Annotated in this window: 41 protein-coding genes, 1 tRNA gene and 1 other RNA gene (1 of these 43 only partly in view); 28 read left to right on the top strand and 15 right to left on the bottom strand. The window is 61.3% G+C overall.

From position 1 onward, the window contains the following. Positions 1 to 150: 150 nt before the first annotated feature. Positions 151 to 738 (bottom strand): cytochrome c family protein, encoded by a 588-nt coding sequence (locus EDE05_RS20810; RefSeq protein WP_134102867.1) that lies wholly within the window; start codon positions 736 to 738, stop codon positions 151 to 153. 153 nt (positions 739 to 891) lie between these two features. Between EDE05_RS20810 and EDE05_RS20805 the strand changes: the two genes are divergently transcribed. Beyond that, positions 892 to 1,650 carry a 3-deoxy-manno-octulosonate cytidylyltransferase gene (locus EDE05_RS20805; RefSeq protein ID WP_134102864.1) on the top strand — a complete coding sequence of 253 codons (759 nt, stop codon included), beginning with the start codon at positions 892 to 894 and terminating at the stop codon, positions 1,648 to 1,650. Between the two features lie 11 nt (positions 1,651 to 1,661). Beyond that, positions 1,662 to 2,525: a prephenate dehydratase gene (locus EDE05_RS20800; protein WP_134102861.1), complete on the top strand. Its 864-nt coding sequence runs from the start codon at positions 1,662 to 1,664 to the stop codon at positions 2,523 to 2,525. A gap of 54 nt (positions 2,526 to 2,579) precedes the next feature. Here EDE05_RS20800 and EDE05_RS20795 read toward each other — a convergent pair whose 3' ends face one another. The 4 genes from EDE05_RS20795 to EDE05_RS20780 all read right to left on the bottom strand — a co-directional run bounded on the left by EDE05_RS20795 (position 2,580) and on the right by EDE05_RS20780 (position 5,171). Then, entirely contained in the window at positions 2,580 to 2,951 is a 372-nt protein-coding gene (locus tag EDE05_RS20795) for a VOC family protein (RefSeq protein WP_134102858.1), read from the bottom strand. A gap of 69 nt (positions 2,952 to 3,020) precedes the next feature. Then, positions 3,021 to 3,716 carry a YafY family protein gene (locus EDE05_RS20790; RefSeq protein ID WP_134102855.1) on the bottom strand — a complete coding sequence of 232 codons (696 nt, stop codon included), beginning with the start codon at positions 3,714 to 3,716 and terminating at the stop codon, positions 3,021 to 3,023. A gap of 73 nt (positions 3,717 to 3,789) precedes the next feature. Next, on the bottom strand, positions 3,790 to 4,767 hold the full coding sequence (gene nudC, locus EDE05_RS20785) for an NAD(+) diphosphatase (protein ID WP_134102852.1): 978 nt from the start codon (positions 4,765 to 4,767) through the stop codon (positions 3,790 to 3,792). Next, entirely contained in the window at positions 4,764 to 5,171 is a 408-nt protein-coding gene (locus tag EDE05_RS20780) for an HIT family protein (protein WP_134102849.1), read from the bottom strand. Before EDE05_RS20780 ends, nudC begins: the two co-directional genes overlap by 4 nt. Positions 5,172 to 5,259: 88 nt before the next feature. Here EDE05_RS20780 and ffs point away from each other — a divergent pair. The 4 genes from ffs to EDE05_RS20760 all read left to right on the top strand — a co-directional run bounded on the left by ffs (position 5,260) and on the right by EDE05_RS20760 (position 8,292). Next, an RNA gene (gene ffs, locus EDE05_RS20775) (signal recognition particle sRNA small type) lies at positions 5,260 to 5,356 on the top strand. 81 nt (positions 5,357 to 5,437) lie between these two features. Then, positions 5,438 to 7,309: a DNA polymerase III subunit gamma/tau gene (locus EDE05_RS20770; protein WP_134102846.1), complete on the top strand. Its 1,872-nt coding sequence runs from the start codon at positions 5,438 to 5,440 to the stop codon at positions 7,307 to 7,309. A gap of 18 nt (positions 7,310 to 7,327) precedes the next feature. Continuing rightward, positions 7,328 to 7,651 (top strand): YbaB/EbfC family nucleoid-associated protein, encoded by a 324-nt coding sequence (locus EDE05_RS20765; RefSeq protein ID WP_134102843.1) that lies wholly within the window; start codon positions 7,328 to 7,330, stop codon positions 7,649 to 7,651. Between the two features lie 29 nt (positions 7,652 to 7,680). Then, entirely contained in the window at positions 7,681 to 8,292 is a 612-nt protein-coding gene (locus EDE05_RS20760) for a LysE family translocator (RefSeq protein WP_134102840.1), read from the top strand. On the opposite strand, the gene EDE05_RS20755 is transcribed toward EDE05_RS20760, so the two are convergent. Continuing rightward, a complete protein-coding gene (locus tag EDE05_RS20755; protein ID WP_134102837.1) occupies positions 8,289 to 8,900 on the bottom strand; it encodes an MOSC domain-containing protein in 612 nt (203 codons plus the stop codon). The two genes, EDE05_RS20760 and EDE05_RS20755, sit on opposite strands and share 4 nt — an antisense overlap. Before the next feature lie 54 nt (positions 8,901 to 8,954). Between EDE05_RS20755 and recR the strand changes: the two genes are divergently transcribed. Together recR and EDE05_RS20745 are read left to right on the top strand one after the other, a co-directional pair. Further along, positions 8,955 to 9,560, top strand: coding sequence for a recombination mediator RecR (recR, locus tag EDE05_RS20750; RefSeq protein ID WP_105373628.1), 606 nt, complete (start codon positions 8,955 to 8,957; stop codon positions 9,558 to 9,560). 17 nt (positions 9,561 to 9,577) lie between these two features. Continuing rightward, positions 9,578 to 10,834, top strand: coding sequence for a lytic murein transglycosylase (locus tag EDE05_RS20745; RefSeq protein ID WP_245519953.1), 1,257 nt, complete (start codon positions 9,578 to 9,580; stop codon positions 10,832 to 10,834). Here the strand turns inward: EDE05_RS20745 and EDE05_RS20740 are convergent. Continuing rightward, the gene (locus tag EDE05_RS20740; RefSeq protein ID WP_134102834.1) at positions 10,831 to 11,286 is read right to left on the bottom strand and encodes a GNAT family N-acetyltransferase; all 456 of its coding nucleotides are present in this window, start codon (positions 11,284 to 11,286) and stop codon (positions 10,831 to 10,833) included. The two genes, EDE05_RS20745 and EDE05_RS20740, sit on opposite strands and share 4 nt — an antisense overlap. 10 nt (positions 11,287 to 11,296) lie before the next feature. Next, on the bottom strand, positions 11,297 to 12,928 hold the full coding sequence (locus EDE05_RS20735) for an MFS transporter (RefSeq protein ID WP_134102831.1): 1,632 nt from the start codon (positions 12,926 to 12,928) through the stop codon (positions 11,297 to 11,299). A 244-nt stretch (positions 12,929 to 13,172) separates the two neighbouring features. On the opposite strand from EDE05_RS20735, the gene rimP reads away from it, so the two are divergent. From rimP to EDE05_RS20670, 13 genes are all read left to right on the top strand, one after another. Next, positions 13,173 to 13,760, top strand: a complete 588-nt coding sequence (rimP, locus tag EDE05_RS20730; RefSeq protein ID WP_112796469.1) for a ribosome maturation factor RimP — start codon at positions 13,173 to 13,175, stop codon at positions 13,758 to 13,760. Between the two features lie 62 nt (positions 13,761 to 13,822). After that, complete coding sequence (nusA, locus tag EDE05_RS20725) at positions 13,823 to 15,430, top strand: transcription termination factor NusA (RefSeq protein ID WP_134102828.1); 1,608 nt, start codon at positions 13,823 to 13,825, stop codon at positions 15,428 to 15,430. After that, positions 15,430 to 16,116 carry an RNA-binding protein gene (locus EDE05_RS20720; RefSeq protein ID WP_134102876.1) on the top strand — a complete coding sequence of 229 codons (687 nt, stop codon included), beginning with the start codon at positions 15,430 to 15,432 and terminating at the stop codon, positions 16,114 to 16,116. Before nusA ends, EDE05_RS20720 begins: the two co-directional genes overlap by 1 nt. Positions 16,117 to 16,217: 101 nt before the next feature. Beyond that, a complete protein-coding gene (gene infB / locus EDE05_RS20715) occupies positions 16,218 to 18,950 on the top strand; it encodes a translation initiation factor IF-2 (protein WP_134102825.1) in 2,733 nt (910 codons plus the stop codon). Positions 18,951 to 19,327: 377 nt separating this feature from the next. Further along, positions 19,328 to 20,089 (top strand): 2-dehydro-3-deoxy-D-gluconate 5-dehydrogenase KduD, encoded by a 762-nt coding sequence (gene kduD, locus EDE05_RS20710; protein ID WP_134102822.1) that lies wholly within the window; start codon positions 19,328 to 19,330, stop codon positions 20,087 to 20,089. A gap of 311 nt (positions 20,090 to 20,400) precedes the next feature. Next, positions 20,401 to 21,492, top strand: coding sequence for a tonB-system energizer ExbB (gene exbB / locus EDE05_RS20705; protein WP_134102819.1), 1,092 nt, complete (start codon positions 20,401 to 20,403; stop codon positions 21,490 to 21,492). A 6-nt stretch (positions 21,493 to 21,498) separates the two neighbouring features. Then, positions 21,499 to 22,020 carry a TonB system transport protein ExbD gene (exbD, locus tag EDE05_RS20700; protein ID WP_105373620.1) on the top strand — a complete coding sequence of 174 codons (522 nt, stop codon included), beginning with the start codon at positions 21,499 to 21,501 and terminating at the stop codon, positions 22,018 to 22,020. Further along, positions 22,017 to 23,030, top strand: coding sequence for an energy transducer TonB (locus EDE05_RS20695; RefSeq protein ID WP_134102816.1), 1,014 nt, complete (start codon positions 22,017 to 22,019; stop codon positions 23,028 to 23,030). The genes exbD and EDE05_RS20695 overlap by 4 nt, the downstream gene beginning before the upstream one ends. Before the next feature lie 35 nt (positions 23,031 to 23,065). Beyond that, a complete protein-coding gene (locus EDE05_RS20690; RefSeq protein WP_134102813.1) occupies positions 23,066 to 24,055 on the top strand; it encodes an Ldh family oxidoreductase in 990 nt (329 codons plus the stop codon). 388 nt (positions 24,056 to 24,443) lie between these two features. Continuing rightward, positions 24,444 to 25,067 carry a ribonuclease D gene (locus EDE05_RS20685; RefSeq protein ID WP_134102810.1) on the top strand — a complete coding sequence of 208 codons (624 nt, stop codon included), beginning with the start codon at positions 24,444 to 24,446 and terminating at the stop codon, positions 25,065 to 25,067. Beyond that, on the top strand, positions 25,067 to 25,951 hold the full coding sequence (locus EDE05_RS20680) for a DUF817 domain-containing protein (protein WP_134102807.1): 885 nt from the start codon (positions 25,067 to 25,069) through the stop codon (positions 25,949 to 25,951). The genes EDE05_RS20685 and EDE05_RS20680 overlap by 1 nt, the downstream gene beginning before the upstream one ends. 67 nt (positions 25,952 to 26,018) lie before the next feature. Then, entirely contained in the window at positions 26,019 to 27,047 is a 1,029-nt protein-coding gene (locus tag EDE05_RS20675; protein WP_134102804.1) for a hypothetical protein, read from the top strand. A 237-nt stretch (positions 27,048 to 27,284) separates the two neighbouring features. Continuing rightward, positions 27,285 to 28,967, top strand: a complete 1,683-nt coding sequence (locus EDE05_RS20670; protein ID WP_134102800.1) for a hypothetical protein — start codon at positions 27,285 to 27,287, stop codon at positions 28,965 to 28,967. A 97-nt stretch (positions 28,968 to 29,064) separates the two neighbouring features. Here the strand turns inward: EDE05_RS20670 and rpsA are convergent, their stop codons facing one another. The 3 genes from rpsA to EDE05_RS20655 form a co-directional block, all read right to left on the bottom strand. Then, complete coding sequence (rpsA, locus tag EDE05_RS20665; RefSeq protein WP_105373613.1) at positions 29,065 to 30,771, bottom strand: 30S ribosomal protein S1; 1,707 nt, start codon at positions 30,769 to 30,771, stop codon at positions 29,065 to 29,067. Positions 30,772 to 30,944: 173 nt separating this feature from the next. Then, positions 30,945 to 31,574 (bottom strand): (d)CMP kinase, encoded by a 630-nt coding sequence (gene cmk / locus EDE05_RS20660; protein ID WP_134102797.1) that lies wholly within the window; start codon positions 31,572 to 31,574, stop codon positions 30,945 to 30,947. Positions 31,575 to 31,609: 35 nt separating this feature from the next. Then, positions 31,610 to 32,251 (bottom strand): FMN-binding negative transcriptional regulator, encoded by a 642-nt coding sequence (locus tag EDE05_RS20655; RefSeq protein ID WP_134102794.1) that lies wholly within the window; start codon positions 32,249 to 32,251, stop codon positions 31,610 to 31,612. A 202-nt stretch (positions 32,252 to 32,453) separates the two neighbouring features. Here EDE05_RS20655 and EDE05_RS20650 point away from each other — a divergent pair, with 202 nt between their 5' ends. Both EDE05_RS20650 and EDE05_RS20645 read left to right on the top strand, forming a co-directional pair. Then, positions 32,454 to 32,840: a TIGR02300 family protein gene (locus tag EDE05_RS20650; protein ID WP_105373610.1), complete on the top strand. Its 387-nt coding sequence runs from the start codon at positions 32,454 to 32,456 to the stop codon at positions 32,838 to 32,840. Between the two features lie 156 nt (positions 32,841 to 32,996). Then, positions 32,997 to 33,072: transfer RNA gene (locus EDE05_RS20645), tRNA-Ala, on the top strand. A gap of 60 nt (positions 33,073 to 33,132) precedes the next feature. Here the strand turns inward: EDE05_RS20645 and EDE05_RS20640 are convergent. From EDE05_RS20640 to EDE05_RS20625, 4 genes are all read right to left on the bottom strand, one after another. Next, complete coding sequence (locus EDE05_RS20640; protein ID WP_134102791.1) at positions 33,133 to 33,396, bottom strand: hypothetical protein; 264 nt, start codon at positions 33,394 to 33,396, stop codon at positions 33,133 to 33,135. Between the two features lie 107 nt (positions 33,397 to 33,503). Further along, entirely contained in the window at positions 33,504 to 34,412 is a 909-nt protein-coding gene (locus EDE05_RS20635) for a DMT family transporter (RefSeq protein WP_134102789.1), read from the bottom strand. Next, positions 34,409 to 36,811 carry a PIG-L family deacetylase gene (locus tag EDE05_RS20630; protein WP_134102786.1) on the bottom strand — a complete coding sequence of 801 codons (2,403 nt, stop codon included), beginning with the start codon at positions 36,809 to 36,811 and terminating at the stop codon, positions 34,409 to 34,411. Before EDE05_RS20630 ends, EDE05_RS20635 begins: the two co-directional genes overlap by 4 nt. An 18-nt stretch (positions 36,812 to 36,829) precedes the next feature. Continuing rightward, positions 36,830 to 38,056: an ROK family protein gene (locus EDE05_RS20625; RefSeq protein ID WP_134102783.1), complete on the bottom strand. Its 1,227-nt coding sequence runs from the start codon at positions 38,054 to 38,056 to the stop codon at positions 36,830 to 36,832. A 257-nt stretch (positions 38,057 to 38,313) separates the two neighbouring features. Between EDE05_RS20625 and EDE05_RS20620 the strand changes: the two genes are divergently transcribed. The 5 genes in view from EDE05_RS20620 to ugpC are tightly spaced (at most 15 nt apart) and all read left to right on the top strand, a layout consistent with a single transcriptional unit that may run on beyond the window. Continuing rightward, positions 38,314 to 39,567, top strand: coding sequence for an extracellular solute-binding protein (locus EDE05_RS20620; protein WP_134102780.1), 1,254 nt, complete (start codon positions 38,314 to 38,316; stop codon positions 39,565 to 39,567). Positions 39,568 to 39,582: 15 nt separating this feature from the next. After that, on the top strand, positions 39,583 to 40,524 hold the full coding sequence (locus EDE05_RS20615) for a sugar ABC transporter permease (RefSeq protein ID WP_134102777.1): 942 nt from the start codon (positions 39,583 to 39,585) through the stop codon (positions 40,522 to 40,524). Next, positions 40,521 to 41,363, top strand: coding sequence for a carbohydrate ABC transporter permease (locus EDE05_RS20610; protein WP_112796249.1), 843 nt, complete (start codon positions 40,521 to 40,523; stop codon positions 41,361 to 41,363). Before EDE05_RS20615 ends, EDE05_RS20610 begins: the two co-directional genes overlap by 4 nt. 4 nt (positions 41,364 to 41,367) lie before the next feature. Next, positions 41,368 to 42,882: an argininosuccinate lyase gene (argH, locus tag EDE05_RS20605; RefSeq protein WP_134102774.1), complete on the top strand. Its 1,515-nt coding sequence runs from the start codon at positions 41,368 to 41,370 to the stop codon at positions 42,880 to 42,882. Further along, positions 42,882 to 43,635, top strand: the 5' portion of a protein-coding gene (ugpC, locus tag EDE05_RS20600) for a sn-glycerol-3-phosphate ABC transporter ATP-binding protein UgpC (protein WP_134102771.1). It continues 290 nt past the right edge of the window; the window shows 754 of its 1,044 coding nt (coding positions 1–754); its start codon is at positions 42,882 to 42,884; the stop codon falls past the right edge of the window. The genes argH and ugpC overlap by 1 nt, the downstream gene beginning before the upstream one ends.

Below are 43,635 nucleotides of genomic sequence, written 5' to 3'. Positions count from 1 at the left end.
TCGCCCTTCCGCAGTTGCGCTTCACTTCGCTCGCCATGACCAGCTTACGGTGGGACTTCCACCCACAAGAATGCGCCCATGCTGGGCGCACAACAAAAAATGCCCGGCTGATCAAGCCGGGCATTTTCGAATGGAGTTCGTCTGCACCGATCAGTTGGTGGCGGGCGGAGCGGCCGGAGCGGCATTCGGATCCGGAAGCGGCGCCGGGCTGTCGGACTGTTCACGCAGATAGGCGAGCAAGTTGGCGCGCTCGGTGTCGTTCTTGATGCCGGCAAAGCCCATAGCCGTACCCTTCACGTAAGCCTTGGGAGCCGCAAGGAAGTGATTGAGGTGCTCGAAAGTCCACTTCTCGGCGCCACCCTTGGAGAAATCCTTCATGGCGGCGGAATAGGCGAAGCCTTCATGCGAAGCGATCGGGCGATCGACAACGCCCCAAAGGCCAGGCCCGACCTTGTTCGCCCCGCCCTTTTCAACCGCATGACAGCTCTGACACTTCTTGAAGACAGCGGCACCGGCTGCGGCATCGGCCTTGGCAAGAAGCTGACCAACCGGAACGGCAGCCGGGGCCGCTTCGCCGCCACCTTCGCCAGCGGCAGGTTCTTCAGCCGCGACAATAGCAAAGCCTTCCTTCTCAGGTTCCGGCGCGTGGAATATCCCTTCCGAGGCAATCGACACCGACATCATGACGAAGACCGTTGCAAGCAGGGCGCCTGCCGCCATGTTTACGTAGGGATTCATCCGCAACCGCTCCTTTGCAACCGCCTGTCACAAGGCGGGCCATCTTGAAATTGCGCGGAACCTATGTCTTTTGCATCATTGTTGCAACACGATAATCGTCCCGCGCTTGAGACTTTTTGACACTGTTTCACCCGGAATAGAAGGGTATCCCCTATGAAGAACTCGGCTTTTGACAGGACGCTGGTGCTGATCCCGGCGCGCATGGCGTCCACGCGGCTGCCGGGCAAACCTCTGGCTGATATTGCGGGCCTGCCGATGATCGTGCAGGTTGCGAAACGCGCTCAGGAAGCCGAAGCGGGGCGAATCATAGTCGCCGTGGACGACCAGGCGGTTTACGACACGGTGGCCGCCGCCGGTTTCGAAGTCGTCATGACCCGCCAGGACCATCAATCCGGCTCGGACCGAATTTTCGAAGCGGTGCAGAAGGCCGACCCGAATGCCGAGATGGATTTCATCATCAATGTTCAGGGCGATCTGCCGACGATAGAACCCGATGCCGTGCGCGCTTCGCTCCGTCCGCTCGAAAATCCCTCGACCGATATTGCAACGCTCACCGTGGAAATCACCGAGGAGCATGAAAAGACCAATCCCAGCGTCGTAAAAGTCGTTGGGTCGCCGTTGTCGGAAACCCGACTGAGGGCGCTCTACTTTACCCGCGCCACGGCGCCTTATGGCAATGGGCCGCTTTACCATCACATCGGGCTCTACGCCTATCGCCGTACGGCACTCGCGAAGTTTGTATCTCTCGGTCCTTCGGTGCTCGAAAAGCGTGAATCGCTCGAGCAATTGCGTGCACTTGAAGCCGGCATGCGGATCGACGTAGAGATCGTTGACTCGGTCCCTCTCGGTGTCGATACTCCGGCCGACCTTGAAAAGGCGCGGGCGATCCTCTCGGCACGCGCTTCCTCCTGACGGATAATCCGATGAACGCAGTCACCAATCGCATCGCCTTTCAGGGCGACAACGGCGCCAATTCGGACATGGCCTGCCGGGATATGTTTCCGTCGATGGAGCCGCTTCCCTGCCCGACCTTCGAGGACGCCTTCCAGGCGCTCGAAAACGGGGAGGCTGATCTTGCGATGATCCCGATCGAGAATACGATCGCGGGACGCGTCGCCGACATCCATTATCTGCTGCCGGAATCCCGGCTTCATATCGTCGGCGAATATTTCATGCCGATCCGCTTCCAGCTGATGGTGCTGCCCGGCGTGAAGCGGGAGGAAATCCGCACCGTCCACAGCCATATTCACGCGCTCGGCCAATGCCGCAAGATCATCCGGGCGAACGGCTGGAAGGCGGTGGTTGCGGGCGACACCGCCGGTGCCGCGAAACTGGTTTCCGAAAAGGGCGACCGCACCATGGCGGCGCTTGCCCCCCGGCTTGCAGCCGACCTTTACGGCCTTGAGATCATAGCGGAAAATGTCGAGGACACGGAAAACAACGTAACCCGCTTTGTCGTGCTTTCCCGGGACGAAAAGTGGGTGCAGCGCAACGACCCTTCCGAAATCATCGTCACCACCTTCGTGTTCAATGTCCGCAACATTCCCGCCTCGCTCTACAAGGCGATGGGCGGCTTTGCGACGAACGGCATCAACATGACCAAGCTCGAAAGCTACCAGCTCGGCGGCAAGTTCGTGGCGACCCAGTTCTACGCGGATATCGAAGGCCATCCAGACGACCCGCCGGTGCGCCGGGCTCTGGAAGAACTGCGCTTCTTCTCGGAAAAGGTACGCATTCTCGGAACTTACAAGGGGCACCCCATGCGGGGAACCTTGAATAGGGAATAACGCAGGCAGCAGAAGACGGGGCAGCAGGTCGGCCCGCTGCCCCGACCGGTTTCGTTACTGTCCGCCCATGGAATAGACACGCAGGCGGTGACCGTCCGGATCCGTCACGACAAAGGTGTAGCCGAAGTCCATCTGCACCGGCGCCTGAAGGACACGCAGACCACGGCCTGCCCAATCCGCATATATCCGTTCGACATCGGCTTCGTCCTCTCGCTTGAAGCACAGTTCTGCGGCGCCACCGCCCGAAGTCACGGTCGGCTGGGCCGTGTGGCGGGACCAGAGGCCGACCCGCAAGCCCGTGGGGATGATAAAGAGAGCAAAGGTCGCCGAACGCTCCACGGGTTCGACGCCGAACAGTGATTGATAGAAATCCGCACTTTTCAGCGGGTTGTCGACGAAGAGAATGATGAAATCGGGATGGGTCACTTCAGTGCTCCTTGGTTGGGACTGACAGGACACGTATCCCACCCTACTGTCAGATAATGGCAGTAGCGATCATTGAGGGTTTGGAATTCCCTGCGCCAGCCGCCACTCCTTCAGCAGCACCTGCCTGCGGCGCGGGTAACGCTTTTCCGTGGAACTGGCCGACGCAATGCGATCGGTGCGGAAGTGGCGAAAACCCTGCCTCAGCTCGCACCACGCGATCATCACCCGGACATTCTCGAAAAAGCCGAGAGCGAAGGGCCAGACCGCGCGATGAGTGAGCACGCCCTTCTCGTCTTCATAGGCGAGTTCAAGGATATGTTCGGCCCGGATCGCCCTGCGGAGGAGGGTCAGATCGGCTTGGTCCTCCCGCCGGCGCGGCGCGCCGACGAGAAGCGGCGAGGTGTCGAGTTCTTCCTTCAGCTCCGGCGGCAGGACCGCAGCGATCTTCGCAAGCGCATCGACGGCGCCGGCCGCAAGCCGTGTATCGGCCGTGTTGGCGACCCAGCGTGAGCCGAGCACCAGCGCCTCGACCTCCTCTTCGGTGAACATCATCGGCGGCAGCATAAAACCCGGCCGCAGCACATAACCGACGCCCGCCTCACCTTCGATGAAGGCACCCTGTGCCTGGAGGCTGGCGATATCCCGGTAAAGGGTGCGAAGGCTGACGCCGGTTTCGGCGGCGAGCTTGGCACCGCTGACAGGTTGCCGGTAGCGCCGGAGCGTCTGGAGAAGGGCCAGCAGGCGCTCCGAGCGAGCGACAGTCATGAGATTTGAATCCTCCAGCCCCCGCTTAAGCTCAGGGCGTTCCTCGCTGCAATCGATTCGCCCGACCGATTGCTCAGGCTGCGCCTGACCGCTCGTCACCCCACTCGATCCAGTCACGCAGCAGCCGATGAGCTATCGCGCCTTCGACCGGCGCGAAGTACGGACTGCCGGGACCGGCTTCCAGCATGACAGCCGCTTCCGCCCGCCCAAACCATCGGACGTCCTGCATTTCCTGGGTATCGATCTTGATCTCAACCGATCTGGCTTCGGCATAACATCCGATCATCAGCGAATGAGGCATAGGCCAGGGCTGCGACGCATGATAGCGGACACGGCCGATCTCGATTCCCGCCTCTTCAAAGGTCTCGCGGCGCACGGCATTCTCGATCGTCTCACCAGGTTCAACGAAGCCTGCCAGGCAGGAATACATGCCTTCCTGAAAATGGTGGCTGCGGCCCAGCAGGCAACGATCCCGCTCCACATCGATGGTCAGCATGATGACAACCGGATCGGTCCGCGGAAACATCATGTGTTCGCATTTCGTGCAGACGCGCTTGTAGCCGCCGATCTTCATCTCTGTTGGCGAGCCGCACTTGCCGCAGAAAAGATTGGCGGCATTCCAATTGAGAAGCGCGACGGCCTGCGCGACTTCCCCCAGCAGCTCACCTTGAATAAGGGAATCGCGGAAAAGCGCCCGCGCCTCCGTCGGTTTGTAATGACTTGCCAGCTCTTCCGCTGGAATGAGGACCGGCACCGCAATCCGGGGCTCCCCGTTTTCCTTGTAGCCGAGCAGGACCGCGGCATCGAAATCGGGCTTCAGTTCCGCAAGCTCGTAGGCCGAAAACAGCGGATCGAGGATCTGGCCGTCATGCTTGAGGATCAGCCGGCTGCCGCTGAAGGCGAGAATATGCGTACCTTCTACGGCCAGCGCCTTTTCAACGCAGTCATCCGCACGATATTCCGCCTGCCTGTCGAGCTTGTTGCCGGAAAAGGCCGTGAGCTCGCTTGGCTCCGGGTGGGGTGCATCGGTATCGAAAAGGGTAGCGGTCATGAAAGGGCTTCAACCAGTTTCTTGATGAGGTTCTGCTTCTGTGGTTGTTCGTAGGGCGTCGCCTGGCCAAAACCCCAGATGGGGCCTGGCCAATTTGGATCGCCTTTGAAGCGGGCGATGACGTGGACATGCAGCTGGCGCACGATGTTGCCGAGGGCGCCGACATTGATCTTGGTTGCCCCTGTGGCCTGCTTGAAAGCCGCCGCCACGCGATTGATCTCGGCGGAAAGGAGAGCCTGATCGGAGGGGGAGAGGTCGAAGATCTCGCTCATTCCGTTTCTCTCAGGCACCATGACCAGCCAGGGCCAGCGGCTGTCGTTCTGGAGACGCAACTGGCAGAGGTCCAGCTTTTTCACAAGCTCGGAATCCCTCTCGATTCGTCCGTCCAGTTCGAATGCGCTCAAGCTTTCCTCCCGTCGTGTTTTCTGTTCGATAGCAGTTTTTTACAGGTCTGGCTTGCATTTGGAAGCGTTATTGACGATATGTGCGGCGGGAGGTTGGTGGTGGACGAGCCACTCGCCAACCGGGTCAGGTCCGGAAGGAAGCAGCCCTAACGAGCCCGGCACGGGTCGCCGTGCCAGCCTCCCACCCTTGCTTTCAACAGCATCTTGGTCAAAATCCGGTCCGGTCAAGTGGCCGGCCGCGGCCCGCCAGGATTGTGAGGACTCAATTGAGCGATACCGGGCCGACATCGAACAGCACTACAACTGGTAGCGGCTACCGGGTGCTTGCCCGCAAATACCGTCCGAAGGATTTCTCCGACCTGATGGTCGGGCAAGAGCCGATGGTGAGAACCCTCACCAATGCCTTCGAGACCGGCCGCATCGCCCAGGCCTATATGCTGACCGGTGTTCGCGGGGTGGGCAAGACGACCACCGCACGCATTCTTGCCCGTGCGCTGAACTACAAGACGCCCGAGATCGACAAACCGACGATAGATCTCCGCATCCCCGGCGATCACTGCCAGGCGATCATGGAAGGCCGGCATGTCGACGTCATCGAGATGGACGCGGCTTCCCATACCGGCATCGACGACATCCGCGAGATCATCGAGCAGGTGCGCTACCGTCCCGTCTCGGCGCGCTACAAAGTCTATATCATCGACGAAGTGCACATGCTTTCGACGCAGGCCTTCAACGGCCTCCTGAAGACGCTCGAAGAGCCGCCGGAGCATGTGAAATTCATCTTCGCAACGACGGAAATCAGAAAAGTCCCGATCACCGTCCTTTCCCGCTGCCAGCGGTTCGACCTGCGCCGCATCAGCGCGGCCGATCTCGTCGGGCTGTTCATCACAATCCTGGAAAAGGAAGGCTTTCCGGCGGAGCAGGAAGCCTTGTCGATGATCGCGCGAGCCGCCGAAGGTTCGGCGCGCGACGGCCTGTCGCTGCTCGACCAGGCAATCGCCCATGGCGGCGGCAGTGTCCTCGCCGATACCGTGCGGGGCATGCTCGGGCTCGCCGACCGGGCCCGGATCGTCGATCTGTTCGAACATATCGTGCGGGGTGATGTCACGGCTGCGCTTTCGGAATTCGGTGCGCAATACGAGGCCGGCGCCAATCCGGTGGTGGTGCTGACCGATCTTGCCGACTTCACCCATCTCGTCACCCGTTTCAAATACATTCCCGATGCGGCCGACGATCCGTCGCTGAGCGAAGTGGAACGCCTGCGCGGCCGGGAATTCGCCGAGAGCGTTGCCGTAAGCACGCTGTCGCGCATCTGGCAGATGCTGCTCAAAGGCATTCCGGAGGCAGAGAATTCTTCGCGGCCATCAGGTGCCGCCGAAATGGTCCTGATCCGTCTGACCCATGCGGCTCATCTGCCCTCACCGGAAGATGCCGCGCGAAGGCTCTCAGATCTGTCCGGCGGCGACGGCCAGCGCTCCGCACCCTCACCGAACGGCGGGGGACGGGCGGCCTCGCCGTCCCAGCCTCCGGTCAATGCACGCGGCACCGAGATGTCGACGCCCCGCGTCCCTGCTGGAGGACCGACAGCAATGCTGCGTGCCGTTCCTTCACCGGAAACCGCACAGGAACCACTGGAGCGCCCCGCACTCCAAGCGGCGGCCGAACCCCAGCCGGAGCCCAAGGTTCACGTGCGATCGCTGGAAGACATCGGCGACCTCTGCGCCAAAAATCGCGAACCCGTATTGCGCGCGCGCATCCGGCAGTCCGTCCATCTGGTCAAGCTCGAGCCGGGGCGGCTCGAAATCAACCTTGAGCCCGATGCGCCCAAATCCATCGTCAACGACCTTACGTCGAAGCTTCGGGAATGGACCGGGACCACCTGGTGGGTGACGCTTTCCAACGAGCGCGGCGCCCCGACGCTGGCTCAGGCGGAAGAGCAGGCCAAGGAGCAGCGCAAGACCGATGCCCGAGCCGATCCGGACGTGGCGGCCATTCTTGCGCAATTCCCGGGAGCCAGGATCATCGACGTCCGTATCCGGGCGGAGGAAGAAGAAGACGAGGCGGCAGAAATTGCTGCACCGGCAGCCGCGGAATCCGAAGAGGGCGACATCCTGCCCGGCGACGACATCGAATTGTAAAAGAAGAGGATTTTCGACATGCGCGACATCATGGGCATGATGGGCAAAGTCAAGGAAATGCAGGCCAAGATGGAACAGATGCAGGCGGATATCGCCGCTCTGGACGTCGAAGGCACATCCGGCGGCGGCCTGGTGACCGTCCGGTTGAACGGCAAGGGCGAAATGCTCGGCTTGAAGATCGATCCATCGCTCCTCAAGGAAGAAGAGGTCGAGATCCTGGAAGACCTGATCGTCGCTGCCCACAAGACCGCAAAGGAGCGCGCCGAGGCGATCGCTGCCGAAAAAACGAAGGAACTGACTGCCGGCCTACCGATCCCGCCCGGCTTCAAGATGCCGTTCTGATCCGTCTATAAGGGAATTGGGAGGTTCCGATGACGCTTACATCGCTTCTGGTTTTTGCAGCAGCGCTTTTCGTTGCCGCTGGTTCGCCCGGGCCGAGCATCGCTGCGCTTGTCGCCCGCGTACTTTCCAAAGGCTACCGCGACGTGCCGCCTTTCCTGACCGCCATGTGGATCGGTGAAGCGGTATGGCTTTCCTTTGCAGTCGCAGGCCTCGCCGCCATTGCCGAGAGTTTTCACCTCGTCTTCGTCGCGATCAAGTGGCTCGGGGTCATCTACCTGCTCTATCTCGCCTGGAAGATGTGGGTCGCAGAGCCTGCCGGTTCCGACAAGGAACTGCCGGAAAGCCGATCGGCGCTGAAGATGTTTCTGACCGGGCTGACGCTCACGCTCGGCAATCCGAAGATCATGATGTTCTATGTGGCGCTGCTGCCCTCGATCATAGACCTTGGAGGCGTGACGCTTGCCGGCTGGCTGGAGCTGATTGCCGCGATGTTTGTCGTGCTGGTCGTTGTCGATCTTGCATGGGTTCTGCTTGCCGCCAAGGCCCGGCAATTCCTGAAAAGCCCGCGCGCCGTGAAGATCGCCAACCGCCTTTCGGCCGGGACGATGGCGGGTGCGGCCGCAGCAATCGCCACGCGCTAAGCCTCGAATGCCGGCCTCCATCGGTGGCCTATGGGAGCTGAGAGGAAACGAACTCGTTCCGCGTCCGAGAGGCTTCTGCCGACGGCCGCCAGCATTTCCGGGATGGTGACGCGCTCGCCGGCATAATGTTCGTGGCGGACGGGATCGCCCCGCGAAATCATGCCGGGTACGATCACACGGCAATAGATGCCTGGGCGACCGGCTCTGGTATAGGCCTTCACGAATGTCGGGTCGCCCATCTTCACCGCAAGCGTGTTACAGGGCGAGCGGGCGCAACTTGCTTCAAGCACGACCTCGCCCACATGGAAGCGGTCGCCGGCGGCAACGTCCCGGTTATCGAGGCCGTCGATGATCAGGTTCTCGCCAAACGTGCCGGGCAGAAGATCGCGGCCGAGCTCCTGAGCCCACCAATCCCGAGTCAACGAACCTTCAAGCAGCACCGCCTGATCCTCGCCGCCATGATGTTTCGTGTTGCAAACAGCGTCGCCGACCAGGCCGAGCCTGTCGATCATGACGGCAGAGTTGACGGCGGCCTTGTAGATGCCGGTCTTAAAGCTCTTACCCGGCAGCTTCTCGGGGTGGCCGAGACAGATGGCGAGAAGTTTCATGCAGGCATCCCTTCCGCGATTCCGTTTCGGAAGCATATGGGCTAAAGGGAAAATATGGCAAAGCGAGTCACTGGTCCCGAAATCGAAAAACTCATCCAGCTTCTGGCAAAGGTTCCGGGGCTGGGGCCGCGCTCGGCACGACGGGCGGCGCTGCACCTCATCAAGAAGAAAGAGCAAATCCTCGGGCCGCTTTCCCACGCCATGGGTGAAGCATATGACAAGGTGAAGATCTGCTCGCGCTGCGGCAATGTGGACACGGTCGACCCCTGCACCGTCTGCACCGATGTCAGCCGCGACCAATCCCTGCTGATCGTCGTGGAGGATGTTTCCGACCTCTGGGCGCTGGAGCGGGCGGGCGCAATGAATGCCGCCTATCACGTGCTCGGCGGCACGCTCTCGCCGCTCGACGGCATCGGGCCTGACGACCTCAATATCCGCGGGCTGATCGACCGGGTGAACGAGGGTACGATTCGCGAAATCATCATCGCGGTCAACGCGACGGTCGAAGGCCAGACGACGGCGCATTATATCACCGACCAGCTTTCCGGCATCGAGGTGAAGATCACCCGGCTTGCTCATGGCGTGCCGGTCGGTGGCGAACTCGACTATCTCGACGAGGGAACGCTGACGGCGGCCTTGAGGGCGAGGACGGTGATATAGCCTTGAAGAGGATGATGATGAGCAAGCGTACCGTCGAGCGAGCGATCGCATTGGTTTTCGCCATGATCGTGGCCCTCCTCTCCGTCCCCGCACTCGCCCAGAACCGCCCCGATGTTGAAAAACAGTTCCAGGGATGGATTGTCGGCGATCTGGGACCGGCAGCCAAAAAAGCCGGTATCTCCGAAAAGACGCTGAGGGCAGCGTTTCAGGGCGTCACGCTGAACTGGGATCTGCCTGACCTCGTGCCTCCCGGTACAACTCCGCCGAAGCACCAGGACCAAACTCAGGCGGAGTTCTCCTCGCCCGGCGCCTATTTCTCGGAGAAACGATTGCAGGGACTGGCCGCCACAGGCCGAGGCCTCGCCTCCACTCATGCGGCGGTACTGAAGAAGATCGAAGCGACCTATGGCGTTCCCGGAGAGATCGTCGTCGCCATCTGGGGCCGCGAATCCGGCTTCGGAAGGGCGAAACTGCCCTATTCCGCCGTTCAGGTTCTTGCAACCAAAGCCTTCATGTCGACCCGCAAGGAGATGTTCCGCGACGAACTGATCGCCGCGCTGAAGATGATCGAACGGGGCGATGTCGATGCCGCGACCATGAAGGGCTCGTGGGCCGGCGCACTCGGCCAGCCGCAGTTCATGCCTTCCAGCTATTTGAAATACGCCGTCGATTTCGACAGGGACGGACATCCGGACATCTGGAATTCCGTGCCGGATTCCCTCGCCTCGATCGCCCACTATCTCCAGAAGGAAGGATGGAGCCGAGGCCGCGACTGGGGTTTCGAGGTGACCATCCCCGAACGAGTCTCGTGCGCCCAGGAAGGCCCGGATCTCGCCAAGCCCATTTCGCAATGGGCCGCAACGGGAATTACCCGCATTTCGGGGAAAGACTTCCCCGCCGCTGATCTGAAAGCCTCCGGCATGATGCTCGTACCGGCCGGTCGGCACGGACCGGAATTCCTCGTGACCCCGAATTTCTACGTGCTGAAGGAATACAACAACTCCGATCTCTATGCGCTATTCATCGGCAATCTTGCCGACCGGATCGCCTCGGGGGCCGGCCCCTTCGCGGCACAATGGGACGACATAGGCAAGATGTTGCGTTCGGACGTGCTCGCCATGCAGAAGGCGCTGGTCGCCAAAGGCTATGACGTCGGCAATGTGGACGGCCTGCCCGGTTACAAGACCCGCCGTTCGCTCGGCGACTGGCAGGTGAAGAACGGCCTTGCCCCCACCTGCTACCCGCACCCGTCGCTCAAAGGCAAAATCCGCTAGAGGTTTCGTTTCAGGCCTTCGTGGCTGGCGACAAAGCCAAGTTTTTCGTAGAAGCGGATGGCATCCGGCCGCGCCTTGTCCGAGGTGAGTTGCACCAGCTTGCAGCCGCGTTCCCGAGCCATTTCCACCGCCCACTCGATGAATTGCGAGCCGAGCCCGCTGCCTCGCTCCCCGACCGAGATGCGCACGCTTTCAATCTGGCCGCGCCACATGCCGGTGCGGGACAGGCCCGGAATGAAGGAGAGCTGCAGGCAGCCGATCACCTGATCCGCTGAATCCACCGCGACCGCCAGAAGCTGGTTCTCATCGGCATCGATCGCCGCAAAGGCACGCTCATAGCGAGGATCCGCCGGGTGAGAGAGGATCTCCCGCGAATGCCCGAGCGGGTCGTCCGCCAGCAACGCGACGATAGCGGGAAGATCAAAATGGCGGGCTTTTCTGAAAAGGAACATGGTGGGCCGGTTAATGATGCAGGTCGGGGGGTGACTTGTGAAATACGTCGTCGTCCGGCGGTATCGTTTGCCGTTCGATCAGGCGATGGACCCGCGGGCCTTCTTTTTCGTGATGGAGCGCGCGGATCGCGTCCCAAACCTCGGCGTCCGCCTGCGTGCGCCGCTGGTTGTGCCGCACGTAATCGGCCCAGGTCGCCGTGTGGTAGGTCTCGGTCCAGATCTCCGGATGCTCGAGGTCGCGCATCAGGGCCCATTGCCGGGCGCCGTCGCGAATGCGGATCCGCCGCCTGCGTGACATCAGGGCAAGGAATTCCGGCACATCCTCGTCAGCGATGATGTAATCGATCAGCGACACGATCGGGCCGCTGCGAGGCTGCAGGTCGAGCCTCAATAGCGGCTCGTTGAACCGGTTGAGCGGATCGAGATTGAGGTCGCTGAGCTGCGGCAGGGGCGCCCGCATGCCGATCGCCGCACCGAACAGCATCGCGAGGCTCGACAATGATAAAGCAACCGATACGTCAAAGCCTTCCGAGAGGATGCCCCATAGCCAACTGCCCCCGGCGATGCCGCCAAAGGCGGCCGTCTGGTAGAAGGAGAGCGCCCTGCCGACGACCCAGCGCGGCGTCGAGAGCTGCACCGTCGTGTTGAACAAAGAGAGCGCCATAACCCAACAGGCACCGGGAACAAGAAGCACCGCAGTGCTGAGCCAGGTATTGGTGCTGAGCGCGAGAATGGCGGCGCTTACGGCAAACCCCAGAAAGGAGAGGCGTACGATCGACTCGCTCGACAGTTTCTCGCGCAGCCGCGAGTTGCCCATCGCCCCAGCGATCGCCCCGACCCCGAAAGCACCTAGCATGACGCCGTAGGTGAGCGGGCCTCCCCCCACCAGATCGCGCGCCACAATCGGCAGAAGGGCGAGAATGGCGCTGGCCGACAGGCCGAAGATCAGCCCCCGAAACAGGACGTTCAGGATGTTTGGCGACATCGCCACGTAGCCGAGCCCGGCCGAAAGCGCACGCAGCAACGTTTCCCGCGGCAGGGCATTGTCGCGGACAGGGGGCTTCCAACGAAAGAGCGCGTAGATCAGCGCGAAATAGCTGCATGCATTGACGGCGAAGGCGGCGGCGGCGCCCGCCGCTGCAACGATCGCGCCGCCAATGGCCGGGCCAAGGCTGCGGGTGATGTTGAAGCCCACGCTGTTGATCGTCACGGCCGCAGGCAGCACCTCGCGGGGGACCATGTCGCCGACCGATGCCTGCCAGGAAGGGTTATTGAGCGCTACTCCGCAGCCGAGCAGGAAGGTAAACGCCAGGAGCAGCCAGGGCGTCAGCAGGTCGAAATAGGCACAGAGCGTGAGTATGACCGAAACCACAAGCATGAAGATCTGCGCCGTCAGCATCAGGTTGCGCCGATTGAAGTTATCGGCGAGAGCACCCGCGATCAGGGAGAAAAGCATGATCGGCAAGGCCGTCGAGGCCTGAACCAATGCGACCATATCCTGCGAATCGGAAATCGAGGTCATCATCCAGGCAGCGCCGACGGCCTGGATCAGCCCTCCGAAATTGGAGGCCAGGCTTGCTATCCAGATGGTCCTGAAGGTCTCGTGCCTGAAGGGTGACAAGGTCGATATCCGGTCAGGCAATTTCCGTCCTCGTTTTTACTGCGTCGTCACGCAACCGTTATAGACGGGGCATATTCAAATTCCAGCAGCCAGGGGCAAAGAAACAGGCGACTCTTGCAATCCAGGGCATGAGGGAGTATATGCAGGCCATATTCTTGATCGTCCGATGAAGAGTGGGCCCGACCGGACCCGCTCTTTTTTGTTAGGCGGTTGGTTCAACCCGAATCCCGGCAAGGCCGGATTCGGCAATGATGCCGGAGAGCTTATGCCGCAAACCGAACACGAGCCGCGGCTCATCATCGAGACCGGGCTCGACCTCAGGATCGCCGAAATCATCGAGCCCGTGCTGATTTCCATGGATTTCCGGCTGGTTCGCGTTCGCCTGCTGAACCAGAACGGCCTGACGCTGCAGATCATGGCCGAGCGCAATGACGGGACCATGGATGTCGAGGGCTGCGAGGCCGTGTCCATGGCGATTTCGCCGGTCCTAGATGTGGAAGATCCGATCGATAAAGCGTATCATCTCGAAGTGTCCTCGCCGGGCATCGACCGCCCGATGGTCCGGAAATCGGATTTCACCCATTGGAAGGGCCATCTGGTCAAATGCGAAACGTCGATCATGATCGACAACCGCAAGCGGTTCCGCGGCAGGATCACGGAAGCGGACACGGAAGGGTTCACCCTCGAGCGGGACCAGGTCGCCTATGGCGAGGAACCGCGGGTAATAATCCCGTTTTCGGCACTGGCTGAGGCAAAGCTCATTCTGACCGACGATCTGATCCGCGACGCCCTTAAGGCAGACAAGCTTGCCAAAACTCAGGCAGCGAACCAGAACGACGAAGACGACGAATAACAGAAAAAATTAAGGGGCCTCGAGGAGAGGCCATACCTTTCGACCTACGGAGACCAACGACAATGGCAGTGAGTGCGAACCGGCTTGAACTTCTGCAGATCGCGGATGCAGTGGCGCGCGAAAAGGTCATCGACCGCGAAATCGTGCTGGCCGCGATGGCCGACGCCATCCAGAAGGCTGCCCGCTCCCGTTACGGCTCGGAAACAAATATCCGCGCCGACATCAACTCCAAGACCGGCGAAATCCGTCTGCAGCGCCTGCTGGAAGTGGTTGAGACCGCCGAAGACTACGGCACGCAGATCCCGCTGGCACTGGCCCGCGACCGCAATCCAGATGCCAAGATCGGCGACTTCATTGCCGACCCGCTGCCGCCGATGGATTTCGGCCGCATCGCCGCGCAGTCGGCAAAGCAGGTTATCGTCCAGAAGGTTCGCGAAGCCGAGCGCGATCGGCAGTTCGACGAATTCAAGGACCGTGTCGGCGAAATCGTCAACGGCACCGTCAAGCGCGTCGAATACGGCAACGTCATCGTCGACCTCGGCCGTGGCGAGGGCATTATCCGCCGCGACGAAATGATCCCGCGAGAGAACATGCGCTACGGCGATCGCGTCCGCGCCTATGTCTACGACGTGCGCCGCGAGCAGCGCGGCCCGCAGATCTTCCTGTCGCGCACCCATCCGCAGTTCATGGTGAAGCTCTTCACCATGGAAGTGCCGGAAATCTACGACGGCATCATCCAGATCAAGTCGGTCGCCCGCGACCCCGGTTCTCGCGCCAAGATCGCCGTCATCTCGAACGACTCGTCGATCGATCCGGTCGGCGCCTGCGTCGGTATGCGCGGTTCGCGCGTCCAGGCCGTCGTCGGCGAATTGCAGGGCGAGAAGATCGACATCATTCCCTGGAGCCAGGATCCGGCGTCGTTCATCGTCAACGCGCTGCAGCCGGCCGAAGTCGCCAAGGTGGTTCTCGACGAGGATGCCGAGCGCATCGAAGTCGTGGTTCCGGACGAGCAGCTGTCGCTCGCCATCGGCCGCCGCGGCCAGAACGTACGCCTCGCGTCGCAGCTTACCGGCTGGGACATCGACATCATGACCGAGCAGGAAGAGTCCGAACGCCGCCAGAAGGAATTCAACGAACGCTCCAACCTTTTCATGGAAGCGCTCGACGTGGACGAAATGATCGGCCAGGTGCTGGCGTCCGAAGGCTTCGCGCAGGTCGAGGAACTGGCTTATGTCGAGCTCGACGAAATTGCCTCCATCGAAGGTTTCGACGAAGACACGGCGACTGAAATCCAGACCCGCGCCCGGGAATATCTGGATCGCGTCGAGGCGGAGAACGATGCCAAGCGCAAGGAACTCGGCGTCTCCGACGAGTTGCGCCAGATCGACGGCCTGACGGCGCAGATGATGGTCGCCCTCGGCGAGGACGGCATCAAGACGATCGAGGATTTTGCCGGTTGTGCAGCCGACGATCTGGTCGGCTGGAGCGAACGCAAGGACGGCGAAACGAAGAAGTTCGAGGGCCTTTTCTCAAAGTTCGACGTTTCGCGGGTGGAAGCTGAAAACATGATCGTCCAGGCGCGTCTGCTGGCTGGCTGGATTACCGAAGAGGATCTTGCGCAGCAGCAGGAGGAGCAGGTCGAGGAGGCGGATACCGCCGAACAGGAATGATTCCGCTCGCAGGCGAGCCGGACAGCGACGATGACGAGCGGAGCGAGATTGTCGTGAACGACCGCACCTGCATCGTGACGCGCGAAAGCGGTTCGCCGGAGACGCTGATCCGCTTCGTTGCCGGCCCGGACGGGCGCGTCGTGCCCGACCTGAAGCGTCAGCTTCCGGGGCGCGGCTGCTGGGTCAAGGCTGACCGGGCTCTGGTTGACCGGGCGGTTCAGAAAAAGCTTTTCGCCCGGGCGCTGAAGACCGAGGCGAAAGCCGATGCCGATCTGGGTGCACTGGTGGACAGGCTGCTCGCAGCCGATCTTGTCGGCATGATGAACATGGCCCGCAAAGCGGGTCAGTTCGTTTCCGGCGCCATGAAGGTGGATGCCGCCGTCCGTGCGGGCGCCGCGCTTGCCGTCTTTCATGCGGCGGACGCTGCTGCCGACGGGGTGAGAAAGATAGACCAGGCCCGCAAGGCCTGGAAGCTCGGGACCAATGCCGAGGAAGATATTCCATCCTTTTCGCTCTTTACCGGAGCTGAATTGGACGAAGTGATGGGCCAGAATGCTTTTATCCATGCTTGCGCGCTTGCAGGGCAGGCGGGTGAGGGTGTAGTGAAGCGCGCAAACCTACTTGAACAGTACCGCACAGGCGGCCTGTCCCAAAAAAAGGATGTCGCCGACATGCCGAAGCAATGACGCGGTCACCGGCTTCAGCCGGACGCATAATCGAAATACATGAATTGAACGACAGGTTCTGATGGCTTTCATCTGTTCCTGTCCGAAGGAACAGGAACGGAATGACCGATAACAAAGACGACAAGACACTCGGCGTTAAGAAAACCCTTACACTGAAGCCAACGGGCGTAAGCCAGGGTACCGTGCGCCAAGACATGGGTCGCGGTCGCACAAAAGCCGTCGTGGTCGAGACGGTGAAACGCCGGCCGACCCGGCCGCTCGATGAGAAGCCGGTATTTGCGCCCGCAGCTCCGACGCCGAAACCTGTCGAAGCGGCACAGCCCGCGCCGCAGCCCGTCAATCCTCAGCCACGGATCCATCAACCCGCCCCCCAAGGTGGCCAGCGTCCGCTTCCCCAGCAAGGGCAACGCCCTTCGTCCGGCTCCTCGGCACCGCCGCCGCGTCAGCCGCAGCGTCCGCAGGTCCTGCACGACCTCTCGGCAGGTGAAATGGAAGCCCGCCGCAGAGCGCTGGTTGAGGCTCAGGCACGCGAGGTCGTCGAAGCCAAGCGCCGCGCCGAGGAAGATGAGCGTCGCCGGCTCGAAGATGAACGCCGTAGGGTCGAGGAGGCAGCCGAGGCCGCTCGCCGCGCAGCGGAAGCCACGGCCGAACCGGCCAAGGAAGAGCCTGCCGCAGCTGCGGCTCCCGCCCCTGCGGTTGCCGAAAGGCCGGCAGAACGTGCCGCCACTCCGGCGGGCCGCCCGCAGGAGACGCGTCCATCGGCTCCCCGCCCATCTCCGGCGGCACCACCTGCAGGTCAGCCCGTCGTCGGTCGCGGCCGCAGGGCCGGCGAGGACGAAGAAGAGGAACGGGCTCCGGCTCGGGGCGCTCCTGGCCGCGGCCGCGTTGCAGCGCCCGCACCAGCCAAAGTTCCTGCCCGACCGAAGGGCGAGGAAGACCGCCGCCGCGGCAAGTTGACGGTAACTACCGTCAGCGAGGACGACGAGGGCGGTGCTCGCGGTCGTTCGATGGCAGCCATGCGGCGCCGGCAGGAGAAATTCCGCCGCAGCCAGATGCAGGAACCGCGCGAAAAAGTCGTGCGCGAAGTCATTCTGCCTGAGACCATCACCATTCAGGAACTGTCGCAGCGCATGTCCGAACGCGCCGTGGACGTCATCAAGTACCTGATGAAGGAAGGCCAGATGATGAAGCCGGGCGACGTCATCGACGCCGACCTTGCCGAACTCATCGCCGGCGAATTCGGCCACACCGTCAAACGCGTTTCGGAATCCGACGTCGAGGAAGGCATCTTCAACGTTGCAGACGACGAAGGCGAAATGGTTTCGCGCCCACCGGTGGTCACCATCATGGGTCACGTTGACCACGGCAAGACCTCGCTGCTCGACGCCATCCGTCACGCGAACGTGGTGGCAGGAGAGGCCGGCGGGATCACCCAGCATATCGGCGCTTACCAAGTCGAACAGAACGGCCAGAAGATCACGTTCATCGACACCCCCGGCCACGCCGCCTTTACGGCAATGCGTGCCCGTGGTGCGCAGGCGACCGACATCGCAATCCTCGTGGTTGCTGCCGACGACAGCGTGATGCCGCAGACGATCGAATCGATCAACCATGCCAAGGCGGCAGGCGTTCCGATCATCGTGGCGATCAACAAGGTGGACAAGCCGACGGCCGATCCGCAGAAGGTGCGCACGCAGCTTCTGCAGCACGAGGTTTTCGTGGAATCCATGGGTGGTGAGGTGCTCGATGTCGAAGTTTCGGCGAAGAACCACACCAACCTCGACAAGCTGCTTGAGGCGATCCTGCTGCAGGCCGAAATTCTCGATCTGAAGGCCAATCCGAACCGGACGGCCGAAGGTACGGTCATCGAAGCCCAGCTCGACCGCGGCCGCGGCTCCGTCGCAACGGTCCTCGTCCAGAAGGGCACTCTGAGACCCGGCCAGATCATCGTGGCTGGCGACCAGTGGGGTCGCGTCCGGGCGCTCGTCACCGACAAGGGCGAACACGTCAAGGAAGCCGGCCCTGCCATGCCTGTCGAAGTGCTTGGTCTTTCCGGCACGCCGGCGGCAGGCGACAAGTTCGCCGTCGTGGAGAACGAAGGCCGCGCCCGCGAGATCTCGGAATACCGCCAGCGTCTCGCCCGCGACAAGGCCGCGGCACGCCAGTCCGGCTCGCGCGGATCGCTCGAGCAGATGATGACGCAGCTGCAGGCCTCTGGCCTGAAGGAATTCCCGCTGGTCATCAAGGGCGACGTGCAGGGCTCTATCGAAGCGATCATTGGTGCGCTCGACAAGCTCGGCACGGACGAAGTCCGCGCCCGTGTCGTTCACTCGGGTGCAGGCGGGATCACCGAGTCGGATATCTCGCTTGCCGAGGCATCCAATGCGGCGATCATCGGCTTCAACGTCCGTGCCAACGCACAGGCGCGCGCCTTCGCCGAGCGTTCGGGCATCGAAATCCGCTACTACAACATCATCTACGATCTGGTGGATGACGTGAAGGCAGCGATGTCGGGCTTGCTGTCTCCGGAACGTCGCGAGACCTTCCTTGGCAATGCCGAAATACTGGAGGTGTTCAACATCACCAAGGTCGGCAAGGTCGCTGGTTGCCGTGTTACCGAAGGCAAGGTCGAGCGCGGTGCGGGCGTACGCCTCGTGCGCGACAACGTCGTCATTCACGAGGGCAAACTCAAGACGCTCAAGCGCTTCAAGGACGAAGTGTCGGAAGTGCCGGTCGGTCAGGAATGCGGTATGGCCTTCGAGAACTACGAAGACATCCGCGCCGGCGACGTCATCGAGTGCTTCCGCGTGGAGCACGTCACGCGCACGCTGTGACCTCCGGCAACGAGCCTCAGCAATTTCAGGAGCCGTCCGTGACCTTCACGGGCGGCTTCTGGCATTTTGACGATTCGGTGCCGCTTGAGGAACTGGTCGCAGCGCCGAGCTGCCGGCCTGACTTATGGAGAGCAGACGAAGCGGGCCTACCACCGAGTCTTCTGCCGCGGCGACCTCTCCCTATGATGAGACTGCAGATCGATACAGGCTGTTTATTCGGGCCCGATAAGCCGCCGCTGGATCAATCCTTTCAGAGATGCCAGTTCGAGCCCTTGACGGCACCGGCTGATGCTGTGGCAAAAATTTTCAGCTTCTACCGGAGCGCTCGTAACGGTAAGCAGGCCGTATCTGCATTTCTGGCTTTTGAGGAGGAAGACATGGCTGTTTCATTCGATCTGAGCGGCAAGACGGCAATCGTCACCGGCGCCAATACGGGGCTCGGACAGGCGATAGCCGTTGCACTCGCCGGCGCGGGAGCGGACGTGGCGCTGGTGGGACGATCCTCGATGTCGGAGACCGAAGCGGCCATCGCCGCCGCCGGTGGCGGAAAAAGCTGCACCATCAAGGCTGACCTTTCGACGATCGAACCGGTTCAGGACGTGATCGACCAGACGATTGCCTGGACAGGCCGCGCCGACATCCTTGTCAACAACGCCGGTATTATCCGCCGGGCCGACGCAATCGATTTCAGCGAAGCGGACTGGGATGCGGTGATGGATGTCAACCTCAAGACGGTTTTCTTCCTCTCCCAGGCCTTCGCCCGTCGTCTGATTAGCGAAGGCAAGAGCGGCAAGATCATCAATATCGCTTCGCTTCTCTCATTTCAGGGCGGCATTCGTATTCCCTCCTATACGGCCTCCAAGAGCGGCCTGGCCGGGTTGACGCGCCTGCTCGCCTGCGAATGGGCTGGCAAGGGCATCAACGTGAATGCGATCGCGCCTGGTTACTTCTCCACCAACAATACCGAAGCGCTTCGCAACGATCCCGATCGCAATTCGGCCATCCTCGGCCGCATCCCAGCAGGCCACTGGGGCCAGCCCGAAGAACTTGGCGGTGCGGCCGTTTTTCTGGCGTCGCCGGCTGCGGACTACGTCCATGGCGTGGTTCTGCCGGTCGATGGCGGCTGGCTGGCACGTTAAGGCATCCGCGCGGCCGCCGGGAGCAACCGGCGGACCAATAATCTCCCACTTAACGTCACCTACCCCGATGGGACAGCGGCCCACGGCGATTGCTGTCTCATCGGTCGCTGACGGCAATTGTTGCCTCAGATGAATTTGATCGATTTTCTCAAGATTTATTAGTTGCCATTTCTAGTCATGTTTATTATCGGATAGCAGCATAATCGCGAAGTCAGGCGGCGGTGGTCGCCCGCTTCCGGTGTGCCATTTGTGGCGACGCCGATTCGCCCTCCGCCGATCGCGTTGTCGAACAGTCCGGAGTACCGCCTGCCATGCCTGTTACCCTGAAGCTCGCTTTTCACACGCGCCAGCCGAACAGGAGCCGGCTTCCCCTAACGCTGGCGATGCTGGTGCTGGCAGCTTCGACCGGCATGGCGCAAACTCCTGCCCCTGAGCCCCAGGCGCAGCCGGCACCTTCGCAGGCAACCACGACAGCGCCGCCGGTCCCCCAGGCGCCCGCGGATCCGGCAGCCGCAAGCCAGACCCCTCCAGTTCTTACCACGCCAGCTTCCGAGGCCGGCGTGCCCGCCTCGCCTGCTAGTCAGGCACCCACCTCCGCCGGGACTGCGCCCGCCGCACCTGCTTCACAACAGCCGGTCGATATGCTCACCCAGCTCCTGGAGCCCGAACGCCGCCCGGACCTGCCTCATGACCTTTCTCCCTGGGGCATGTTCATGGCAGCTGACTGGGTGGTCAAAGGCGTGATGCTCGGCCTTGCCTTCGCCTCGCTGGTGACCTGGACCGTGTGGCTCGCCAAGACGCTGGAGCTTGCCGGAGCGCGTGCCCGTGCAGCCAGGACGCTGAAGACCATCCGCTCATCCCGCACGCTTTCTGAGGCGGTCAACGCAGCCGGGAGCCGTGGCGGCCCGGCCGCCCACATGCTGCGTGCGGCAGCCGAGGAGATGGAGCTTTCCGAAGCCGCGCTGGACCACGTCCATGGCGAGGGCGTGAAGGAACGCGTGGGATCGGCACTGTCGCGTATCGAAGCCTATGCGGGCCGCCGCATGTCGCGCGGTACGGGCGTACTCGCGACGATCGGCTCCACTGCGCCGTTCGTCGGCCTCTTCGGCACCGTCTGGGGCATCATGAACTCCTTCATCGGCATTTCCCAGTCGAACACGACCAATCTGGCGGTCGTCGCACCGGGCATTGCCGAGGCTCTGCTCGCGACGGCGATCGGCCTCGTCGCCGCCATTCCGGCCGTGGTCATCTATAACGTCTTCGCGCGGTCCATCACGGGTTACCGGCAGCTTCTGGCGGATGCTGCGGCCGGCGTCGAACGGCTGGTCAGCCGCGATCTCGACTTTCGAAAAATCCCTCCGGGAGGCCGCAAGATTCCCGTGTCGCTGGTGGCGGGAGGCTGATCGATCATGGCCGGCGGCATCCGCGAACATCACGGCGACGAGCTTTCCGAAAATCACGAGATCAACGTGACGCCGTTTATCGACGTCATGCTGGTTCTGCTGATTATCTTCATGGTGGCCGCCCCGCTCGCGACGGTCGACGTCAACGTCGATCTCCCGGCCTCCACAGCCAAGCCTGCCGAGCGCCCGGACGAACCGCTTTATCTTACGGTCAAGGAAGACCTTAGCCTCAACATCGGCAACGATGCAGTGGCACGCGAGCAGCTTGCCGCATCACTCGACCGGATGACGGAAGGCAACAAGGACACGCGCATCTTTCTGCGCGCCGACAAGGCGGTCGACTACGGCCAATTCATGGAGGTCATGAACCTGCTTCGCGATGCCGGCTATCTGAAGATCGCGCTGGTCGGTCTCGAAACCCTGCCGGCGCCACAAGCTCCGGCAGCTTCTCCGACCGGCGACGGGCAAGCGCCGGTCGCAGTTCCACAGGCGCAGCCCACCGCTCCCGCAGCGGGAGGCAATCCATGAGCCTCGTCGTCTCGCAGACAGGTCCTGGCGGACGCGTCGGCGAGCTGGCGCTCTGGGCTGTCGCCGGGCTGATCATGCTCACCGTGCATGTCGGCAGCGCAGCCTATCTGCTCAAGGAAGAGCCGGATGCGGCGGCCGACAACGCGCCGCCTGCTGCGATCATGATCGAGCTGGCGCCAGAGCCGGAAGCCGTCAAAACCGAAGAAGAACAAATTTCGCCGGATACTCGGGATCAAGAGGTAGTCGAGAGCGAGCAGGTGGAGCCGGTCGAGGAACCTCAGCCCGAGCCCGAGCCAACGCCGGAACCAACCGTGGAGCAGGCTCCGGAACCGGTCGAGCCTCCGCCGCAGGAGATTGCGGAGCCGGTTAAACCCACGCCGCCCGAACCTGTGATCGAGGAACCTCTGCCGGAGCCACAGCCTGCGCCCGAGGTTACCGAAACCATTCCCGAGCTGATCCCGGAGCCGGTCGAGGAGATCGACCCCATCGAGCAGCAGATGACCGCGGCGCTGGAAAATGTCGAAGTGCCTTTGCCAATGATGCGGCCTGAACCGCCTCCGGCCGAAAAACCGGAGGAGGCAAAGAAGCCTGAGCCGAAGAAAGAGCCAGTCAAGAAGGTTGAGAAGCCGAAGCGGCAGCAACAGCAGGCGCGTCAGGAGATGGCCGAGGCAAAGATTCAGGCCAAGGAGTCCGACCGGACGGCCGCGAGCCAGACCTCTACCGGATCCATAGCGCCGTCTGTCTCGCCGGCGAAGTGGAGATCTCGTGTAGAGGCGAGACTCGCTCGTTTTGTGAGACGCTGCCCGCGCGAGGAATTCGGGATAGCATGGGTGAGATTTGATTTTGACGCCAATGGTAGCATCACCAGTGTCAGGCTGACCCGCCCCTCCGGAAACGAATCTGTGGATGAGTACGCAGTTTCCGCTGTCCGCAGAGTTTCGTCTATCCCGGCCCCGCCTGCCGGTGTTGCCAATTCCTTTGATCAGCAAATACAGTGCCTCGAGAAGTAGGCACTAGACACCATTTCCCGGATCATCTGCTACTGATGCGCTTGACCATAAAAGAAACTGAAGCGCTGATCCAACGAGTCTTCGAAGCCAATGATGTCCTGCCGGAAACCGCCACATCGGTCGCGCATGCGCTGGTGCATGCCGAAGCCGCCGGACAATACGGGCATGGCTTGCGGCGGGTCCCCGTCTATGTGGGCCAAGCCCGCAGCGGCAAGGTGGACGGGAAGGCTCGGTGTGCCGCTTCTCGCCCCCGGCCGGCGGTGCTGACGATCGATGCGGCCCTTGGTTATGCCTATCCGGCCTTCGACCTCGCCGTGGAGCGGCTCCCGGAGATAGCCAGAGAGCAAGGGATTGCCCTTGGCCTCATCCATCGCTCGCATCATGCCGGCGTGATGGCGCTGACGGTGGAACGTTTTGCCCTACAAGGCCTCACAGCGCTGATGTTTGCCAATGCCCCCGCTTCCATGGCCGCCTGGGGCGGAAAGAAGCGGCTCTTCGGCACCAATCCGATCGCATTCGCGACGCCCGTCGCAAATGACGATCCGCTGGTCATCGATCTGGCGCTTTCCACCGTTGCGGCAGGCAAGATCATGGCTGCGCGGCAGAAAGGCGAGGCCATTCCCGAAGGCTGGGCTTTTGACGCCAAGGGCATTCCCACCACGGACCCGACTGAAGCATTAAAAGGCGTCATCGCACCGTCCGGAGGCGCCAAGGGAGCAGCGTTGGCGCTGATGGTGGAAATCCTGGCTGCCGGGCTGACCGGATCGAGCTTTTCCTTCGAGGCGAGCTCGTTCATGGAAGAGAAGGGCTCACCGCCTTCTGTCGGCCAGATGCTTGTTGTCATCGACCCGGCCGCCGGAAGCGCATCGGCCGGAGAAAGGATCGCTGAACTGGCGAGAGAAATGGTCTCGGAAGAGGGCGTTCGCCTGCCAGGCCGTCGGGGCCAGAACGCCCGCCGCGAGGCGATTGAACACGGCCTCCATATCGATGACGAAGTCCTCGCCTCGATCATGTCGCTACTTTAGGCGCGAAAACGGCAAGCCGGAAGAGATCGAAGGAAGCGGGAGGCTGAAAATGAAAAAGCCTGGCGCGGGAGGAGGTGCGCCAGGCTTTAAACTTGATCGACAACTGGGAGGAGGAGGATGTTGTCGATCCGTACCAAGCGACACTGGGAGGAGGAGTGCGTCGCTCGATGACCAAAGATATAGGCTAATCGTTTAAGCGCGCCAAGTCATCTGGTTGCAATGCAGCAATGCGCCTAACGCAGAGCTGAGCATTTGCTCTTGCTCCAGACTGTCGCTCACGAACCTTGAAAGAAACCGCTGCACTCCGAGCCTCTGGACATCGTAGCGCCGCTCTCGAAAACATGATGTATAGCGAATCAACGAAACGGAAAGGCGTACGGAGGCAGCAATGGCGGAAATTCGATATCACGAGGGAGATATTTCCCCGGCAGACGCGGCCCGTTATACGGGATCAATCGCTATCGACACGGAAACGCTGGGCCTCGTACCTCGCCGCGACCGCCTCTGCGTCGTACAACTTTCTCCCGGGGACGGTTCGGCAGACGTGATCCGCATAGCGGCAGGCCAGAAGGAGGCGCCCCACCTCGTCGCCCTGCTCGCAGATCCGGTTCGCCAGAAGATCTTCCACTACGGCCGGTTCGATATCGCCGTCCTCTTCCAGACGTTCGGCGTCACGACAACACCCGTCTTCTGCACCAAGATCGCCTCCAGGCTGACGCGCACCTATACCGACCGGCATGGCTTGAAGGACAATCTCAAGGAACTCCTCGATATCGACGTTTCCAAGGCGCAGCAGCAATCCGACTGGGCCGCCGAGATATTGTCCGTGGCTCAACTCGAATATGCCGCATCCGACGTGCTGCATCTGCACGCACTGCGCGACAAGCTGAACGAGCGGCTCATCCGCGACAACCGAAGCGAACTGGCCAAAGCTTGCTTCGAATTCCTGCCGACGCGGGCCAAGCTGGATCTGCTGGGCTGGGAAGAAACGGATATCTTCGCGCATAGCTGATGGAGCAGCACGTTCCAGAACGCCGGCCGCAGCACGAGACCGGTCCTTATCTCGAGCCGCTGCGGCTGGCCATCCGCCGGGCGTTGGCCCCTCTTCCGTGGTGGCTTTCGGAATTCATACTGTTCGGGCTGAAACAGGCATGGGCGTGCCTCTTCGCCGCGATCATGCTTGGCCTGATCCTGTTGACGAAGCTCGCGTGGCAGCCCGAATGGCCGCTTCATCGTTACGACTTCCTCTTTCTTTCGGCCCTGGTGATCCAGGTTCTCTTCCTGCGCCTCAAGATGGAAAGCCTGGATGAAGCCAAGGTCATCCTGGTCTATCACCTCACCGGCACCGTCATGGAAATATTCAAGGTGCAGATGGGATCGTGGGCCTATCCGGAACCCTCGATCATCCAGATCGCCGGCGTGCCGCTGTTTTCCGGCTTCATGTACGCTTCGGTAGGCTCGTTCATGGCCAGAACGATCCGCGTCTTCGACATGCGGTTCACGCACTACCCGCCCATGTGGCAGACATATCTGCTCGCACTTGCGATCTACATCAACTTCTTCAGCCATCACTATCTGCCCGATATCAGGTACGTGCTTTTCGCAATGACGGTGATCGTCTTCCGACGGGTGAACATCCACTTCACGACCGACCGGACGACACTCCATATGCCGCTGGTCGCTGCCGCGTTCTTCTCATCGATCTTCCTGTGGTTGGCGGAAAATATCGGAACGATCACCGGCACATGGATCTACCCGACGCAGAAGGCCTGGCATGTGGTCTCGTTCGGAAAGCTCGGATCCTGGTATCTGCTTCTCTTCGTCAGCTTCGTTCTGGTAACCCTTGTCGTGAAGCCGCGGCCACCTGCGGCGTTGAAACAACGGCTGGATTGGTAGCTTCTCGTTAACTCTCGGTAGCTATTTTTACCGGCGGTGTATCTTTCAAAGGGACCGGATCCGGCCGATGTTGCTTCCCACCCAGCAGACCTATGGGCTTGCCGCGACGAATGTGATGCAATCGATGCTGGAAAGCGTCGAGGAGCAGCGCAGGAAAGAGGAAGCGGAGCGCACGGGCAAGGAGCGGGACCCGATCGCCGAAGCGCGCATCAGCGCCAGCGAGGACGCCAAGCGCGCCAATGAAAAGATAGCTTCTGCACTTTTCGGCGCCAATCGGACCGACCCAAACGAACTGAAGATCGAACTCGTCGACCGTCTGGCTGGCAAGCTCGGTATCGACACCGAGGAAGCACGCTCCTCCTACCGGCTCGGCAAGGCGCTGGAAGATGCGCTCAAGTCGATGATGCCGGACGAGGTCAGCGAGCTTGCGGATTACCTTGGCCTGGACGATCTGGGTATCACCATGGATACCCTACTCGCCGCGATCAAGAACCCCTATGGGGACGCCAACGCACGATTGGTGGAAGGCCTGACACGAAAAGCCAATGGCGGCAAACTGGATACAGAGGTCGAGAGGGTTGTTCAGCGCCTTGAGAATGTGGCGGACCCGAAGACGCTTGAGGAGCTGAAGCTCGGTCCCCAGGGTTACGATCCTACGCGGGTGGAGGACCAGGAGGCCCGCGCAGAACGCGCAGGAGACATCGAGGCAGCAGAGGCCGGCAAGAAGCTCGAGGACATTCAGAAAGTCCAGGACCTCATTGAGGAGAAAAACGGCAAGACTGCCGAAGAGCTCGATAGCGATGGCTCCCAGCCTGCTACGGGAACGGACGACACCACCCTGCTCGCCGTTTTTGCCGCCGCGGCGGAGCAGATCGCCAATTCCGATGTGGAAGACACGGGGGAAAATTCCGCCGACGCGGAGAGCACCTCCACCACCGAAGCTCTGAAGGATGAGGCTCCCGCGAGTGAAATTGCCGCCGATGCGGCCCTCGAGGCTATCAGCGAGAAGACCCTCGAGATCTCCGCCGACATCCTGTCCATCCATATCGACGATATCGGCATTTACGAACTGTTGGAAAAGAAGTTGGCTGCGTGACCTTCAACTAATCCGTATTCCCCTCAATTGCATCAGTTAGGGTCATTTCGTTCAGCACGCATGAATGAAATCGTCGAGTCGTTAGCAAAACGTTAACCCTTTAGCTCCAAACTATCTTCCATATATCGGCATTGGAAACGCCATGAGGCGTTACGGTCGCAGCGCCGCTACGTTGCGAAAACACGAGAACCGCTTCGCCGAGCTGCCCTGTCGTCGCAATCAGACATGGAGGGGACGATGCTGCCTCCGGTTCGTGCCGCGTTAAGCTCATCCGTCGACTATCACGCGCCATCGCAACAGCCGTTGCAGCGCCAGCGGATCGACGTTGCCAACGGTTCCCCAAATATCGATCCGCCCGTCTCGGCACCTTTGTCCGGTGGCCGCCTGGACATCCTGTCGCTCTCGGCTCAACTTCAGCTCGCTCAGGGCTTTTCCGTCTTCGCCGAAACCATCGGCAAATTGATCAAGCTGCCCCGCCGCGAAGGGGAAGCTCTTCTCGATTATGCGCAACGCCTTTCCGAAGCCGTCAGGGCCATGAATCCCGCCGAGAGAGCGGCCTTGGAACGTATCCTCAATCAGCTCGTCAAAGGGGTCACGCTTCGCTTGCTGGCGGAAATCCTCAACAATCCTGCCGGACCGGACGCAGCGCGTTTCGCCATGCGGATGGAGGCTGCGCAGCTGCTCGACCGCGACCTCGCTGCCAGGGCGGTGGTGAGTTCCTATCGGCAGAACGCCGGAGTCGAACAGCCGCCCGGCCTGCTCCCGCAACGAACAGCTCCGGCACAGGTGCGTGCCGAACCTCCGGCATCCACATTAACGGCAGCGGAGGAACCATGGACAGCGCAGGACGACGCAAACGGCACCATGGGCGCTGCCGAGGTTGCAGAGGCGGACATCTTACAAAGTTCGGAGGCGGACAGGTCGGAGGCATCCGCGCAGATCGCAGGGGAACCCGACGCCGATGCGGCCGAAGTCCATGACGGACTGGCTGCGCTTGCTCCTGAGACAGAGGAGCTCCTGCAGCTTCCTGCGGAGGGCGACAGCCCCGCCATCCATACCGAGACCGGGATTGAACAGGAAATCCCGCTGGAGCCCGTCGAAGGCGATACGCCCGATCTTGCGACACCCTTTTCGGAAGAAGAAGCCGCAGTGTCGAGTGGCAGTCGGCGATCCGAAAGCCCTGAATCAAACGCGCGGCCCGAACGCTCGGGCGACAAGCGGGGATCCGCGCCTGTCTTCTACGACGGCCCGGCGCTTGCCCGACTTTCCCAAAGAGATCCGAGGCAGCCGGCGCCCGCGGATACGCCTCGTAGCGACAGGACATCAACCGCAGCCGTGACAGGGTGGCTTGCCGAAATCTTTGCTGAAGGCAATACCGGTCTTCTGGAGCTTCTACCGCTTGCTGCCGAGCCTTCCCCCGAACAACAGGCATTGGAGGAGCTGCTCGACAGCGAAATCTCAGCGCAATCTTCAGCCGAGGCGGACGAGACGGCCAGCGGGTTCCCGGCCGGACGGACAAACCGGACTTCCGAGATCCGGGAAGACGCTGCTCCTGCCGGCAAGCCGGCAGCCGCACCTTCGAACGCCAGCACTCAAGCTGCCGATACTGCGGCAGATATCGCCGACCAAATGTCACTTCCATTGGTACAGCCACAGGTTTTCCGCGACGGCGTGCCGCTTCCCTACGTCCCTTATCCGCCAGAGGAACGCGAGCGAGATCCCGAAGAGCGAAAGACCCGAGCAGTATCGGCAACGGACGAGGATGCCGAGCAGCAGCATTCGCCGGGCGAACAGGCTTTCGAGGAAGATCATGCGACGGAAGATTCCAGCGAAGACGCTGAAGACAGTCCTCCCGGGGACGATGCCGAGGACGAAGGGCGAGCGAACGACCTTTACTGGCGTATGGCCGGCTGGGCCTGATCCTCGGATTCATCCCGGGACGAGATGACGGCCAAGCGGCATAAAAAAACCGCCGGACTTTCGATCCGGCGGCTTCTTATGTTCTAAGAGGCGTCGATTACTCGTTGTTGCCGCGGTTCTTCAGAGCCGCGCCGAGAATATCGCCAAGCGAAGCGCCGCTATCGGACGAACCGAACTGAGCAACGGCTTCCTTCTCTTCTGCGATCTCGAGAGCCTTGATCGACAGCATGACCTTGCGGTCCTTCTTGGACCAGTTGACGACGCGGGCGTCGAAAACCTGGCCGACCGAGAAACGCTCCGGACGCTGATCGTCGCGATCGCGTGCCAGGTCGTTGCGGCGGATGAAGGAGGTGATGTCTTCGTGGTTGACGAGCTTCACTTCGACGCCACCGTCGTTGACGGCGATGACTTCGCACGAAACGACAGCGTTCTTGCGCAGTTCGCCGGAAGCGGCAGCTTCGCCGACCGCATCACGGCCGAGCTGCTTGATGCCGAGCGAGATGCGCTCCTTGTCGACGTCCACATCAAGAACGACAGCCTTGACGACGTCGCCCTTGTTGTACTCCTCGATAACCTGTTCGCCCGGACGGTTCCAGTCGAGGTCGGAGAGGTGAACCATGCCGTCGACATCGCCTTCGAGGCCGATGAACAGGCCGAATTCGGTCTTGTTCTTGACTTCGCCTTCAACTTCAGTGCCGGCCGGATGGCTGTAGGCGAATGCCTGCCACGGGTTTTCCAGCGTCTGCTTGAGGCCGAGCGAGATACGGCGCTTGGACGGATCGACTTCGAGAACGACAACGTCGACTTCCTGGCTCGTGGACAGGATCTTGCCGGGATGTACGTTCTTCTTGGTCCAGGACATCTCGGAAATGTGGATCAGGCCTTCGATGCCCGGCTCCAGCTCGACGAATGCACCGTAGTCGGTGATGTTCGTGACGGTGCCGGAAATCTTCTTGCCGACCGGGTACTTGGCCGAGATGCCATCCCACGGATCCGACTCGAGCTGCTTCATGCCGAGCGAGATACGGTGGGTTTCCTGGTTGATGCGGATGATCTGAACCTTGACCTGCTGGCCGATGTTCAGGATTTCCGACGGATGGTTGACGCGGCGCCATGCCATGTCGGTGACGTGCAGCAGGCCGTCGATGCCGCCGAGGTCAACGAACGCACCGTAATCGGTGATGTTCTTGACGACGCCGTCAACAACTTGGCCTTCTTCGAGGTTCTGAACGATTTCAGAACGCTGCTCGGCACGCGACTCTTCGAGAACCGTGCGGCGGGACACAACGATGTTGCCGCGGCGCTTGTCCATCTTGAGGATTTCGAAGGGCTGCGGGTTGTGCATGAGCGGGGTAACGTCGCGGATCGGACGGATGTCGACCTGCGAACGCGGCAAGAAGGCAACGGCGCCGTCGAGATCGACGGTGAAGCCACCCTTGACCTGGTTGAAGATAACGCCTTCAACGCGCTCACCAGCTTCGAACTTGGCTTCGAGCTTGACCCAGCTTTCTTCGCGGCGAGCCTTCTCACGGGAAAGAACCGCTTCGCCGAGAGCGTTTTCGATGCGCTCGACATAAACTTCGACTTCGTCGCCGACCTTCAGCGAACCGTCTTTGCCCTTGGCGCCAAATTCCTTCAGCGCGATGCGGCCTTCGACCTTGAGGCCGACGTCAACGACCGCAACATCCTTCTCGATCGCCGTCACAATGCCCTTGGCAACATAGCCTTCGGCCAGATCGGTCTTGGAAAAGGATTCTTCGAGGAGGGCTGCGAAGTCCTCCCGCGTGGGGTTAGATACTGCCATGAAATCTCCTAGAGTGCCTTGTTCTCAAGGCACATAAGCGCCGGGGGTTGGTGTTGTTCATGCCTGGGCATCAGGTCCGCCTCTCTGTTTCAAGAGGCAAATCCGGCGCGGGGACCGATCTCCAGACTTTCCGGTCTTTCAGGGACGAAGCCGGCCAAAGCCGCCTTGCATCGTCAATTCCTCTTCAGTGCGGCGTCGATGATGACCTTCGCTGCCTGAAACGCGGCCTCTATACTCATTTCCGAGGTATCAAGCAAGTGCGCATCCTCGGCAGGCCTCAGGGGGCTGTCAGCCCGGCCCATGTCGCGCTCGTCGCGTTTCTTCACGTCCGCGAATATTTCCGCGTAGTCGGCGGGCTGCCCCCTGCCGACGATCTCGTCGTAACGGCGCCTTGCACGCACTTCCGGCGAGGCGGTGACGTAAAACTTCACGGGCGCCTCGGGGCATACGACGGTGCCGATATCGCGACCGTCGAGCACTGTTCCGGGCTTCCGTCGCGAAAAAGCGCGCTGCGCCTCGACCAATGCCCGGCGGACAGCCGGCATTACGGCGATCTTCGACGCCGCCTCACCGATCGCATGGACAGACAATACATCGCGATCGAGACCGGCAAGTTCCACCTCGCGCGCCATCTTCTCCGCAATTTTCTCGTCGTCGAGCGGCAGGCCTGCATCGAGAAGCGCCTTGGCCGCGGCGCGGTAGGTCAGACCGGTATCGAGGTGATGGAAGCCATAGGCGTCCGCAATCCGGCGGGACAGCGTCCCTTTTCCAGCGGCCGCCGGGCCGTCAATGGCGATGATCATTCCTGGCGTCAATTATTCCCACTCGTCTCTTGGCTTCAGGCGTTCCGCATGGCGCCGTACTGGCGAACTAGTTCCGCCATATCGCCCTGTCCGGGAATTTCATCAAGCCCCGCCGCCACGCCCTCGCGATCGGCGATGGGCCGGTTCTGGCTCACCTTCCACTTGCCTTCGATCTCGGCGATCTCGATCTCGACACCGACGATACCCTTGAGCTGAGCGCGGACGAAATCATCCGGCGCGTCGCTTACGGACCAAGGCAGCGCGCGGTTGCCTTCGTGCTGGCTGGTGATGGCGTTGATCTGGGACAGCAGCCAGTCGGCGTCCTCGACGATGCGGGCAGATCCCCTCGCCTGTACGGTCGCATAGTTCCAGGTAGGCACGACCTTTCCGGTCTCGCGCTTGGTTTGGTACCAAGACGGGGTCACGTAGGAATCGGCGCCCTGGAAGACGGTGAGCACGGAGGCACCGTCGCGGATATCCTTCCACTGGCCATTGGCGCGGGCCAGATGCAGGCGGAGCGTACCCTTCGTCGACGCTGCCGCATCGAGATGGAACGGGACGGGATTGGCGAGCAGGCCGGATGCGCCGGCGGTAATCAGCAGACCCAGCGGATGGGCGCGGATCAGGGCATGCTGGGTCGCGAGATCCTCTTCCCTGAAATGTGGCGGCTGGTACATCGGACGGCTCCTTCAATGGCAGGCGTGTCCATATCACAAACCATCCCGGCGATCACCTGCGGCGCATTGATGGGACGCATGAAAGTTTGTCTTTGACATCAAAGGGCACAGGCCTTATGGGGACCGGCTTAGATTTTTCACCCAATAGAAGCCGCGCAGGCGGCGAGCCGATCTATTCGGCCATCCTCATGAGGCTCTGACTGTGGCAAAAGCGGAACTCGGAACCAAGCGCACCGACCCCGATACCGGCAAGAAATTCTACGACCTGAACCGCGATCCCGTGGTATCCCCCTATACCGGCAAGTCCTGGCCGCTGTCCTTCTTCGAGGAAAACAGCGTGGCCAAGAAGATGGAACAGGCCGAGGAAGAGGACGTTCAGGAAGTCGATACCGAAAATCCGGAAGTCGAACTCGTCTCTCTCGAAGAGGGCGACGAAGCCGCCGGCGGCGACGATCTGCCCGACATCGGCGATGACGACGTGGATCTCGGCGATGACGACGACGACACCTTCCTGGAAGCCGACGAAGACGATGAAGACGACGATATGTCCGGCATCATCGGCGTGACCGGCGACGACGACGAAGTCTGATCGTCAACCATGATAAAGCCCGGCAAATCCATAAAAATTGCCGGGCTCGAAATTTTCGGCTTGCACTCTCCGTAAACGGGAAGTAATAAGCCGCCACTCCGCTAGGCCCAACCGCCTCGGAGTTCCCAGGACCGGAAGATGCCGGACCACCCTGATGGGGCTATAGCTCAGCTGGGAGAGCGCTTGCATGGCATGCAAGAGGTCAGCGGTTCGATCCCGCTTAGCTCCACCAAACCTAATCCCTACATATAGTTGTTGATCGACCGGGCCACGACGCCTGCTCGGCGCCGCGCTACCTCGCTATCAAACTGGTGTGCGGGTGACGGGCCAGCCGGTTATGGACGCGCTTGCGGGAGATCGTTGTTGGACGGCTGGGATGTGCCTTTTGACGCTCGGCCCTTTGCTCCAACTCCGGCAGGCTCGTGCAGGCCGAGCTGTCGGCGGCGACCTCGTCCAGATATTGCCGGCGACGCGCGACGGCCATCTGCCGGATGAGGGTTGCGAATATACCGGCCAGAACCGCAACGATTGCCAAAACGGACATTAGAGCGACCATGAACGCCTCCTGTCACCGCAATAACGCGCGCAGATGGAGAAAGTTCGGCAATTATAGTCCGACGTAGTTCACATCGCATCACATCCCTTTGCTCAGGGGGCACTTGCTTAAGGATGTCTCCAAGGGCGACCGTGACGCCGGTCGAGCCAAGAAGTCCCTTGGAGCGCCGCCAGGATGATGATCACGCCGATCACCACCCTCATCTCCGGCACCTCACCGAAGAAGACATAACCCGTGACGGTGACGAAGACGATCGAGAGGTAACCGACGGGCGCAAGCACGCTCGCATCGGCGATCCGATAGGCGCGCAGGAAACAATATTGTCCGAGTTGGGCAAGGAAGCCGATGCCAAGCAGTGGGATCCAGTCCAAGGGCAAAACCGGCTGCCAGGTGAAGACCGCCGGAACGGCCGTGATGACCGTAAGGCCGACCGTGTAGAAGACCATCATGACCGTGGTGTTCTCGTCCTTGAGCGCGCGGGTTTGAATAATCGCCAGTGAGCCGAAGACGACCGAGACCAGTACGACCAGCACTTCGACATCGAAACTCGACGTGCCGGGCGCCATGACGATCAGCACGCCGACGAAAGCAAGGCCGGCGCCGAGCCAGCGGATGCGGCTCACCGTTTCGCCGAGCATGGCGACGGCCATGGCCATGGTGATCAGCGGTCGGGAGAAGCCGACGGCATTGACCATGGCGAGCGGCAGCATGGTGATGGCGAAGAAATTGCTGGTCAGCGCCACCGCATTGCAGGAGATACGAAAAATGTTGCGCCACGGGTGCTTGACGCGGCGCATTTCGGCGCGGTGCCGCCAGATCAGCGGCAGGATGAACAACAGCCCGATCATCGCCCGGATGAAAACGAGCTGGAAGGCGGGATAGGTCGCTCCTTGCGCCTTTACCAGCGCCGTCATGCCGCCGGAGACCAGCGTCATGTCGAGAAGCAGCCAGCCGATGCCGATGCGGGCGTTCGAGGCCTGCTCGCTTTCCGTTTCCGGCGCGTGTTCCGTCGTCACGCCGGCTGCACGAGGTTCGCCATCAGCCGGAAGGCGCCTGGCACGAGCTTTTCGAGCTGGTGATGCAGCACCAGGCTTGTATGGGTATGGCGGCCCTCGCCGATGGCGCCGGAGATCAGCGCGCCCTTCAGCGGCTGTTCGTGGACATCGTGCATGGCCAGAAGCGGTTCGTAGGCATCATCCCAGCGGGAGACGAAATAGAGGCCGCGCTCCTTGTCCCACCCCTGCCAGTCCTGATGGCCGATCATGTTCGGTCCCTTGAGCAGCAGATGGTCGGGTGCAAGCACGGTGACGTCCGCCTTTGGATCGGTGACGCGCCAGCGCAGCGACGGCGAGCCGATTTCGATGCGGCGGACCGGCGTCTCGTTCGGGTCCCAGCCGTCCATCGGACGGTGATAGAGGGTGACGAGGTGGCCGCCTTCTTCGACGAAGCGGTGCAGGCGTTGGGTCGCGGCTGCAAGGTCCTTGCAGAGGCCGAAGGCGAAGATGCCGACGACGATGGTGGTGAAGCGCGACAGATCACTGCTTAGCGCCTGAGCGTCGAGTTCGGTTACGTCGAGACCCATGCGGGCGAGCCACAGACCGACGCGATCGGCACCGCCGCCGACATAACCGATGCGGGCGCCTTGGGGCAGCTTCAGATCGAGCGACAGGATCTTCAGGGCGGCAGGGGCGCGAAAGCTGGTGCGACCGATATGGCGGTAGGCGATCGGCGTGACTTGGAAGGCCGGGCCGCCGCCGATCTGCGGTTCGAGCTCGACGATGCCGGGCTTGGCCGCATCCGTCGGAGAGGCCAACCAGCCACCATCGACCTTATTCATCGCCCAGCCAGCGGGCGTCTTGAACGAGATAGTCGCGTTGATTCCGGAGATATTGGTCTTGATCGGCCATTCCGTCTGCTTCGTGCCGAGGGGAACAAGGAGCGCATCTGGCTGCAGGGTCAGCGACTGGGCGGGCGTTATCGAGAACGGCTCTTCGAGATCGAAGGTCCCGGTGACCGTGCGCCCGCCGATTTCGGCCGAGGCTTTCACGTGCGCATGGCCATTGCCCCCGAGTGCCGACCAAGCAGGCAGATAGAGGCAGGAGAGCGGCGCATCCAATGCTGCCGTCAGCGCGAACACTCGCTCGTTGGCGAGCGACCGGACGGAGGACGAGACGCCGGGTGGGAGAGCGGGGACGATATCGACCTTGTGGCTGGAAGCGCCTTCGCCAAGCTCCACGGTGAGCGCCGCAGCGCCGCCGGGGGAAATGGCTGAGGGATCGGCATAAGCGCGTTGGAAGATCGCCGCTGCATCGAGGATCGCGGCATCAACTTCGGCCTGCTTGCGCGCGATGCGATGACCATGCAGGGCCATAAACTCCTCTGATGCCATGGACGCGACGATCTCCAGCCAACCGGCGGCCTCGGTCAGCGCCGCAATGATCGCATCACGATCCGGGAACGCCGCCATAGCCACCGCGGTAGCCTGATCGGCTGAGCGCAATGCATCCTTCGCATTTGCCGCAAGATCCGGAAAATCCGAAAGCACGGTCAGCGAGGCCGGCAGACCCCGAAGGACCGACTGCTCCGCCTTCGCTCCCCCGACGGAGAGTTTCAGATGCAGGGGCCACTCCCTTTCCGCCTGTTTCTGCCAATGCCCCATCCCTTGGGAGGCGTGGTAATAACGCGACCATTCGCCGATCCGGTCGTATTCCACGCCAGTCGCCGGATCGCGACCCTCCGCAAGAACCGTCACCGTCGTATCCGGCGGCGGTACCTCGTCGTCATAGGTATTACCCCCACCGGACCAGGCAGGTAGATAATATTTCGCGACCCTCCATGGTTTCAAGCCTTCCGCGATATGCTCAGGATAAGCATTCGGGTCCGCGGCGAGCGCAATCGCCGTCTCGGCGGCGCGGGTCATGGCGCGGTGGTGGCCGTGCTGGCCGGGGACATCGAGGAAGGTCGGGATGACGATATCAGGGCGTTCCATGCGGTAGGCGCGCACCAGGCGCTCGACGATGCGGGCTTCGCCCCAGCGCGTGAAGGTCGCATCCCCATCCTTGGAAAAACCGAAATCGTGCACCGGGTCGCAGGGGCCGTGGCCGAGCCAGGATATATCGGCGTCAATGACCCGGGCCGCCTCTTCCAATTCGCGCGAACGCAACACGCCAAGCGGGCCGAGACGTTCCGGTCCCAGCGCATTCTGTCCACCCTCCCCACGCGTCGAGCAGGCGATGATGACCCGCATGCCAAGGCCAAAACGGAACCAGGCGAGCATCCCGTTCTGCTCGTCGTCCGGATGGGCACCGGTATTCATTACCGTGACCGTCGATTTCAGACGCGAAAGCCTCCGATGAAGCCGCACGAGCGAGGGGTCGGCCATTTGCCGTTCGATGCGTTCCCGAGCGGTCAGCATGAAAGTTCTCCAAAAATATCAGGTAGGAATATCGGCAAGCACGGCATGTGAGGTTTCGAGCTTGGGCGTCACCACATCGAAGAGCGGAAGTGCTGCCGCGCCGAGTGCGGCGGTCAGTTGTCCGGTCTGGCCGCGCAAGACACGCGGCAGGTCTCGCTGGCGCCGACTAGCGACCGAGGTGGGGAGATTGCCCATGCGGCCGATGATATCGCCGATGACGGCGTCCGGCAGCGCCCCCCCGAGGATCACGGTCTGCGGATCAAGGATGTTTTCGAGCATTGCAACCATCGGACCGAGATAGGTGGCTGCCTCGTCAACCCATTCCTCGATGACGGGATGCCGTTCGGCATGCAATTTCTCGATGTCGGAAAAGCCGCAATCCGGAAGGCCAGCACAGCTGAGCTTTTCCTTCAGCACATAGACGGAAGCATAACCCTCCAGGCACCCGAGCTGGCCGCAGGAAGGGCAAGGCTTGCCTTTCGGCACGACCGTGACGTGGCCAATTTCACCTGCATTGCCGAAGGCACCGCGATAGGGCGCGCCATCCTGGATGATCCCCAAACCGATGCCGACGCCAAAATAGATCATGCCGAAATTGGAGATCGTCAGGCCTGCCCCGAAAAGCCGTTCACCGACTGCCGCGGCCGTGGCATCGTTTTCTATGAGCACCGTATGGCCGCAAGCCTCGCTCAGTGATTGTGCCGCGTCCAGTCCCGCCCAGCCCGGTAGCGTGGTTGGACCAACCGATGTCATGCCGTCGATCCCGAAAGGACCCGGCATGACGACGCCTGTGCCCAGGAGCTTTGCGCCGACCGATCGACCGACGGTGGAAAGCTCGTCCGCAAATGCCGGAAGAATGTGTTCCGGTGTCGCATCCCGAAGCGACACGATGCGCCTTGCCCGGAGTTTTCCGGAGAGGTCGAGCGCCACGGTCACCATATGGTCGGCGGCGATTTCCACGCCGATCGTGGCACCGCCTTCGGGGTTGACGGCGAACTGAACCGGCGGCTGACCCCGGCCGGACCGCAGGCGCCCCATTTCCATCAGCAAGCCCTCGCTCGCCAGCTCATCCACGATATTGGCGACCGCCTGCGGTGTGAGACGGGTGAGCTTTGCGATGTGGGCGCGACCGAGGGAACCATGCCGCCTCACCACATCCAGCACAACGCGCCGATTGTGATCGCGGCTTCGTTCGGGGTTCTTCCCGATGGCCACCGGATGGGTGCCGATCGTGTGTATGGTCATCTCGCCCGTCCTCGGTTCGAGGGAAATTCATAACGCCGCAAGGCGGTAGGCGGCAATACAATAATTCAAGTAAATTATCTTATTGACAAACGATCCCAGCCGGGAAACCGTAAGGGAGTTGCGGCACCGAGCCGCAGCACTTCGGCGGAAGCATCTTTTCGCAGATCGGCAAGGCGTCCAACGCCAATCGACGGTGGGATGCAGGGAACAATCAGCCCCAAAGACCGGGAGATCCGGCGGGGTAAACGGAGGTTCACATGCGCAAGGCAACTTTGTTCGCCGGTCTCGTCGCCGGATTCAGCACATTTGCATTCAATGCCGCGCAGGCGGTCGAGATCGAATATTGGCAGTATGTCTTCGAGACGCGCGTGAAGGCGATGGACCAGCTCATCGCCGAGTTCCAGAAGGCCAATCCGGGCATCACCGTCAAACAGGTCACCTTCCCTTATGCCGATTATCAGACCCGGGTGATCGCCGCCAACATGGCGGGTCAAGGTCCGGACGTCATGCAGCTCTTCTACGGCTGGCTCGACAAATTCGTATCCGGCCAACTTCTGCAGCCGTTGCCGACCAATATGTTCCCGCACGACAAGATCGAGAGCGAATTCTTCCCGATCGTCAGCGCCATGAAGCGCGGCGAGGATTATTACGGTTTGCCCACCGCAGTGCGCTCGCTTGCACTTTTCTACAACAAGAAGCTCTTCACGGAAGCCGGCCTCGATCCTGCGAACCCGCCGAAGACGCTTGAAGAGTTCGTCGCCGCAGCCGAAAAGATCGCCAAGCATGATGCCTCGGGCAACCTTACCGTTGCAGGCTCGACACTCGATATGGGCGGGCAGGACCACCAATGGTGGCGCGAAGTGCTGATCCGCCAGTTTGGCGGCACCCCCTACACGGACAACGACGCGAAAGTTGCCTATGATAGCGAAGCCGGCATCAAGGCGCTGACGTTCTATACCAGTCTTCAACTCGAAAAGAAGATCGGACAGGCCGGCTTCATGGACGAGGGCCAGGCTGCATTTCGCGGCGGCAAGGCCGGCATGACGATCGATGGCACCTTCCGCCTCGGCTCTTTCAAGACGATCAAGGACTTCGAATGGGGCGTAACCGAACTGCCCGCCAATGCAGAAGGCGTTCGATCCAACTACGCTAGTTATTTCGCCAACGGCATCAGCGCCAAGACCAAAGGCGAAGAACTCGAAGCTTCCAAGAAGTTCCTGGCCTACATCTCCTCGCCCGAAGCGATGGAGATCTGGCTAAAGACAGTCGGCGAATTGCCGGCAAGGCGTTCAGCGGCGCTCACCGAAGCCAATCTGAAAGATCCCATCTATGGGCCTTTCCTGAAAGGCCTGGAATACGCTCACACCACGCTGTTCAAGGATGAAGCCGCCCAGCGCCAGAACGCCATCGATATGGCGAACCGCGTCCTGCTCGAAGGCCAGTCCGTCGAGGACTCCATCAAGCAGGCGGCAGAAGCCGAACAGGAAATCATCGACGCGGCCAAGCCATAACCGGCGGAGCCAATCATGGCAGCGATCGAACAACGGGGGGCGGCATCCGACCGTCCCGGCGGATCCTTTGGAGACCGCATTTCCATGCGGACGAAGCGGCTGCTCTGGGTTTGGGGATTTCTGGCGCTGCCGATCCTCTTCTACACAGTGATCCGCTTTTATCCGACATTCCAAGCCTTCTACCTGTCGTTTACCAATTGGGACCTGCTCCGCCCCGCGAAGTTCATCGGCGCCGCGAATTACGTGAAGCTGTTCAAGGATCCGCAGTTCTGGAAGGTGTTCAAGAATACCTTCACCTATCTGATCGTCGGCACTCCTATCAGCTTGGTTCTGGCCTTCGTCATCGCCTTTTTTCTCGATCGCGTTCGCCTCCTACACGGCTTCATCCGGGCGCTTTATTTCCTGCCCTACCTTACAACTGCCGCGGCCATGGCCTGGGTCTGGCGCTGGTTCTACCAACCGCCGCCGATCGGCGTGATCAACGATGTCTTCGGCATGCTTGGCATTCCGCAACAGCCCTTTATCCGCTCGGTGGACCAGGCACTGTTTTCGATCATGGTAACGGCCATATGGGCGGGCCTCGGCTTCCAAATCATCATCTTCATGGCCGGACTACGCGCCATTCCGACTACTTTCTACGAGGCTGCCCGCATCGATGGGCTCGGCGAATGGGCAATCCTGCGCAAGATCACCCTGCCGCTCCTGAAGCCCACCACCGTCTTCCTGGTGGTCTTCTCGTCGATCGGTTTCCTGCGCATCTTCGATCAGGTCTACAACATGACCACCAACGATCCCGGCGGGCCGCTCGGATCGACCAAGCCGCTAGTGCTGATGATCTACCAGACCGCCTTCAACTCCTACGCCATGGGATATGCGGCCGCACAGACCGTTGTTCTGTTCACCATTCTGCTGGTGGTTTCGTTGCTGCAGCTCTTCATCCTGAGGGACAAGAAATGAGCGAAGCGCCAGCCCTTTTCCATTCCAACATCCGACCTGGCCGGATCATCGCCTGGACATTGCTTCTGATCGGCGGCCTCATCATGGTCTCGCCACTTGCCTTCATGTTCTCGACATCCTTCAAGACGGCCGATCAGGTCTACGACCTGCGCCTTGTACCGGCTGCGCCTACACTCACGAATTACATCGCCGTACTGGCCGACGGCCGATTCACGCGCTGGTTCTTCAATTCCACGCTGGTTGCGGTCATCGTCACCCTATCGAACTGCTTCTTCGACAGCCTGGTCGGCTATACGCTCGCGAAATTCCAGTTTCGCGGCCGCTATTTCATCTTTCTCGCCATCCTCTCGACGCTGATGATTCCCACCGAGATGCTGGTCATTCCGTGGTATCTAATGTCGAGCCAGCTCGGCTGGCTGGACAGCTATTGGGGCATCATGTTTCCCGGCATGATGACCGCCTTCGGCACCTTCCTGATGAAGCAATTTTTCGAGACTGTGCCGAACGATTTCATCGAGGCCGCGCGCGTCGACGGGCTCAATGAATTCCAAATCTGGTGGAAAGTGGCGCTACCGCTGGTGACACCGGCGCTTTCGGCGCTTGCGATCTTCACCTTCCTCGGCAACTGGACGGCGTTCTTCTGGCCGCTGATCGTCACCACCAGCAAGGAACTCTATACGCTGCCGGTCGGACTTTCGAGCTTCGCGGTCGAGCAGTCCATCCAGTGGGAAATGATCATGACAGGTGCGGCAATCGCCACCCTTCCCACGCTTCTCGTCTTCCTCGTCCTGCAGCGCTACATCGTCCGCGGTGTGATGCTGGCAGGCCTGAAAGGATAAAACCATGGCGGATATCAACCCGCGCCTTTCCGACACCAGCAAGTTCCCCGATCCGGTCTACAAGGAAACGGTGCTGCGGCCGCTCTTCGACGGCGCCAAGAGCCATCACGTTGATGGTTTCCGCCGGATCGACCGCGCGCATCTCGTCATGCTGGTCGAAACCGGCATCCTTGAGAAGAGTCTTGCGTCCAAGATCGCTGATGCGCTCGTGGCGATCGATCGGGAAATCGATCCTTCGACCCTCGTTTATACGGGCGAGGTGGAGGATTTCTTTTTCCTCATCGAGAAGGAGCTGAAGGCCCGCATCGGCGTTGATATCGCCGGGCGCCTGCACACGGCCCGTTCGCGCAACGACATCGACCACACGCTCTTCAAGCTCGGCCTCAAGGACAGGATCGATGCGCTGATGGGTAAAGCTCGACGCCTGCTTGCCGCGATGATCGATGCCGCCGAGCGGGAGAAGGCGACGTTGATCGTCGCCTATACCCACGGCCAACCAGCCCAGCCGACCACGTTCGGACATTATCTCTCCGCTGCGATCGAGGTACTGATCCGCGATATAGAACGATTTGCCGAAGCCCGCCGGATCGTCGATCTGTCGCCGATGGGCGCTGCGGCGATCACCACGTCCGGCTTCCCGATCGACCGCGCCCGTGTCGCCGAACTGCTCGGCTTCTCGGCGCCGCTCAGAAATTCCTATTCCTGCATCGCCGCTGTCGATTATACGACTTCGACCTATTCGGCGATCGAGTTGATGTTCCTGCATCTCGGTCGACTGATCCAGGATTTCCAGTTCTGGACGAGCTTCGAAGTCGGCCAGATCTACGTCCCGAATGCGCTGGTGCAGATTTCCTCGATCATGCCGCAGAAGCGCAATCCGGTGCCGATCGAGCATCTTCGCCATCTCGCGAGCCAGACGATGGGCCGAGCCCGGACTGTGCTCGACGTGATGCACAACACGCCCTTCACCGACATGAACGACAGCGAGGGCGAGACCCAAGGCATGGGCTACGAGGCCTTCGCCTCCGCCTCCCGTGTGCTCGACCTGCTTGCCGCGCTGATCAGCCAGATCAGCATCGATCCGGAACGGGTGGACCAGAACATCCGCCGGTCCTGCATTACCATCACCGAGCTTGCGGACTCCCTGGTCAGGATCGAAGACCTTTCCTTCCGCGAGGCGCACGAGATTGCCGCCGCCACCGCCAAGAGCGTCGTCGCTGCCAAGGGCAACCTGAGCGATGACGGCTACGAGCCCTTCCTGAAGACGTTTGAACATCTCACGGGCCGCAAGCCCTCGGTCGATCTCGTCAAGTTCAGGGAGATCGTCTCGCCGGAGCATTTCGTTTCCGTGCGCGCCCGCTTCGGCGGCCCCGCGACCGAGCCGATGAACGCGGCGTTGACCAGCTATCGCGAGACACTTTCCGCTTTCGAGGCGCACGCAAGGAAGGCGGCGGAGTACGAAGCAGCCGCCGCGGCCGAACTCGAGGAAAAATTCACCGCCCTCGTGGGAGCCTGCTGATGGCAACGATCGAACTTGAGAAACTCGTGAAGAGCTACGGCAAGGTCGAGGCGGTCAAGGGCATCGACCTTTCGATCGCCGACGGTGAGTTTATTGTCTTCGTCGGTCCGTCCGGCTGTGGAAAATCGACCACGCTCCGAATGATTGCAGGGCTCGAAGAAATTTCCGGCGGCACGCTGAAGATCGGCGAGGCGGTGGTCAACGAACGCGAACCGAAGCAGCGCAACATTGCCATGGTATTCCAGAACTATGCGATTTATCCGCATATGACGGTGCGCCAGAATATCGGCTTCGGGCTTTATACCTCGAAATTCAGCAAGGCCGAGAAGGACAGAAGAATCGAGGAGGCCGGCCACATCCTCGGCCTCGAGGCCTTACTCGACCGACGCCCTGCGGCGCTTTCCGGCGGCCAACGGCAACGCGTCGCGATCGGCCGCGCCATGGTCCGCGATCCTGCCGCTTTCCTGTTCGACGAACCGCTTTCCAACCTCGACGCCCAGCTTCGCGCCCAGATGCGCATCGAGATCAAGCGCTTGCACCAGCGGCTGAAGACAACCACCGTTTACGTGACGCATGACCAAATCGAGGCCATGACCATGGCCGACCGGATCGTCGTGATGAAGGACGGCAATATCCTTCAGGTCGGAACGCCCTCGGAGCTCTATGAAAGCCCCGTCGACGTGTTCACCGCGCGTTTTATCGGCAGCCCTTCGATGAACCTGGTGCGTGGCAGGAGAACCGGCAGCGGCGCGG

This window comes from Neorhizobium sp. R1-B (assembly GCF_004368875.1).
GTDB lineage: Bacteria > Pseudomonadota > Alphaproteobacteria > Rhizobiales > Rhizobiaceae > Neorhizobium > Neorhizobium huautlense.
Note: the sequence above shows the minus strand (reverse complement) of the source record. Positions and strands in the feature narration are given on the sequence as shown.

What these genes read in the sequence shown, in the direction of transcription:
- EDE05_RS20810 (WP_134102867.1), bottom strand. Translation starts at nt 738, where the DNA reads ATGAATCCCTACGTAAACATGGCGGCAGGCGCCCTGCTTGCAACGGTC.
- EDE05_RS20805 (WP_134102864.1), top strand. Translation starts at nt 892, where the DNA reads ATGAAGAACTCGGCTTTTGACAGGACGCTGGTGCTGATCCCGGCGCGC.
- EDE05_RS20800 (WP_134102861.1), top strand. Translation starts at nt 1,662, where the DNA reads ATGAACGCAGTCACCAATCGCATCGCCTTTCAGGGCGACAACGGCGCC.
- EDE05_RS20790 (WP_134102855.1), bottom strand. Translation starts at nt 3,716, where the DNA reads ATGACTGTCGCTCGCTCGGAGCGCCTGCTGGCCCTTCTCCAGACGCTC.
- nudC (WP_134102852.1), bottom strand. Translation starts at nt 4,767, where the DNA reads ATGACCGCTACCCTTTTCGATACCGATGCACCCCACCCGGAGCCAAGC.
- EDE05_RS20765 (WP_134102843.1), top strand. Translation starts at nt 7,328, where the DNA reads ATGCGCGACATCATGGGCATGATGGGCAAAGTCAAGGAAATGCAGGCC.
- EDE05_RS20760 (WP_134102840.1), top strand. Translation starts at nt 7,681, where the DNA reads ATGACGCTTACATCGCTTCTGGTTTTTGCAGCAGCGCTTTTCGTTGCC.
- EDE05_RS20755 (WP_134102837.1), bottom strand. Translation starts at nt 8,900, where the DNA reads ATGAAACTTCTCGCCATCTGTCTCGGCCACCCCGAGAAGCTGCCGGGT.
- recR (WP_105373628.1), top strand. Translation starts at nt 8,955, where the DNA reads ATGGCAAAGCGAGTCACTGGTCCCGAAATCGAAAAACTCATCCAGCTT.
- EDE05_RS20745 (WP_245519953.1), top strand. Translation starts at nt 9,578, where the DNA reads ATGAGCAAGCGTACCGTCGAGCGAGCGATCGCATTGGTTTTCGCCATG.
- EDE05_RS20740 (WP_134102834.1), bottom strand. Translation starts at nt 11,286, where the DNA reads ATGTTCCTTTTCAGAAAAGCCCGCCATTTTGATCTTCCCGCTATCGTC.
- rimP (WP_112796469.1), top strand. Translation starts at nt 13,173, where the DNA reads ATGCCGCAAACCGAACACGAGCCGCGGCTCATCATCGAGACCGGGCTC.
- nusA (WP_134102828.1), top strand. Translation starts at nt 13,823, where the DNA reads ATGGCAGTGAGTGCGAACCGGCTTGAACTTCTGCAGATCGCGGATGCA.
- infB (WP_134102825.1), top strand. Translation starts at nt 16,218, where the DNA reads ATGACCGATAACAAAGACGACAAGACACTCGGCGTTAAGAAAACCCTT.
- kduD (WP_134102822.1), top strand. Translation starts at nt 19,328, where the DNA reads ATGGCTGTTTCATTCGATCTGAGCGGCAAGACGGCAATCGTCACCGGC.
- exbB (WP_134102819.1), top strand. Translation starts at nt 20,401, where the DNA reads ATGCCTGTTACCCTGAAGCTCGCTTTTCACACGCGCCAGCCGAACAGG.
- exbD (WP_105373620.1), top strand. Translation starts at nt 21,499, where the DNA reads ATGGCCGGCGGCATCCGCGAACATCACGGCGACGAGCTTTCCGAAAAT.
- EDE05_RS20695 (WP_134102816.1), top strand. Translation starts at nt 22,017, where the DNA reads ATGAGCCTCGTCGTCTCGCAGACAGGTCCTGGCGGACGCGTCGGCGAG.
- EDE05_RS20690 (WP_134102813.1), top strand. Translation starts at nt 23,066, where the DNA reads ATGCGCTTGACCATAAAAGAAACTGAAGCGCTGATCCAACGAGTCTTC.
- EDE05_RS20685 (WP_134102810.1), top strand. Translation starts at nt 24,444, where the DNA reads ATGGCGGAAATTCGATATCACGAGGGAGATATTTCCCCGGCAGACGCG.
- EDE05_RS20680 (WP_134102807.1), top strand. Translation starts at nt 25,067, where the DNA reads ATGGAGCAGCACGTTCCAGAACGCCGGCCGCAGCACGAGACCGGTCCT.
- EDE05_RS20675 (WP_134102804.1), top strand. Translation starts at nt 26,019, where the DNA reads ATGTTGCTTCCCACCCAGCAGACCTATGGGCTTGCCGCGACGAATGTG.
- EDE05_RS20670 (WP_134102800.1), top strand. Translation starts at nt 27,285, where the DNA reads ATGCTGCCTCCGGTTCGTGCCGCGTTAAGCTCATCCGTCGACTATCAC.
- rpsA (WP_105373613.1), bottom strand. Translation starts at nt 30,771, where the DNA reads ATGGCAGTATCTAACCCCACGCGGGAGGACTTCGCAGCCCTCCTCGAA.
- cmk (WP_134102797.1), bottom strand. Translation starts at nt 31,574, where the DNA reads ATGATCATCGCCATTGACGGCCCGGCGGCCGCTGGAAAAGGGACGCTG.
- EDE05_RS20655 (WP_134102794.1), bottom strand. Translation starts at nt 32,251, where the DNA reads ATGTACCAGCCGCCACATTTCAGGGAAGAGGATCTCGCGACCCAGCAT.
- EDE05_RS20640 (WP_134102791.1), bottom strand. Translation starts at nt 33,396, where the DNA reads ATGGTCGCTCTAATGTCCGTTTTGGCAATCGTTGCGGTTCTGGCCGGT.
- EDE05_RS20630 (WP_134102786.1), bottom strand. Translation starts at nt 36,811, where the DNA reads ATGCTGACCGCTCGGGAACGCATCGAACGGCAAATGGCCGACCCCTCG.
- EDE05_RS20625 (WP_134102783.1), bottom strand. Translation starts at nt 38,056, where the DNA reads ATGACCATACACACGATCGGCACCCATCCGGTGGCCATCGGGAAGAAC.
- EDE05_RS20620 (WP_134102780.1), top strand. Translation starts at nt 38,314, where the DNA reads ATGCGCAAGGCAACTTTGTTCGCCGGTCTCGTCGCCGGATTCAGCACA.
- EDE05_RS20615 (WP_134102777.1), top strand. Translation starts at nt 39,583, where the DNA reads ATGGCAGCGATCGAACAACGGGGGGCGGCATCCGACCGTCCCGGCGGA.
- EDE05_RS20610 (WP_112796249.1), top strand. Translation starts at nt 40,521, where the DNA reads ATGAGCGAAGCGCCAGCCCTTTTCCATTCCAACATCCGACCTGGCCGG.
- argH (WP_134102774.1), top strand. Translation starts at nt 41,368, where the DNA reads ATGGCGGATATCAACCCGCGCCTTTCCGACACCAGCAAGTTCCCCGAT.